59 protein-coding genes and 2 pseudogenes (1 of these 61 cut by a window edge) are annotated in these 56212 nt (G+C 62.7%); 30 read left to right on the top strand and 31 right to left on the bottom strand.

The features are described from left to right. The 26 genes from S4A8_RS13995 to S4A8_RS13870 form a co-directional block, all read left to right on the top strand. Positions 1–490: the 3' portion of a class I SAM-dependent methyltransferase gene (locus S4A8_RS13995; RefSeq protein WP_006911940.1), read on the top strand. The gene continues 146 nt to the left of window position 1, outside the view; only the last 490 of its 636 coding nucleotides appear in the window; its start codon lies off the left edge, out of view; its stop codon occupies positions 488–490. A gap of 36 nt (positions 491–526) precedes the next feature. After that, positions 527–1345 carry a TVP38/TMEM64 family protein gene (locus S4A8_RS13990; RefSeq protein ID WP_353163505.1) on the top strand — a complete coding sequence of 273 codons (819 nt, stop codon included), beginning with the start codon at positions 527–529 and terminating at the stop codon, positions 1343–1345. Next, on the top strand, positions 1342–2529 hold the full coding sequence (locus S4A8_RS13985) for a protein-disulfide reductase DsbD family protein (RefSeq protein WP_353220588.1): 1188 nt from the start codon (positions 1342–1344) through the stop codon (positions 2527–2529). The genes S4A8_RS13990 and S4A8_RS13985 overlap by 4 nt, the downstream gene beginning before the upstream one ends. After that, positions 2516–3133 carry a protein-disulfide reductase DsbD N-terminal domain-containing protein gene (locus tag S4A8_RS13980; RefSeq protein WP_353220587.1) on the top strand — a complete coding sequence of 206 codons (618 nt, stop codon included), beginning with the start codon at positions 2516–2518 and terminating at the stop codon, positions 3131–3133. The genes S4A8_RS13985 and S4A8_RS13980 overlap by 14 nt, the downstream gene beginning before the upstream one ends. A 763-nt stretch (positions 3134–3896) precedes the next feature. Further along, a complete protein-coding gene (locus S4A8_RS13975) occupies positions 3897–4589 on the top strand; it encodes a c-type cytochrome (RefSeq protein WP_353220586.1) in 693 nt (230 codons plus the stop codon). Positions 4590–4653: 64 nt separating this feature from the next. Then, the gene (locus tag S4A8_RS13970; protein ID WP_353220585.1) at positions 4654–6594 is read left to right on the top strand and encodes a copper resistance system multicopper oxidase; all 1941 of its coding nucleotides are present in this window, start codon (positions 4654–4656) and stop codon (positions 6592–6594) included. After that, the gene (locus S4A8_RS13965; RefSeq protein ID WP_353180779.1) at positions 6587–7396 is read left to right on the top strand and encodes a copper resistance protein B; all 810 of its coding nucleotides are present in this window, start codon (positions 6587–6589) and stop codon (positions 7394–7396) included. Before S4A8_RS13970 ends, S4A8_RS13965 begins: the two co-directional genes overlap by 8 nt. Before the next feature lie 189 nt (positions 7397–7585). After that, positions 7586–8032, top strand: coding sequence for a MerR family transcriptional regulator (locus tag S4A8_RS13960; RefSeq protein ID WP_353162034.1), 447 nt, complete (start codon positions 7586–7588; stop codon positions 8030–8032). Between the two features lie 132 nt (positions 8033–8164). Further along, entirely contained in the window at positions 8165–8581 is a 417-nt protein-coding gene (locus tag S4A8_RS13955; protein WP_006911948.1) for a hypothetical protein, read from the top strand. Positions 8582–8719: 138 nt separating this feature from the next. Then, complete coding sequence (locus tag S4A8_RS13950; RefSeq protein WP_353220584.1) at positions 8720–8917, top strand: YHS domain-containing protein; 198 nt, start codon at positions 8720–8722, stop codon at positions 8915–8917. 128 nt (positions 8918–9045) lie between these two features. Further along, a complete protein-coding gene (locus S4A8_RS13945) occupies positions 9046–9261 on the top strand; it encodes a GDCCVxC domain-containing (seleno)protein (RefSeq protein ID WP_084623428.1) in 216 nt (71 codons plus the stop codon). 143 nt (positions 9262–9404) lie between these two features. Further along, complete coding sequence (locus S4A8_RS13940) at positions 9405–10073, top strand: methyltransferase family protein (protein WP_353220583.1); 669 nt, start codon at positions 9405–9407, stop codon at positions 10071–10073. 49 nt (positions 10074–10122) lie between these two features. After that, positions 10123–11058 (top strand): cation diffusion facilitator family transporter, encoded by a 936-nt coding sequence (locus tag S4A8_RS13935; protein WP_353220582.1) that lies wholly within the window; start codon positions 10123–10125, stop codon positions 11056–11058. Continuing rightward, on the top strand, positions 11055–11987 hold the full coding sequence (locus S4A8_RS13930; RefSeq protein WP_353162052.1) for a DMT family transporter: 933 nt from the start codon (positions 11055–11057) through the stop codon (positions 11985–11987). Before S4A8_RS13935 ends, S4A8_RS13930 begins: the two co-directional genes overlap by 4 nt. Before the next feature lie 33 nt (positions 11988–12020). Next, positions 12021–12626: a ubiquinol-cytochrome c reductase iron-sulfur subunit gene (gene petA, locus S4A8_RS13925; RefSeq protein ID WP_353162055.1), complete on the top strand. Its 606-nt coding sequence runs from the start codon at positions 12021–12023 to the stop codon at positions 12624–12626. Between the two features lie 48 nt (positions 12627–12674). Continuing rightward, positions 12675–12863 carry a DUF2933 domain-containing protein gene (locus S4A8_RS13920; RefSeq protein WP_353162058.1) on the top strand — a complete coding sequence of 63 codons (189 nt, stop codon included), beginning with the start codon at positions 12675–12677 and terminating at the stop codon, positions 12861–12863. Between the two features lie 46 nt (positions 12864–12909). Continuing rightward, a complete protein-coding gene (locus S4A8_RS13915; RefSeq protein WP_006911956.1) occupies positions 12910–13179 on the top strand; it encodes a DUF5676 family membrane protein in 270 nt (89 codons plus the stop codon). A gap of 39 nt (positions 13180–13218) precedes the next feature. Next, positions 13219–13416 carry a YHS domain-containing protein gene (locus S4A8_RS13910; protein ID WP_353220581.1) on the top strand — a complete coding sequence of 66 codons (198 nt, stop codon included), beginning with the start codon at positions 13219–13221 and terminating at the stop codon, positions 13414–13416. Further along, positions 13413–14582, top strand: a complete 1170-nt coding sequence (locus S4A8_RS13905; RefSeq protein WP_353220580.1) for a phospholipase D-like domain-containing protein — start codon at positions 13413–13415, stop codon at positions 14580–14582. Before S4A8_RS13910 ends, S4A8_RS13905 begins: the two co-directional genes overlap by 4 nt. 188 nt (positions 14583–14770) lie before the next feature. Then, positions 14771–15652, top strand: coding sequence for a DMT family transporter (locus tag S4A8_RS13900; protein WP_353220579.1), 882 nt, complete (start codon positions 14771–14773; stop codon positions 15650–15652). A gap of 139 nt (positions 15653–15791) precedes the next feature. Beyond that, positions 15792–16049 carry a hypothetical protein gene (locus S4A8_RS13895; protein ID WP_006911960.1) on the top strand — a complete coding sequence of 86 codons (258 nt, stop codon included), beginning with the start codon at positions 15792–15794 and terminating at the stop codon, positions 16047–16049. A gap of 82 nt (positions 16050–16131) precedes the next feature. Beyond that, entirely contained in the window at positions 16132–16836 is a 705-nt protein-coding gene (locus tag S4A8_RS13890) for a TVP38/TMEM64 family protein (RefSeq protein ID WP_006911961.1), read from the top strand. Positions 16837–17140: 304 nt separating this feature from the next. Next, the gene (locus S4A8_RS13885; RefSeq protein WP_006911962.1) at positions 17141–17422 is read left to right on the top strand and encodes a DUF5676 family membrane protein; all 282 of its coding nucleotides are present in this window, start codon (positions 17141–17143) and stop codon (positions 17420–17422) included. Positions 17423–17515: 93 nt separating this feature from the next. Then, positions 17516–19189 (top strand): BCCT family transporter, encoded by a 1674-nt coding sequence (locus S4A8_RS13880; RefSeq protein ID WP_353220578.1) that lies wholly within the window; start codon positions 17516–17518, stop codon positions 19187–19189. A gap of 87 nt (positions 19190–19276) precedes the next feature. Continuing rightward, the gene (gene nhaA, locus S4A8_RS13875; RefSeq protein ID WP_353220577.1) at positions 19277–20473 is read left to right on the top strand and encodes a Na+/H+ antiporter NhaA; all 1197 of its coding nucleotides are present in this window, start codon (positions 19277–19279) and stop codon (positions 20471–20473) included. A 71-nt stretch (positions 20474–20544) separates the two neighbouring features. Further along, positions 20545–20763, top strand: coding sequence for a BCCT family transporter (locus tag S4A8_RS13870; RefSeq protein WP_353220576.1), 219 nt, complete (start codon positions 20545–20547; stop codon positions 20761–20763). Between the two features lie 279 nt (positions 20764–21042). Here the strand turns inward: S4A8_RS13870 and S4A8_RS13865 are convergent, their stop codons facing one another. The 4 genes from S4A8_RS13865 to S4A8_RS13850 all read right to left on the bottom strand — a co-directional run bounded on the left by S4A8_RS13865 (position 21043) and on the right by S4A8_RS13850 (position 26495). After that, on the bottom strand, positions 21043–21510 hold the full coding sequence (locus S4A8_RS13865; RefSeq protein WP_353220575.1) for a hypothetical protein: 468 nt from the start codon (positions 21508–21510) through the stop codon (positions 21043–21045). Positions 21511–22520: 1010 nt separating this feature from the next. Continuing rightward, on the bottom strand, positions 22521–23660 hold the full coding sequence (locus S4A8_RS13860; protein ID WP_353220574.1) for an AI-2E family transporter: 1140 nt from the start codon (positions 23658–23660) through the stop codon (positions 22521–22523). A gap of 42 nt (positions 23661–23702) precedes the next feature. Then, positions 23703–26240, bottom strand: coding sequence for a heavy metal translocating P-type ATPase (locus S4A8_RS13855; RefSeq protein ID WP_353220573.1), 2538 nt, complete (start codon positions 26238–26240; stop codon positions 23703–23705). Positions 26241–26294: 54 nt separating this feature from the next. Beyond that, a complete protein-coding gene (locus S4A8_RS13850) occupies positions 26295–26495 on the bottom strand; it encodes a heavy-metal-associated domain-containing protein (RefSeq protein ID WP_353220572.1) in 201 nt (66 codons plus the stop codon). Between the two features lie 257 nt (positions 26496–26752). On the opposite strand from S4A8_RS13850, the gene S4A8_RS13845 reads away from it, so the two are divergent. After that, positions 26753–28402, top strand: coding sequence for an acetolactate synthase large subunit (locus S4A8_RS13845; RefSeq protein WP_353220571.1), 1650 nt, complete (start codon positions 26753–26755; stop codon positions 28400–28402). Between the two features lie 119 nt (positions 28403–28521). On the opposite strand, the gene hflC (S4A8_RS13840) is transcribed toward S4A8_RS13845, so the two are convergent. From hflC (S4A8_RS13840) to S4A8_RS13830, 3 genes are read right to left on the bottom strand one after another with little or no spacing between them, the layout of a single operon-like run. Next, positions 28522–29463, bottom strand: a complete 942-nt coding sequence (hflC, locus tag S4A8_RS13840; RefSeq protein ID WP_353220570.1) for a protease modulator HflC — start codon at positions 29461–29463, stop codon at positions 28522–28524. Beyond that, positions 29460–30317 (bottom strand): FtsH protease activity modulator HflK, encoded by an 858-nt coding sequence (gene hflK, locus S4A8_RS13835; protein ID WP_353220569.1) that lies wholly within the window; start codon positions 30315–30317, stop codon positions 29460–29462. The genes hflC (S4A8_RS13840) and hflK (S4A8_RS13835) overlap by 4 nt, the downstream gene beginning before the upstream one ends. A gap of 6 nt (positions 30318–30323) precedes the next feature. Continuing rightward, positions 30324–30512, bottom strand: coding sequence for a hypothetical protein (locus S4A8_RS13830; RefSeq protein WP_353220568.1), 189 nt, complete (start codon positions 30510–30512; stop codon positions 30324–30326). Positions 30513–30884: 372 nt separating this feature from the next. Here S4A8_RS13830 and S4A8_RS13825 point away from each other — a divergent pair. Further along, positions 30885–30935 (top strand): annotated as a pseudogene (locus S4A8_RS13825) (SEC-C metal-binding domain-containing protein); the annotation flags it as partial. Positions 30936–31211: 276 nt separating this feature from the next. After that, positions 31212–31880 carry a hypothetical protein gene (locus S4A8_RS13820; RefSeq protein ID WP_353220668.1) on the top strand — a complete coding sequence of 223 codons (669 nt, stop codon included), beginning with the start codon at positions 31212–31214 and terminating at the stop codon, positions 31878–31880. Positions 31881–31993: 113 nt separating this feature from the next. On the opposite strand, the pseudogene S4A8_RS13815 reads toward S4A8_RS13820, so the two are convergent. The 23 genes and pseudogenes from S4A8_RS13815 to S4A8_RS13705 all read right to left on the bottom strand — a co-directional run. Then, positions 31994–32329, bottom strand: a pseudogene (locus tag S4A8_RS13815) (transposase); the annotation flags it as partial. 71 nt (positions 32330–32400) lie between these two features. Next, the gene (gene lgt, locus S4A8_RS13810; RefSeq protein WP_353220567.1) at positions 32401–33195 is read right to left on the bottom strand and encodes a prolipoprotein diacylglyceryl transferase; all 795 of its coding nucleotides are present in this window, start codon (positions 33193–33195) and stop codon (positions 32401–32403) included. Positions 33196–33428: 233 nt separating this feature from the next. Further along, positions 33429–34496: a cytochrome D1 domain-containing protein gene (locus S4A8_RS13805; protein ID WP_353220566.1), complete on the bottom strand. Its 1068-nt coding sequence runs from the start codon at positions 34494–34496 to the stop codon at positions 33429–33431. Between the two features lie 221 nt (positions 34497–34717). Continuing rightward, a complete protein-coding gene (hflC, locus tag S4A8_RS13800; protein WP_006911977.1) occupies positions 34718–35659 on the bottom strand; it encodes a protease modulator HflC in 942 nt (313 codons plus the stop codon). Further along, the gene (gene hflK / locus S4A8_RS13795) at positions 35656–36708 is read right to left on the bottom strand and encodes an FtsH protease activity modulator HflK (RefSeq protein WP_006911978.1); all 1053 of its coding nucleotides are present in this window, start codon (positions 36706–36708) and stop codon (positions 35656–35658) included. Before hflK (S4A8_RS13795) ends, hflC (S4A8_RS13800) begins: the two co-directional genes overlap by 4 nt. 251 nt (positions 36709–36959) lie before the next feature. Continuing rightward, a complete protein-coding gene (locus tag S4A8_RS13790) occupies positions 36960–37967 on the bottom strand; it encodes a YncE family protein (RefSeq protein WP_006911979.1) in 1008 nt (335 codons plus the stop codon). 157 nt (positions 37968–38124) lie between these two features. Next, positions 38125–39534 (bottom strand): NADH-quinone oxidoreductase subunit N, encoded by a 1410-nt coding sequence (locus S4A8_RS13785; protein ID WP_353180901.1) that lies wholly within the window; start codon positions 39532–39534, stop codon positions 38125–38127. Between the two features lies 1 nt (position 39535). Beyond that, on the bottom strand, positions 39536–41026 hold the full coding sequence (locus S4A8_RS13780) for a complex I subunit 4 family protein (protein WP_353220565.1): 1491 nt from the start codon (positions 41024–41026) through the stop codon (positions 39536–39538). A 1-nt stretch (position 41027) separates the two neighbouring features. Continuing rightward, complete coding sequence (locus tag S4A8_RS13775; protein ID WP_353220564.1) at positions 41028–42926, bottom strand: NADH-quinone oxidoreductase subunit 5 family protein; 1899 nt, start codon at positions 42924–42926, stop codon at positions 41028–41030. After that, positions 42926–43231, bottom strand: coding sequence for an NADH-quinone oxidoreductase subunit NuoK (nuoK, locus tag S4A8_RS13770; RefSeq protein ID WP_006911983.1), 306 nt, complete (start codon positions 43229–43231; stop codon positions 42926–42928). The genes S4A8_RS13775 and nuoK overlap by 1 nt, the downstream gene beginning before the upstream one ends. Next, complete coding sequence (locus tag S4A8_RS13765) at positions 43221–43919, bottom strand: NADH-quinone oxidoreductase subunit J family protein (RefSeq protein WP_353220563.1); 699 nt, start codon at positions 43917–43919, stop codon at positions 43221–43223. Before S4A8_RS13765 ends, nuoK begins: the two co-directional genes overlap by 11 nt. After that, positions 43916–44833 (bottom strand): NADH-quinone oxidoreductase subunit H, encoded by a 918-nt coding sequence (locus tag S4A8_RS13760; protein WP_353220562.1) that lies wholly within the window; start codon positions 44831–44833, stop codon positions 43916–43918. The genes S4A8_RS13765 and S4A8_RS13760 overlap by 4 nt, the downstream gene beginning before the upstream one ends. Continuing rightward, positions 44830–46137, bottom strand: a complete 1308-nt coding sequence (locus S4A8_RS13755) for an NADH-quinone oxidoreductase subunit D-related protein (protein WP_353220561.1) — start codon at positions 46135–46137, stop codon at positions 44830–44832. Before S4A8_RS13755 ends, S4A8_RS13760 begins: the two co-directional genes overlap by 4 nt. Then, positions 46134–46427 carry an NADH-quinone oxidoreductase subunit A gene (locus S4A8_RS13750; protein ID WP_434555268.1) on the bottom strand — a complete coding sequence of 98 codons (294 nt, stop codon included), beginning with the start codon at positions 46425–46427 and terminating at the stop codon, positions 46134–46136. The genes S4A8_RS13755 and S4A8_RS13750 overlap by 4 nt, the downstream gene beginning before the upstream one ends. Before the next feature lie 496 nt (positions 46428–46923). After that, positions 46924–47553, bottom strand: coding sequence for a protein-disulfide reductase DsbD domain-containing protein (locus tag S4A8_RS13745; protein WP_353220664.1), 630 nt, complete (start codon positions 47551–47553; stop codon positions 46924–46926). Next, positions 47546–48733, bottom strand: coding sequence for a protein-disulfide reductase DsbD family protein (locus tag S4A8_RS13740; protein ID WP_353220560.1), 1188 nt, complete (start codon positions 48731–48733; stop codon positions 47546–47548). Before S4A8_RS13740 ends, S4A8_RS13745 begins: the two co-directional genes overlap by 8 nt. A gap of 119 nt (positions 48734–48852) precedes the next feature. After that, positions 48853–49479 (bottom strand): class I SAM-dependent methyltransferase, encoded by a 627-nt coding sequence (locus S4A8_RS13735; RefSeq protein ID WP_353220559.1) that lies wholly within the window; start codon positions 49477–49479, stop codon positions 48853–48855. A 46-nt stretch (positions 49480–49525) separates the two neighbouring features. Next, the gene (locus S4A8_RS13730; protein WP_353220558.1) at positions 49526–50974 is read right to left on the bottom strand and encodes a multicopper oxidase family protein; all 1449 of its coding nucleotides are present in this window, start codon (positions 50972–50974) and stop codon (positions 49526–49528) included. A 173-nt stretch (positions 50975–51147) separates the two neighbouring features. Next, complete coding sequence (locus S4A8_RS13725) at positions 51148–51387, bottom strand: hypothetical protein (RefSeq protein ID WP_353162117.1); 240 nt, start codon at positions 51385–51387, stop codon at positions 51148–51150. Positions 51388–51454: 67 nt separating this feature from the next. Then, positions 51455–51874 (bottom strand): DUF411 domain-containing protein, encoded by a 420-nt coding sequence (locus S4A8_RS13720; RefSeq protein WP_040608362.1) that lies wholly within the window; start codon positions 51872–51874, stop codon positions 51455–51457. A gap of 178 nt (positions 51875–52052) precedes the next feature. Continuing rightward, on the bottom strand, positions 52053–52358 hold the full coding sequence (locus tag S4A8_RS13715) for a hypothetical protein (RefSeq protein WP_021031852.1): 306 nt from the start codon (positions 52356–52358) through the stop codon (positions 52053–52055). Between the two features lie 1199 nt (positions 52359–53557). Further along, positions 53558–54160 (bottom strand): HAD family hydrolase, encoded by a 603-nt coding sequence (locus S4A8_RS13710; RefSeq protein WP_353162121.1) that lies wholly within the window; start codon positions 54158–54160, stop codon positions 53558–53560. A gap of 260 nt (positions 54161–54420) precedes the next feature. Next, positions 54421–54675, bottom strand: a complete 255-nt coding sequence (locus S4A8_RS13705) for an antitoxin Xre/MbcA/ParS toxin-binding domain-containing protein (protein WP_353162124.1) — start codon at positions 54673–54675, stop codon at positions 54421–54423. 103 nt (positions 54676–54778) lie between these two features. Here S4A8_RS13705 and S4A8_RS13700 point away from each other — a divergent pair, with 103 nt between their 5' ends. Then, complete coding sequence (locus S4A8_RS13700) at positions 54779–55243, top strand: hypothetical protein (RefSeq protein WP_353162127.1); 465 nt, start codon at positions 54779–54781, stop codon at positions 55241–55243. Between the two features lie 366 nt (positions 55244–55609). Here the strand turns inward: S4A8_RS13700 and S4A8_RS13695 are convergent, their stop codons facing one another. Then, positions 55610–56116 (bottom strand): metallophosphoesterase family protein, encoded by a 507-nt coding sequence (locus S4A8_RS13695; RefSeq protein ID WP_353162130.1) that lies wholly within the window; start codon positions 56114–56116, stop codon positions 55610–55612. Positions 56117–56212 lie beyond the last annotated feature (96 nt).

Here is a 56212-nt window from a genome sequence, read left to right as displayed (position 1 = left end):
CGATGTGGGCTGCGGAACGGGCGCCCTGCTTTATCGTCTTGCGACCGTTCATCCCCCAACTCGGCTCGTGGGCGTGGATCCTGTACCCGCCATGCTCAAAATCGCGCGCCGCAAACTCCCGTCTGATATAGCGCTTCATGAGGGATGGGCAGAGCAGCTCCCATTTGCCGACGCACAGTTCGACCTCGTCGTTTCCTGCAGCATGTTTCACTACGTCGCGCGGCCGCTCGACGCGTTGATCGAAATGCAGCGCGTGCTGCGACCCGGCGGCCAGCTCATGCTCACGGACTGGTGTGGCGATTATCTGATGTGCCGGCTGTTCGAGCGCTATCAACGGCTGCGCGCTCATGCGCACGCACGGACCTATCGAACGCATGAGTGCGCTCGAATGCTCAAAGAAAGCGGCTACGCCGCCGTGCAGATCGAAACCTACAAAATCAACTGGCTCTGGGGGCTCATGACCGCCCGTGGTACCCATGTTCAAGCTTAATTTCCTACCGAAACGAAAAGATCGGCGAGAAGTCCGATGGCGATGAACGCAGATTTGCTGTTCGTCTGCCTGGCGTTGGCCGCACTCGGCCTCGTGTTGTTAGCTGTGGTCTTCCGCACATTGCTACGCACCGCGCGCAGCGGGTGGCTGATAGCGGCTGTGGTGCTAACCGCGGCATTGCTTTGGATCGATATCGTTATCCTCTGGTGCTTGGTCGAATACACCCTGTTTGCTGTCGATTTTAGTAGCGATGGTTTGCACGCGCTCCTTGAGCGCGCTGGTCCCTGGGCGCCTGCGGCTTCCATCGGCCTGATGACGGCTCACTCTTTCGTGCCGTTTCCGGCCGAGGTCATCGCAATCGCCAATGGCGTCGTCTTCGGCTCCGGGCTGGGTGTACTGCTCACCTGGGCGGGTGCAATGATCGGCGCAATACTGAGTTACGAAATCGCAAGGGCCCTGGGCCCGGCCGCACGGTCACGCTTGGTTCCGCTGCGTTATCAGGCGCGGTTGGATGCATTCGTGAGTGATAGCAGTATTACGACACTGCTGACCGCGCGCCTGATACCGATCATGTCCTTCAATCTGGTCAATTACGCCGCGGGACTCGCCGGCGTGCCGCGATGGACGTTCGTCTGGACCACCGGCGTGGGTATTTTGCCGCTGACCGTACTGAGCGTACTGCTCGGTAGTCAGGCGCTGCACCTGCCGGTCTATATCTGGATTCTGGCGGGGGGCGCCGCGCTGATCCTGTTCGGCGCGGCGCACGTCATCCGATCGCGGGGCGCGCATGAGCGAAACCGCGAGCACGACCATTCCAGGGCGCGGGATCGCCGCCGCCAAAACGCCAGGCGATGACGATCTGGACGAATCTCCTGCTGGCGCTGTTCGCCGGCGTGCTGCTCAATCTCACGCCGTGTGTGCTACCCGCGTTGCCCATCAAGTTGCGCACGATCGCGCGTGTGGTGGGCAGCGGTACGCGACAGCGCTTTTTGGCAGCGATCGCGCTGCTGGCCGGCACGCTCACCTTCTTCGGCGCGCTCGCTTTGGCGACCGCCATGCTGAACTGGACCTGGGGCACCCTGTTCCAGGCTTTCTGGTTTCGTACAGCACTGGCCTTTCTGCTCGCCGGCCTTGGCGTTTACAGTCTCGCGGGGCGCGGCGTGCAACCGCCCCAATGGGTCTATCGCGTCCAGGGCAACGGCTATGCCGAACCCTACTTGGCCGGTTTTCTGGCCGCGGTCTTGTCCGCGCCCTGCACCGGGCCTTTCCTGGGCGGCGTCATGGCATTTGCGCTCACGCAGGCGCCGAGCACGATCTTCGCGCTGTTCATGGCGGTGGGCGTCGGGTTGGCCCTGCCCTACCTCGTTCTGCTGGCCCAACCCGGACTACTGACACGCATACCACGCAGCGGCGCATGGCTGTCACGCGTGCAGCAGGTCATGGGCTTGATTCTCCTGGCCGGTGCGACATTCTTTGCAACGACCGTGCTCGCGGAACGCGTCGGCACCCTGCTGTGGACCGCCTGGCTCGGGACCCTGGCTTTCTGGTTGATCCGCGTATTGGTGGTCGGCCCCGGATCCGGCGCGCGTTTGGTACCGGCGCTCGTCTTGGTCGCTGGCGTGGCCGGCGCCGTCACGCTCGGCTTTGATCGTGGGGCCGGCGCACAGCACGCGTTGCCTTGGCAGCCGCTAACGGAGCGCGCGCTTGCCGAGGCCCGCACTGCCGGCGCGCCGGTGCTTGTCGAGTTCACGGCGGATTGGTGTATTAACTGCAAAGTTCTGGAACAAACCGTTTACGCCGACGCCGCGATTGCGCAAGCCGTCGATGCAGCCCAGATGCGCGTTCTACGCGCCGATCTCACCCGGCCGGACGCTACGCTTGACGCCTACCTACGATCCTTCGGTGGCGCCGGCCTGCCCTTCGCCGTGGTCTTGAAGCCGAACGGGGCGGTTCACCGGCGCCTGCCCGATTTATTTACGGTGGGCACTTTGAAAACAGCCATCGAAACCAGTGGAGAGCAGACGCGTGTCGACCCGTAAGAGTTTTGTCCTCTCTTGGCTATTGCCAGCGACCATCGCGATCACGGTCAGCGGCCTTTTTCTTTCCTGGCAATGGACCGCGCCTAGTACGAAGTCCGAAGTGCAATCGACGACCGACCAGTCAACAGTTAATAACCGGGATGACAAGCGGGACGTTGTTGACCTCTATACCGCATCAGAGTCATCAACAGCCTCGAAGTCCGTCCCACCGCGTTTTAGCGCGGCCCACGTGAATCTCGATGCAACGCGCGACGGCGATACGATCCAAATAGAACTGGACATCGCATCGGAGTGGCATATCAACGCCAATCCCGCCTCTTTCGACTTTCTTATACCGACCGACATAAAGGTGTTTGCTAACGGCGTGCGGTTATCGACCGAGCTTGAATACCCACCGGGCGATGAGCTCGACGTCGGCCTCGAAGACCCGATCCGGGTGTATTCGGGCAACGTTAAATTGATAGCGGCCCTGGATGAAGTTGCCGACAACGACATACCCACCGTAAAGGCGGTGGTGCAAGCCTGTAATGATTCGGGGCTTTGCCTCCCGCCCTCAACGCTTTCTACGTCGATTCCGAGCACCGTGAAACCATCGCCACCTTAAGCTCCCTATGCGATTCAAAATCTCTATGGTCTTCGATCGCTAGTAAGCCGACCCCAGCACATGTTCGAGCTCGTATGCATGCGCCTCGCGCCTTAGAACCACCCAACCTCGATGATTTACAAAAACCTTTTTTGCTCGAGCAAAAACTTAGGCGACGGCCATTGCTAGCCTCGTCTATTTTGATATAGTCGAAACTATGCGTGCCTTCTTGGTTCTAATTTTGCTGTTGCAAGCTTTGGTCGCCCAGGCGGGCGTTCCGGGGATATCTTGCCTGCACGATTCCGAGCACGCTAACGCGGAAACATCCGCTGTTACGAACCCGAGTGCCACGGCCAGCGGGCATTCGCACACGACCAAGCACGTAGAGGATAGTGGCGACTCCCCATCCCATGATCGATGCTGCTGCTCGGTCATGGGCCATTGCTCCTCGAGTGCGGTCGACACCAGCTTCCCAACTGATGCGCTGTTTCCCCCTGCGGCGCACTTGGTGAGCCGTGCGTCTGTTTCGGTCGCACCCGGGTTCGAACACCCTCCCTATCGACCGCCGTCTATTCGCGTCTAATTGAAGCTTTTGGTGCATCACGCATGCGCCGAACATCAATCAGAACGGTGGTTGCAGCTTTTGCATAGCGTTTCACTAGGAGATTGTTGAAAGTCGCCACTTGGCGGTTATCTCAGCAAAGTCCTAGAGCGCCGTGCTGCGTCACCGTTCCCACGGAGACGCATTGTGCGAACTTGGAAAATTGTCATAGCGACCCTACTCGTGAGCTTGCTCATCGTAGGCGGCGCAGCCGCCGGAGTCATTTATTCCGGTGTTTATAACGTCGCGGCGACTAGCGAACACTGGCCGATCACGCGCTGGGCATTACAGAAAACGGTCCATCGCTCGGTTGAACAACAGGCCTCCGGCATCGAAGCCCCGAAGCTGGGCTCTGAAGACCAGTTACTGGCAGGCGCTGCCAACTTCGACGCCATGTGCAGCGATTGTCATGCCCCGCCCGGCGGCCAACAGTCGGTCGCGGCGCGCGGCATGTATCCCAGACCACCCGAGCTCACCCACGCGGCCAAAGAGAAAAGCCCAAGCGAAATCTTCTGGGTGATCAAGCACGGCGTCAAGGCGTCCGGCATGCCCGAGTGGGGCTCGTCACACAGCGACGCAGACATGTGGGCTATGACCGCGTTCGTCGAGAAATTGCCGGGAATGTCAGCGGCCGACTATGACCAAATGCTGGCACGGGCCGAAGCGAGCGGCGTCGGACACCACGCCATTGGCGGCGCACCCGATCATGGTGGTGGAAACGCAACTCGCGAAGTGGATGCGACGACCGGCTCGAGTAAAGGCCATAACGACGCGCACAGCGCCGGCTCGAACGAGGAGCATCACGATGAGGGCACCAAGGGGCCAGAGAGCGGCGGCGACTCAACCGCGGGTCACGACGATGGGCACGCGCATTAGGCGTGCAATCGTCGAAACACGGCTCGCATGTCATCCGAACCAATTGAATAACGAGGATATTTAAATGACTCGACATACACACGATAGCGACCGGCGTCGCCTGTTGCGCGCCATGGGCGCGACCGGCGTGCTGGCCGGCTTCAATGCGTTGTTACCAGCCTATGCCCGCAACGGCCTGGCCGCTGGCGCGGCAAGATACCTCGACACCGCCGCCGCTCAGGTCCCGGGCGGCGCCGCACGCGATGTGGTGATGGACGTCCATGTCCGCCGCGAGATGATCGATATCGCCGGCGGTCGCGCGTCGGCCATTACGCTGAACCACACCACGCCCGGCCCGATCGTCGAACTCTGGGAAGGACAGAACGCCCACCTGCGGGTGCATAACCATCTCGACGAGTCGACCTCGATCCACTGGCACGGCATTTTGCTGCCGTTCCAGATGGACGGCGTGCCCGGCGTCGCCTTTCCCGGCATCGATCCCGGCGAGACCTTCGAAGTCGATTTTCCGGTGCGCCAGGCCGGCACCTACTGGTACCACAGCCATTCCGGGCTGCAGGAGCAAGTTGGCCAGACCGGGCCGATCGTGATTCATTCGCAAGGCAACGACGGCATCAATGCCGACCGCGAGTACGTCATCGTACTCAACGACTGGACCTTCGAGGATCCGCATCGTCTGCTCGCAAAGCTCAAGGAAATGAGCGATTACTACAACTTCAGCGAGCGCACGCTCGGTGATCTCGCCGAGGATTTTCGCAAGTCCGGTGTCGCGGCCACACTCAAGGATCGCCTGGCCTGGGGCGATATGCGCATGAGCCCGCGCGATATCGCGGACGTGACCGGCTACACCTACAGCTATCTGATGAACGGCGTGCACCCCGAAGCCAACTGGACCGGGTTGTTCACGCCCGGCGAGCGGGTCCGCCTGCGGGTGATCAACGCCTCGGCGATGACCTATTTCAATGTCCGTATCCCCGGTCTCGCGATGACCGTCGTGGCGGCCGACGGCAAGGAAGTTCAGCCGGTCGAGACCGACGAGTTCCAGATCGGCGTGGCGGAAACCTACGACGTGATCGTTGAACCGAAAGCCGAGCAGGCCTATACGATCATGGCCGAAAGTATGGATCGCAGCGGCTATGCCCGCGGCACGCTGGCGCCGCGTATGGGCATGGTCGCGCCGGTGCCCGCTCTGCGCGAGCAGCCCCAGCGCACCATGATCGATATGGGCATGGATATGTCCGATATGGACATGGGCGGCATGACGATGTCGCACGAACCGGGTCAGATGAAGATGGGCCACGACAAGATGTCCATGGATCACGGCTCGATGCAAGAGATGGGCACGCCCAAAAAGGATTCCGGCATGGCCGGCATGGGTCACGATATGAAAAAGATGGCCCATGGCACGGGGCCGAACGCCGGCACCATGGGCACCGGCGCTATGATGGAGAAACACGGCCCGGTTATCGCCAAACACGGCCCAGATATGCACGGCGCCGGCAATATCAACGTGGCCAACGCCCAGCGTGATCGCCTGGCCGAGCGCGGTACCGGTCTCGAAGACGTCAACCATCGCGTGCTCACCTATAACCAGTTGCGCAACGTCACGGCCATGCAGGACCGGCGCGAGCCCTCGAAAACCGTCGAGGTCCACCTGACCGGCAATATGGACCGCTATATGTGGTCGTTCGACGGCGTGAAGTACGGTAATTCCACGCCTATCGAGTTCCCCTACGGCGAGCGCATCCGGCTGGTGCTGGTCAACGACACGATGATGGAGCACCCGATCCATCTGCACGGCATGTTCATGGAGCTGGAGAACGGCCAGGGCGATCACCTGCCGTTCAAGCACACCCTCAACGTGCTGCCGGGTTCGCGCGCGTCGCTGTTGATCACCGCCGACGAGCCGGGCCGCTGGGCCTTTCACTGCCATCTGCTTTATCACATGGAAATGGGCATGTTTCGCGTCGTGCGCGTGAGCGATCAATCGGGAGACGAGAATGTTTAAACAGGCGATAACAACGGCCGTGGGGGCCGCGACGCTGCTTTTCGGCGCCGCCCTGCCGATTCATGCAGCGCCCGAGGGCAAGGCCGAGCTCGATTCGATCGTACCCGACGGCCCGATCGATCCGGCCAGCGGTGCGCCGCTGGATTGGAACAAACCGGTGCCAGACCAGCAGATTCACAAAATGCTGCTCATCGACCGGCTCGAATACGGCGCCACCGACGGTACCGACAACTATCTCTGGGACACCCAGGCCTGGTTCGGCGGCGACTGGAACAAGCTCTGGCTCAAAAGCGAGGGTGAAGGCCCGATCCACGGCGGTTCGCCGGAAGACACCGAGTTCCAGGCGCTCTATAGCCGCACCGTCACCCCGTTCTGGAACGTTCAGGCCGGGCTGCGCTACGACGTCAACCCGAATCCCGATCGCGGTTTTGCGGTACTCGGCCTGCAGGGGCTGGCGCCCTACTGGTTCGAGACGGATACCGCGCTATTCGTCAGCGAGGACGGCGACGTGAGCTTGCGCGGCGAATTCGAGTACGAGTTGCTGCTCACCCAACGGCTGATCCTGCAGCCGCGCCTCGAGTTTAACGCCGCCGCCCAGGACGTGCCCGAATACGGTATCGGCAGCGGGCTGAACAATACGGAAATGGGTGTGCGGCTGCGCTATGAAATTCGGCGCGAGTTCGCGCCCTATATCGGCGTGCGCTGGGAGCAGACCTACGGTGACACCAAGGATATGGCACGGGCCGAGGGCGAGCCGACCTCGTCGACTGCTTTCGTGATCGGGCTGCGTGCCTGGTACTGAGACGTCATTAACGCTAGATCCCAGGCCGGTATCGCGCGGAGGCGATACCGGCCTGCGTGACGATTCTGTTGGGCGCGCCGATCCGAATCGGGTTGCGCACTCGTGATCGACAAAATCACCCATCGCCCCTGTTGACTCCGTACCTAACTACCGCCTTTAGAGTGGGCTAAACGACAAGGGATGACAAACATGACCTATTCCATAGGACAGCTTGCCAACGCCGCAGACACCCGGGTAGAAACCATTCGCTATTACGAGCGGCGCGGATTGATGCCCGAGCCGCCGCGTGCGAACAGCGGGTATCGCCGTTACCCGCGCGACGCAGAACAGCGGCTGCGCTTCATCCGGCGTGCCAAGCGGCTGGGATTCACGCTGAAAGAGATCATGGCACTACTGCGGCTGCAGGCGGGCGGCGAGCGCGCCGACATCAAGGCGATCGCCGAGGACAAGCTGGACGAAATCGAAACCCGCCTGGCGGATCTCGAGCGCATGCGCGTCACGTTGCACGACGTCACCCGCCGTTGCTCAGGCCGCGGACCGGTCACCGGCTGCCCCATTATCGAAACCCTCAACCACGAGCCAAAACAGCATACCCAGCGCGACACGGACGTATGCCGTGACGGCAACGGCCTTTGAAGGGACCCAGGCTCGGGTCGGTCGCTTGACGAAATGTTCCGTTGTGCCTAGCGCCGCGCAATGCCGGTATGTGGCGGGCCGGCAACCCAGCCGCCACTGTCCTTAACCACTATGACGACAAGGAAGTACGTAATGAAAAAACTTGTAACCGCAACGACCCTGACATTTGCATTGGCCTTACCCATGGCCTATGCCGAGCAGGGGCATCACGACGCCGAGCAGGCCACGGGCTCGAAGATGGGTCAAAGCATGGGTGACATGGACAAAGGGGCCATGCACGAGCGCATGCAGAAGATGCATCAGACGATGCAGGAAATTCACGAAACCCAGGATTCGGAAGAACGTCAGCGCCTGATGCAAGAGCACATGCAGCAGATGCACAAGGCCATGGGCGGCATGCACAGCATGATGGGCGCCAACGGCATGGGCGAGAACATGACCATCGAACAGCGCCAGCAGATGATGCACAAGCGCATGGACATGATGCAGGAAATGATGGGCCAGATGATGGAGCAGATGCAGGCCCAGCAAGAGCCGACGCAGGACTAACCGTCATGGATTGCATCGCACGCCCCGGTGTCCGGGGAAGCCCCCTCCTTCGACCACCGAGTGTTGCGATGCAATCCACCTCAACAGTGGCCATACCCGTTATTCACCCAGCCAACCATCCCTATATCAGGAGGCGATATGAAGCGACAAAAAACCCGTCCTACGCATCAAGACCCGGTCTGCGGCATGGAGGTCAGCTACACCACGGCCGCTGATGAATTCATCTTCCGCGGCAAGACCTACTACTTCTGCTCCGGCGCCTGCCGGGAGGCGTTCGAGGTCGAGCCGGCGCGCTACATCCGGCCGCATCGGCAACACGGGGGCAAGCCGACATAAGTCATGCAGGCGAAAACACCGAGCGGGCGATATCAACGCGCGTTTGGATCACAGGAAGCTTGACCCTGCCAGCGGTATCTGCGGCCTGGGAAATTTTTCATGTTTGTCATTTGACTACGGTTCGAACGATGCCCGAGCAGTCCATACAGCGTCAGTCCACCATTACCTGCCCCATCTGCGGGCATCAGCGCACGGAAACCATGCCCACCGATTCCTGTTTGTATTTTTACGAGTGTGTCAGCTGTAAAACCTTGCTCAAACCCAGGTCGGGTGATTGCTGCGTGTTCTGCAGCTACGCCAGCGTGAAGTGCCCTCCCAAGCAGGATGAATCACATGCGTACTAGCTATGGGGCCCAAGCCGGCATCTTAATTGACTCGCCCGGCGCTGGCGCTTCGCGCCCTCCAGAACAGATTTTTATCCGCTCCGCCGGCAACCGGGCTCCGGCGATGGGCCTTTCGACTGCATCGCCTTACAGGAGGCCGAGTCATGAATGAATCATTCAACCACGCGGGCGCCTGGGGTATCGCACTGATCGTCATCGTGCTGATCTCCTGGCTTTTCTATCGCTATTTCGCACCGCAGAACTGGCGCGAATGGGCCGGCGCGGGCGTAGTACAGGCATTTATCATTGCACTGTACGCCGAGATGTACGGTTTTCCGCTCACGGTCTATTTGCTGGTGCGCTTCTTCGGTCTGGACGGCGACTACGCCAGCGCCAACCTCTGGTCAAGCCTGGTCGGACTGGGCGAAACCGGCATGTTGATCTCGATGCTGCTCGGCTACGCGCTCGTCTTTATCGGCATCGGCCTGTTTATCCAGGGCTGGCGCCAGGTCTACAAGGCACGACACGAAGACCGGCTGGTAACCGACGGACTGTATGCGTTCGTGCGTCATCCCCAATACACCGGGCTATTTCTCGCCGTGTTCGGCGAAGGCGTGGTGCACTGGCCCACGCTGTTCTCGGTCGGCCTGTTTCCGGTGATTGTGCTCGTCTACACCTGGCTGGCGCGGCGCGAGGAAAAACAGGTGCTCGCCCAATTCGGCGACGCCTATCGCGACTATCAACGCCGCGTGCCGATGTTTATCCCGCGCTGGGGCCAATGGCGCCGACTCGCATCGGCCTCACGCGATCGTAACGACGACGATGCCGCATGACGCATATCTTCGTGCGCCGTTTATTACGCCTCAAACGCAGGAGTAAATGATGAATCAGGGACATAGCGGCCACGTGGGCCACATGCCGTCTAGCGGACCCGGCATGGCAATCTCGGCCTGGCTGACGGGCATCTATTTCTTTATCGAGATGGGAATCGGGTTGTGGACCGGTTCGATCGCGGTAATTTCGGATGCCTTCCATACCTTCTCGGCCGTGGGCGGTGTGTTGGTAGCCATTGTCGCCGCGCGGCTGGCGCATCGTCCGGCCGATGAAGATCGCAGCTTCGGTTGGTACCGGGCCGAGATTATCGGCGCGCTGGTCAATGGCGGCTTTCTGCTCGGCATGGCGTTGATCGTGATCGTCATGGGCGCGATGCGCCTGGCCGCACCGGTCGATCTGCCGACCGCACCCATGCTGTGGGCGGCCGCCGGCGGCTTGTTCACCGAATTCGTCTCGCTGGGTCTGATCTGGAAGCAAAGCCGCACCGATCTCAACGTTCGCGGCGCGCTGTGGCATATCATCCAGACCTTCGTGGGCAGCATCCTGATCATCGTCACCGCCCTGGTAATTCGATACATGGGCTTCCTGCTGATCGACCCGCTGCTCGGCATCGCGTTCGGCTTTGTGCTGCTCTGGGCGAGCTGGGGCATTCTGCGCGACGCCGCGCATCTGTTGATGGAGGGCACGCCCGGCGATATCAGCCTAAGCGAGGTGATCGAGGCCCTGGAGACACTCGAGGGCGCTGCCAATGCCCACCATGTGCATGCCTGGGCGCTCACGAGCGGGCGCTATGTATTCTCCGGGCATTTGCGAGTCGCCGAGGGCGCCGATCCACAGGCCGTATTGAAGGCCGCCCACGGCATGCTCAAGGAAGAATACGGTTTCTTTTTCGCCACCCTGCAAGTCGAGGCGATTTGTCTTGACGAATCCGACGCAACCGCGATTGACGTGACGCGCGCAGCACCGAGCAGGACAGAACCATGAAGACACTGCTGCTACTGGCATTGATCACGGTCTCCGAGGCGACCATCGGCGTGTTCGTCAAGCTCACCGATGGGCGGATTCCGATCCAGACGCTGACGTTTTATGCCATGGCCTGCGCGGCGGCCTTTCTGTTCGTCGCACGCGCTATAGCGAGCGGTGAATGGCCGCGGTTTCCCAGGGGCAACGTCAAGGATACGGCGCTGATCGGCGTACTGATCGCCGCCCAGGGCGGCGTATTCAACTACGCCATGTCGCTGGTGCCGATTGCCAACGCGGTGATCTTCTGGAGCATCGCGCCGTTTTTCGTGTTCATCTTCTCGGCGTTGTTTCTGGGCGAAAAGGCCAAGAAGAGCTATATCGTGATTTTCGCCATTGCCATGGCCGGTATCGCCCTCGCCAATCCGCTCGGCGGTGGCCACATGCTGGGCAATTTCGTCGCCCTGGCCACCGGGGTCATCTATGCCGCGATGGTCACCTACATGCGCTATGAGGGCAAGAGCGAAACCGGCAACGATATCGCCTGGTCGCTGCTGGTCGCCGCACTCGTGCTCTCGCCCTTTGTGTTGATCTCCGGTCCCGGCGCGATTACGGCGATGATTAGCTATCCGACACTCGGAATCGACCTGCCGGTGATGCTGTGGACGCTCGGGCTTGGCGTTGTCTCCACGGGTTTCGCCTATTTCGGTATCTCGATCGTGTTGAAGACGATCAACGCCAACGTTTATGCCCTGGTCGACATCATCGTGTCGCCGGTCGTGGCTTCGACCCTGGGTTTCGTGATCTTCGCCGAGGTGCCGGGCCAGAGCATGGTCTATGGCGGCGCAATCCTGCTGGGTGCGGGCTTCTGGCTGACGCGCGAGATGTCGCAGGAAGACAAGAACCGGCCCGTGCACCCGTGTCAGGCCCACACACAGGCAGCGCAGGCGTAACAACGCAGCGGCACGCGCTCGAGAGGCAAACCAATGGCGGATTTCAGAACAACACAAAAGGACACGGCTCGCAGGCGTTTTCTGAGCACGGCGCTGGCCGTGACCGGCGCCACCGGTGCAGTCGCTGTGGCCGTTCCCTTTATGCGCTCGTGGCAACCCAGCGCCCGTGCCCGGGCCGCCGGCGCGCCGGTCGAGGTCGCGCTCGGCGCGATCGCGCCGGGCCAGCAAGTGCTGGTGACATGGCGGCGCAAGCCGGTGTGGGTGCTGCGCCGCACGCCCGACATGCTACAGCGACTGCGCAGTGGCGAGCTGGAGTCGCGCCTGCTGGATCCGGATTCTCAAGCGGACCAACAGCCCGAATATGCCGAAAACCCGGTGCGTTCCGTTCGTCCGGACATTTTCGTCGTGGTGGCCATCTGCACCCATCTCGGGTGCATACCGAACTTCCGCCCCGAAGTCGGCGAGACGCCGTTCGATCCACGATGGCCCGGGGGTTATTTTTGTCCGTGCCATGGCTCCAAGTTCGACTTTGCCGGGCGTGTATTCAAGGGCGTACCGGCGCCCCTGAATCTGGTGGTACCGCCCTATCGATATACACAGCGCGACACGGTAATCATCGGAGAAAACCCGACGATATAAGCGAAACATCGGAGAACACGCGTATTTTTATGCAACAGGAGAGCTTTCATGGAATGGTTGATCGATAACTGGTTCTGGGTACTGTTCGGCGGTTTATTTATCGGTATGCACCTGTTCGGGCACGGTTGTCACGGCGGCCACGGCCGGCATGGCGGCCACGGAAAAGACAGCGGCACCAAAGACCGATCGGCGGACCAGAAAGGCCCGGCCGATGAGCATTCGAATCACAAACATTAGACAATCGGCGGCTTCGCCCTCGATATGGCCTTAGGAGAGACGGAACATGCTTAATACCAAGCTGGTGAGCTGGGCGCTGGCCCTGTTTGGCGCCGTAAGCTTCATCATCTGCGTCATTTACGGACTCGTAACACCGCAAAGCCTGCATATGCATGCATTTCTCGAGCAGGTGCTACCGGCGTTCGAATGGTTGACCTGGTGGGGCTTTCTGCTCGGTCTGGTAGAAAGTTTCGTATTCGGCGCCTACGCCGGGCTCGTCTTCTGCCCTATTTACAACGGCCTCAATCGCCGATTCGGCAACGCTCGCGAGTCGTGATCTCGGCAAAGAAGATAGTGGCAACGGAGAAGATGGACGATGAAAAGACAAACCAATGAACGCACCCGAACGGATCCGGTTTGCGGCATGAAAGTCAGCTACACCGCCGCGGTCGAGGAATACCTGTATCAGGGCACGCTCTATTATTTCTGTTCGAGCGCCTGCCGCGAGGCGTTCGAGTTCAATCCCGTGCAATACGTGCGGCGTCATCGCCAACACGGAATGAAGACGCGGTGACTTTTCGGCTGCGTCACCAAGCCGGCACTTCGAGCACGTCTGTCGCCGGACAACTGTTCGCGCGGGCACGCCGGGACCGCTGCGAGCCAATCTTGTGGCCGGGCGATGAGTCTTTTGGCCTGTTCACCGAGGGCGATTCGCTCTATGCCGCCATGCAGGCGGCCATCCGCGCAGCCGAGCGCGAGGTCGTGCTGGAAAGCTATATCTTCGCCGATGACGAGGTCGGCCGCGCGCTTGCCGACGTCCTCGCCGAACGCGCACGCTCGGGCATCGACGTGCGCGTGCATCTGGACGCGGCCGGCTCGCTGTTCTGGGCCTCGCGCGACCTTGATCGTTTTTTGCGGGACAGCGGCGTGACGTTACGCTGGTTCCACCGCTGGCACTGGTCGCGCCCGTTACGCTACAACCAGCGTAATCACCGCAAGCTGCTGGTCGTGGATCGACGCCAGGCCTTCCTCGGCGGCTTCAATATCCACCGGGAGAACTCGCGCCGACACTATGGTGAACGCCGCTGGCGAGACACCCATGTCGCCATGACCGGGGATCTGGCAACGCAAGCACAGGCTGCATTCGAGGCTCTCTGGCAACGCTGCCTCTGGCGGGCGCTACCGCAGGCGCACTCTTCCAGCGCCGTGGTATTGCCGAACAAAACCGCTGACTGCGCGCACCGACTGCGCTGTGTCTTCGCCGCCATGTTCGCGTCGGCACAGCACCATATCGAACTGACCACCCCTTACTTCGTACCCGACGGATGGACCCAGCAGGCCCTCGGACAGGCGGCCGAACGCGGGGTGTCGGTCCGTTTGCTGGTCCCCAGGAAAAGCGACGTGGCCCCGATACGTTGGATCGCGCGGCGCATCTATGCGCGTTTGCAATGTCGAGGTGTGCGGGTGTTTGGCTATCACACACGTCTGTTGCACGCCAAAACGGTGACGATCGACGGCGACTGGGTCAGCCTAGGCACCGCGAATCTCGATTATCGTAGTCTGTTCGTCAATCACGAACTCAACCTGTGCGCGCGCAACCGCACGCTCGCATCGGCGTTGACAACGCAATTCGAGACAGATCTGGCCGATGCCGAGGAATTCACGACCGCCTGGCCAAGACAGCGGACGATGGCCCGTGTCTTGGCACCCGTGGCCTGGGCGGCCCGGCGGTGGCTATGATCCGCGCCTGGTGTGTGCCGACCTGCAGCCGCAGTCGCACGCTCCGGCCGATACTGTCTCATAAGCACCGCTTGGCGCAGTGCAGGCCGCGCGAGAACGAGTGCATCGGCCCTTCCTGGTGCGCCCATGCGCTCCGCGAACCGGCGCGAGCGGAACCTAGGTCTCGCTCGTCCCCGTCGGTCTGAGCCATGGCGATCCGCAATGTCGTGCTTACGGTATTGGTTACCTTTCTCTGGGCGATCTGCTTTCCGCTTATCCAGGTCGGCCTGACCGACGCCCCGCCAATGGTCTTTGCGGCCATGCGTGCAGCGCTGTCGGGGGTACTCGTTATTGTTCTGGCCGTCGGTCTGGGCCGTCCCTGGCCCAGCGGCGTCGCCAATCTGGGACTGATCGTGGCCACCGGCCTGACTTTTACCGGCCTCGGCCTCGGTGGCATGTTCATCGGGGGCGGTAAAATACCGCCGGGCTTGGCCACGGTTGTCGCAAACACCCAGCCCTTGATTGCCGCCGTGCTAGCCGCGATCTTTTTGTCCGAGCGGCTGACTTTAGGTGTCGGCATCGGTCTGTTGCTCGGGTTTGTCGGCGTGCTGGTGATGTCCGTGCCCAGCCTTTTGGGGCCCAATTCCGTCGCTGACCTACAGGCTTTTGTATGGATTATTCTTGGCGCCATAGGGACCGCGATGGGCAATGTCCTGCTCAAGGCGCTGACGGGCCGCGCCGACGTGCTGATGGTCACCGGGCTGCAGTTGCTCTTCGGCGCGATGGCGTTGGCAGTAGGTGCACAAGCCGTCGGCACAAGCTGGCACATCGCCTGGACATCACAGTTTATAGCCAGTCTAATCGGCCTCGTCGTGTTTGGCACCGCGCTCATGACGGCGCTCTGGCACTATCTGCTCACGCAGGCCTCGCTCAACCGGCTGAATACCTTCACCTTCCTGACACCGATCTTCGGCTTGCTACTGGGCGGCCTGTTCTTCGACGAGCGGTTCGGCTGGATTCAGGCTGTTGGTATCGGGGTGACCATACTGGCGATTCAATTGGTGGCGACCAAGCCGTCGCCGACCCGATAATGGGTACAGTAAACGCCGCATTCCAATGCCGTGGGCGGGCATTGATGCAGGCACAGGGTCAGGACAAGCACCCCTTGAACGGCCCCGGATGCCGCAGTGACGGGCACTTGTATGGCGTCCGAACAAAGAGGAATGAATCATGATGCACGAAACGATGTGGTCCGGCGGTTATGGTATGTGGTTCGGCGGTCACTGGCTGTTCATGCTGCTTTGGATCGCCATTATCCTGCCGCCGTTCTGGAAGATCTTTTCCAAGGCCGGCTTTTCCGGCTGGCTCAGCCTGCTGATATTCGTCCCGCTGGTCAATCTGGTGGTGCTGTATATCGTCGCCTTTACCGACTGGCCGGCCTTGAAGTCGACCGCCACCGGTGGAAATGGTCAGGCGCGCGATGAGTAGCCCACGCTTTGCCGGGTGCCATGGATAAACACGTGCTCGCGGCTCTATCCACTTCGCTGGCCGCCCTCATGCTGGGCTCGCTATGAGCCAGCCGCGCTGGCGAATCGCAGCGGGCATTGGCCTGTTCGGCGCTTTTGCCGTAGCGGCCCTGATGTTATGGCAAACGGGGCTGCTGGCGCAGGCGCTGGACGGCGAGACCCTCGAACGGCTGGTGATCGATCTGGGCCCGGCAGGCCCGGCCCTGATCGTCGGTCTGATGACGGTGGCCATCGTCATGAGCCCGATCCCGAGCGCGCCAATCGCGCTCGCCGCCGGCGCTGCCTACGGCCATGGCTGGGGTACGCTCTATGTCGCCGCCGGCGCCGAGACAGGGGCACTGATCGCCTTCGGCATCGCCCGCCTGGCCGGCTACGAAGCACTGCGCGCCCGGCTGGGCGAGCGCCTGGCCTCGGCCGGCATGCTCAATCGCGTCATCACCTCCCAGAATGTCCTGATGGCGTTCGTCTTCGCCACCCGGCTGCTGCCGTTTGTCTCCTTCGATGTGATCAGCTATGCGGCCGGGCTCACGCCGCTTGCGCTCTGGCGCTTTGCGGTCGCGACATTGCTGGGCATCCTGCCGGCCAGCTTCGTGCTGGCGCACTTCGGCGACGAACTGGCTACCGGCGATCTGCATGGCGCCGTCCTGACGGTGCTGGCGCTGGGGCTGCTCACCCTGTTGCCGCTGTTCTGGCGGGCGCTTCCGTTACGCTTTCGCACCGCCATCAAACATTGGTTTGGTTCCCGGTAAGGCTGCAACAGGAGGTAAACCCGCGATGCAAATGATTCTCCCGCTGTCAGCCATTCGAAACCGTCGTGCCCGTGTAGCTGTGGGCGACCTACCTGAGTGGCGTCTGTCGTCTCCGGTGGCGCATTGACCCCGGGTGGGGATTTCTGGCTATGCCGGGACATGTCGAAAATCGCCGGCGACGGAGCTCGCCGTCGTACCAGTCGGCATGAACATACCTCGGGATTTAACAGCTTCGCCAGGTTGTCAGCGGTGGCGTTGGTTCGCCGGTTTCCACAACGACATTTGCACAAGACGGAGGTTGACCATGAGCAATGCAACACAAACCACGCAGCGCCTGCGGATCGGCCCGTTGGGCAACAGCCTGTCGCTGTTGTTGCTGATCAGCTATCTGCTGTGCGTGGGCTTTGGCCTGATCGCACCCGGGAGCCTGCAGATGTACCAGGCGTGGGCGCCTTTGTTGCCAGGCTTCGAGTGGCTGAGTTTCTCTGGCTTCGTCATTGGGCTGATCGAGGCCTATCTGTACGGCTGGTATCTGGCGATTCTGTTCGTGCCGCTGTATCGCTGGTTCAGCTCCGGCGTCGCCTGATGCGGCAAACGATAGGCCGAGGCGGCCCGCGCCGCCCGACCGTCGCGTTGAACCACCCATACCAAGACCCACGCAATAACCAAGGAGCACCTCATGGCTGAAACGCCGCGTTCCACGACGACTGTGGAACCACCCGTGCGCATCAACCGCACGACCACCGCCGTGTCGCTACTGCTGATTCTGGTCTTTGTGGGTATCGGCGCGGTCTGGCCCGAGCAGTCTGCGGCCGTGTTCGATCGTATCCAGAATCAGGTGCTGCTGACCTTCCGATGGTATTTCGTGGCCATCGTCGGCTTCGTGCTGGTCTTCGTCCTCTGGCTCGGCTTCGGACGCTATCGCAATGTGCGCCTGGGCAGTGATGACGAAGCGCCGGAGTTCACCTATGCTTCCTGGTTTTCGATGCTGTTTGCCGCCGGCATGGGCATCGGGCTGATTTTCTGGAGCATCGCCGAGCCGCTCAACCATTACGCGGCCAATCCGTTCGTCGCCGAGGGCCAGACTCCGGCAGCGGCCTCGGCCGCCATGCGCCTGACCTTCTTCCACTGGGGCTTGAGCGCCTGGGGCGTCTATGCGCTGATGGCACTGGGGTTGGCATATTTCGCTTTCCGACGTGGCCGGCCGCTGGTGCCGCGCGCCATGCTCCACGAGGTCTTCGGCCGCCACGCCGACGGCCCGCTCGGTCAGATCGTGGACATCGCTACGGTGTTCGGCGCGGCCTTCGGCATCGCCACCTCGCTGGGCCTGGGGGTGCAGCAGATCGAAGGCGGTCTAACCTATTTGATCGGTGCCGAGGCCGGTGTCACGCGCGAACTATGGATCCTGGCCATCATCACGCTGATCGCCATGGGCTCCGCGGTCTCCGGTGTGCGCCGCGGGGTGCGCCTGATCAGCAATTTCAATATCCTGCTCAGCGGCGTGATCCTGCTGTTCTTTCTGGCGTTCGGGCCCACGCTGCACGTGCTCAACCTGCTGGTCGAGACCACCGGCGCCTATCTGCAGACGCTGCCGGAACTCAGTACCTGGACCGACGCGCAGCAACACAGCGGCTGGCAGGAGGAGTGGACCCTGTTCTATTGGGGCTGGTGGATCGCCTGGTCGCCGTTCGTGGGCATGTTCATCGCCCGCATCTCGCGCGGGCGCACGCTGCGGGAGTTCGTGATGGGGGTACTGCTGGTGCCGGTACTGCTCACGTTCGCCTGGCTGGCCATTACCGGCGGCACCGCCCTCTATCTGGAGCTCTTCGAGGGCGCGAATCTGCTCGCGCCGCTGCAAAGCGACATGACCCAGCCGCTCTACCGCACGGTGGAACTGATTGCGCCCGAAGGCTTCGCCGCCCTGATCTCCGCGTTGCTGGTTCTGCTGGTGGCGACGTTTTTCATCACCTCCTGCGACTCCGGCACGCTGGTCATCTCGACCATTCTGTCGAACGGCGCCAGCGAGCCGCCGTTGCTGCTGCGGGCGGTCTGGGGCCTGACCCTCGGCGCTCTGGCTGGGGTACTGCTGCTGGCCGGCGGACTGGCGGCGCTGCAGACCGCGGCGATCGTGGCCGGCCTGCCGGTCGGGCTGCTGCTGATCGCGGTGATAGTCGCGCTGATCCGGGGATTACGCACCGAGCCGCAGGCGCCGCGGCCGGGCGCGCTGACGCGTGGCCACTGCGAACCCTGGACCGGCTTGCCCACGAACCCACCCGCCCGGACTGAAAGCGAATCATGTAGCCCACCAAACGGACAAGCACGCACGCGAGAGGGTGGATACACCAATGAATGAAACATCCAGCCACGCCGGCGTCGCAGATCGACCCGATCGCTCGACATCGAAACCAATAACCATGGCGACGGAAAAGACTCAAAATCCATGATCAAATTGCGGCAACTGTTTCGTTACGAGCAGACCTCTGGGCTGCTGATGATCGCGGCCATCGTGCTCGCGCTGCTGGCAGCCAATTCACCGCTTGCGCCGGTCTACACACTCGTTCATGACACTCAGATCCATTTCCGTTTCGGCGCGCTGATTCTGGAAGGGCCGCTGGTGCACTGGATCAACCAGGGCCTGATGGTGATCTTTTTCCTGATCGTCGGGCTTGAGATCAAGCGCCAATTTCTGGAAGGGCATCTGTCCACGCCCCGACGTGCGGCGTTGCCGGCCTTCGCGGCTCTGGGCGGCCTTCTGACGCCAGCCGCGATCTATGTCGGCATCAACTGGGGCGATGCCGCTGCCCTCGACGGCTGGGCGATTCCCACGGCTACCGACATCGTTCTGGCCGTCAGCCTGCTGGCTCTACTCGGATCGCGGGTACCGACGAGCCTCAAGGTCTTCCTGACCGCGCTGGCGATTTTTGACGATATCGCCGCGGTTCTGATTATCGCCCTGTTCTACGGGGAAACACCGTCGATGATCCCCTTGGTAACGGCAGTGCTGGCACTCGCGGGTCTGGTGGTGGCCAACCGGACTCGCAGTGTGCGTCCTGGTGTCTACACGCTTCTTGGCGCCGTTCTCTGGGTGGCGATGCTCAAGGCCGGCATCGAGGCTTCACTCGCCGGCGTGCTCATTGCCCTCGCCGTCCCGCTGCGCGTGCCCGGCTGTCACGTTCCCTCGCCGTTACGCGCCACCGAGCGACGGCTGCACCCCTGGAGCACGCTGGTCGTGGTGCCTTTGTTCGCCTTCTTCAATGCCGGTATCGTCATCGATGCCGCCTCGGCGGGCCAACTGCTCGATTCCGTTTCAATCGGTATCATCGCCGGTCTGTTCCTGGGCAAGCAACTCGGCATTCTGGGCGCCTGCTGGGTAGCTGTTGTCGCCGGCCTGGGACAGCTGCCGAGGGGCGTGACCTGGTCACAGATCTATGGCGCGGCCGTTCTCGCGGGCATCGGCTTCACCATGAGCCTGTTCGTGGCCACACTCGCGTTCAGTGACCCGGCGCTGGTGACTTCGGCCAAGCTGGCGATCCTGGTGGCCTCGCTGCTGGCGGGCGTCTTCGGCTTGACCGTGATTGCCATGGGTATCCGGCCTTCCGCGAACGCGGGCCACGCCGCTGCCAAAGGGCGGCCGTAGGCGCCGCATGGCGGGTCATCGGCGCGGTTCGTGCCTGTACTTTCGCCGCCGAGGCCATTTATCCCGGCGTTGTGCGCCGCGGGGTGCGCCTGATCAGCAATTTCAATATCCTGCTCCGCGGCGTGATCCTGCTGTTCTTTCTGGCGTTCGGGCCCACGCTGCACGTGCTCAACCTGCTGGTCGAGACCACCGGCGCCTATCTGCAGACGCTGCCACGCTGGTCATCTCGACCATTCTGTCGAACGGCGCCAGCGAGCCACCGTTGCTGCTGCGGGCGGTCTGGGGCCTGACTCTGGGTGTCCCGACAGCAGCCTTGGTCGGATGCCGCGTTCACGTGTGTGTAAACAATCCATTCATTCTAAGCCTCGTGCGCTACCGACAGAAGGAATGCAAATATGGCTGGATCGATATAACCCACGGTTCTTTATGCAGCGCCCCGCTGGGCAACAGCTCCTCGCTGCTATTACGTAACGCCGGGTGGCTCAAAATTGACAGGCGCCCCCAATTGAGCGGGGCAGCGGATGCTGCCCCGCTATTCATCGACGGCTCATCGTGCCTCTGCTATCCAATCACTTTCCATGGGGACCCGCGTGGATATGGGATCGAGGGCTTTCGTGTTGTTGAGCGCTGCCTGACCCGCCCGGGCTGGATTGCGTTTCACGATCACTCCGTGAGTCATCGATCCCCGCCTGCTCGGCGGAACTGTCGCTGTTCTCGGGCTGGTCTGAAGACACGTCGTAGTCTTCACCTCCCTTCACACCTTCGGTTTCACCACGTGTCGTCGAATCGTTGCGGTTACCTCCGAGCCGCCGTGCAGTCGCTTTACCGGTGGGTGTGCGCCACGCTTCGGGACGCTCGATGCGTCTAAACGTGTTCTCGGTCGCCACGATCTGTACGTCGGCATTATTCAACGCTCCGTGATCGAGATGTTGATCAAGGCTGCCGGTCTGAGCGAAGGCGATGCTCGCCCCGCCAAGCGCGACGGCGCCGAAACAGAAGGATGAAATAAAGGTCCGTGTTTTCTTTGGGTAATACATGTCCAGTCTCCGTACTACGGATCCAACGTTCATTGAGAACAGATGGTCACTATTGCATCGGATGAATTCGTCGAACTTGGAGATCAAGCCCAGGCGTGCGAACTCACCGGCTTAGGCAGTCGAGAGCGTGCCGAGGTGCTTATCGAGTTCGACCGACAATATCGACAAGCGGGTGCAAGGTTATGCACCGGTACGGCGGTCTAGACAGGAGACGGAGGACGGTAAGGAGACGATGCGAAGCCCGGCAAGGCGTCGCTATTGATGCGACCCGCCGTGCTCACAGACGGGGGGTGCTGTACATGATATGACAACGCATTGTTATCGAGCGCACTTGGCGAACAGTGCCCGCCAATATGGCAGTGCTCGCGCGATGCGTCGCCGCTATCATGATCGTCATCAGTCGCGGCGATGGCAGAGGATGTATCAGCCGGTGACGCTTGCTGGGCCGCATGAGCTTTCGTAGCCAGTGCGAGATTATCGCTATGCGACGCCAGGGGCGTAATAGCTTGTGCCGTTATCGCAACGGCGAGCAATATCAGGGTGGCTATGGTACGCATCTTATAAGCTTTGAAAGCTATTGTTGACATAAGTTCCGACAACAGAACACACCAACGAGGCTCCACTCGAATAAGCGTACCGAGGGTTCTATTTTAGTTCAAGCGGGTACGAGCCGATGACAGTCGCGTGCGGGCTGCGCACGAAGCCAGTGGGCAGGTTGCCTTTTCCGTGTTGTGAAGACAACTGCGTGAGACAGCTCTCACTGATAGTGCCCGATGCTTCAGACACGCCCTGCCTTGCGGCCACGTCCGGCCTCGGGAGGTTCCTGTATCGATGCCGGGCGTGGACATCGACCTATCCGCCATGCTGGCGGGTATCGTCGGCTTGCCCTGTTGCCACAGGCATCCGTTTATTTTCGCGAATATACGGCCGGAATCGCCTCCAAGCGCCGAACCCGGCTGCGCCGTGCCGGATGTTGTACGCGATCTTTCGTGCTTTCCGGCCGGATATGCTCACCCCGGCGACACATCCGATGCGCGACGACTGAGCAGAACAGCCACCGGGCGCAACGCGGGAATATGCTCGAACACGATGACCAGGGTGGCAGTGAGCAGCACCCCGATCAGGGTACCGACCAGCCCCCAGACCCAGCCCCAGAACACGATGGAAACCAGCACCACGATGGGTGAAATTTCCAGGCTGCGTCCAGCCAAACGGGGGTCCACGACATTGCCCAACAGCTGCTGGATGACAACCAGCCCAGAAATCGCGACCAGCGCATAGCCCAGCCCGAACTGCAGCAGAGCGATGACCGCCGCCGCGAACACTGCGATGGTCGAGCCAATATAGGGAATATAGTTGAGCAGAAAAATCAGGATGCCCCAGAGCAGCGCAAAATCCACCCCGAGCAGCCATAGCCAGAGCCCGCTGCTGGCGCCGGTCAGCGCACTGACCAGGGTCTTGACCACGAGAAAACGACGTACCTTCTCCGAGGCGGTATAAACGGTTGCCATAATGGCCCGCGAACGCGCCTCGCCGAGCCCGACGGACATCTTGTCCCGCCACTCGCCGGCCTCGATCAGCATCAGCAGGACCAGGAAAAAGACCAGAAAAAGCATGGCCATGAGCAGCCACAAATAGCCGATACCGGAGGTCACCCAGCCGAACGCGCGCCCGGTCAGATCACGCATAGGCTCGGCGAGCATACCCACATGCATGGCATGGGGCTCGGCCAGTGCCTGCAGTTGAGCCCAGAGTTGCCGGGCAGACTCGGCATAGGTCGGCGCCTTGGCCAGAATCATGCTCACGCTCAACCATACGCTGGCGACCAGCACGCCGAGAATCGCCAGAAAGGTCGCCATGCAGACGACAATGCTGAGCCAATGCAGTGGCCGGGGCAGCCAGCTATTGAGGCGTCGCTGCAGCGGCCGCAGCACGAGCGTGACGAAAAACGCCAGCGTCAGCGGCATCGTGACCACGTAGGTCATCTTCAGTGCCCAACCCACCAAAATGACGGTGATCACCGACAGCAGGATGAGCATCGCCCGGCGGCCGCGATCCACGTTTGAAGCCGCATCAACCATGTCGGTCATCGTCGCACATCCAGTGCCGGCAAGCGGTTGACCGCGAACGATGAGCCCGCCGCTCAGCATATCCGGCCGGCACGGCTAACCCGCTGCGTCCGGCCCCGGGCCTCAGGCGGCCCGTTTGAAATCGTCGGCGGCGGGCGCGTGCGAATGGTCGCGGCGCGGCCCCGCTACGCTGGTTTCGCCGGCCAGCGGCGAGCGAAAACGCCGCAGACGCAGCGAATTGCTTAGCACGAACACGCTGGACAGGCTCATCGCGCCCGCGGCCACCATCGGGTTCAGCAGCCAGCCGGTCAGCGGGTACAGCACGCCGGCCGCGACCGGGATCAGCAACACATTGTAGCCGTAGGCCCAGACGAAGTTGAGATGGATCGTGCGCCGCGTACGCCGTGCCAGGTTGATGGCGTTGACGATCTCGCGCAGATCGTCGCGCATGAGCACGACATCGCCGGATTCGATCGCGATATCCGTGCCGGTACCGATCGCGATGCCGACATCCGCCTGCGCGAGCGCGGGCGCATCGTTGATGCCGTCGCCGACGAAGGCCACCTTGCCTGCCGTCTGCTGGATGCGCTGGACCTCCCGGGCCTTCTGTTCCGGCAGGACTTCGGCCATGACCCGGTCGATGCCGATCTGGTCCGCGATCGCCCGCGCCGTCGTCTCGTTGTCGCCGGTGAGCATGGCGACCTCCAGGCCCTGGTCGTGCAGAGCCTGAACGATCTGGGCGCTGCTCGCCTTGATCGGATCGGCCACGGCCACCACGGCCAACAGCCGGCCGTCGACCGCCGCATAGATCGGGGTTTTCGCCGCGTCGGCAAAGCGCCTCGCCGAGTCGGCCAGCGGGGCCGGATCGACATCGAGCTGCTCCATGTAACGCCCGGACCCCACGTGGACCGAGCGACCCTCGACCCGGGCCTCGACGCCGAGGCCGTTGATCGCCTGGAATTGCTCGACGGCGGGTACCTCGAGACCGCGCTCGCGGGCGGCCCGGACGACGGCATCGCCGATCGGATGCTCGCTGCGGGCCTCGACGGCGGCGACCAGGCGCAGGGCGTCGTTGGCATCGCTATCCGTGTCGCTGCCGCTGTGTGCGATCTCGAAGTCGGTGAGTTCGGGGCGACCCTCGGTCAGCGTCCCCGTCTTGTCGAAGACGACCGAGTGCACGCGGGCGAGATCCTCCAGGGCCGCGCCGCGGCGGAACAGCACGCCCATCTCGGCGCCCTTGCCCGTAGCGACCATCACGGCGGTCGGGGTCGCTAGCCCCATCGCGCAGGGGCAGGCGATCAGCAGCGTGCTGACGGCGGCCACGAAGGCGAACGACAGGGCCGGCGTCGGGCCGACGGCGAGCCACACGCCGAAGGTGATCAGCGCGATCGTAATGACGATCGGCACGAACACGCCGGCCACCTTGTCGGCCACCATCTGCACGGGCGGCTTGTCGGCCTGGGCCTGCTCGACCGTGTGGATGATCTGCGCGATCACGGTATCGTCGCCGATCCGCGTCGCGCGGAAGGTGAGCGAGCCGCTGTTGTTCACGGTCGCGCCGACGACCTCGTCGCCCGCTTGCTTGCGTACCGGCACCGGCTCGCCCGAGATCATCGACTCGTCGACGTAGGAGTCGCCCTCGATCACCTCGCCGTCCACCGGCAGGCGCTCGCCGGGACGCACGATGACGGTGTCGCCGGGCACAACGGCCTCGACCGCGATCTCTTCAACTCCGCCGTCGCGCGATACGCGCGCGGTCCGCGCCTGGAGGCTGACGAGCTTCTTGATCGCCTGCGAGGTGCGGCCCTTGGCGATGTGTTCCAGGTAGCGGCCGACCAGGATCAGCGTGACGATCACCCCGGCCGCCTCGAAATAGCTGTGCGCCGTGCCTTCGGGAAAGATCCAGGGCACGGCCAGCGCGAGCAGCGAGTACAGGTAGGCGGCCGAGGCGCCGATCATCACCAGGCTGTTCATGCCGGGGCTGAGGTGGCGCATCTCGGCCCAGCCCTGGGTGTAGAACGACCGTCCGGCGTAGAAGAGCACCGGCGTGACCAGCAGCAGCTCGATCAGCATCCAGCCGCGTTCGGGCAGCACGCCGAGCATGAAGTCGCCGAGGCCCGGCAGCATCTTGCCCATGCCGACGACGGCCAGCGGCAGGGTGAGCGCGGCCGCAAACCACACGCGGCGCTGCATCGAACGGCCTTCGCGATCCTCGCTGTCGTCCGCCGCCTCGCCGGTGCTCGAGGGCAGACGCGGCGCGTAGCCGGCCTCGCGTATGACCTCGCCAAGGCTCGCCAGGGTCGTGGTCTCGGGCAAATAGCGCACCACCGCTTTTTCCATCGGCAGATTGACACTGGCCGAGACCACACCGGAGGTGCGCCGCAGCGCGCGCTCCACGCGACTCACGCAGGCGCCACAGCTCATGCCACCGATTTCGATTTCGGTCTCGCAGACGCCCGGCTCATAACCGATGTCATTTACGGCATGCAGGATCTCGTCGATGTCGGCCTGAGCGGTATCAGCGGTGACCCGGACCTTGCCGGTGGTCAGGTTCACCTGCGCGTCGCTGACGCCGCCCTGCTTGCCGAGCGTGCGCTCGACGCGGCTCACGCAGGCGCCGCAGCTCATGCCGTCGACGGTAAAAACCAGTTCCTCGCTCATGGCGTCATGTCTCTCGTAATGCCTGTGGTGCGTATCGCGGACGACGTCGGTGCGTCAGACCACCTGCGCTTCGTAGCCCTCGCTACGGATCGCGTCGGCCACCGCGCTCGGATCAGGGCTGCCATCGACGACGACCTGCTCGTCGGCGCGGCTCACGCTGACCACCCGCTCCACGCCGGGTACGTCGGCAACGACCGTCTCGACCGCCTTCTCGCAGTGCCCGCAGCTCATGCCCGTGACTTTCAGTTGCAGCATCGTGTTCTCCTGTCAGCTCATGGTGTTGTAATGGTCGGCGCAACGGCTGCATCCATCGACCTCGTACCGCTAACCGGCCATCTGGACGAATGCTACACCCAGTACGTGGATACGGAGTCAACCCAGCGATCGCCACCTGGTCAGTTCCTCGTCCACGATCAGCGTATCGACACGACATGGCTGCTATCGTAGCGCGAGTGTTCCGACGGCAGGTCTTTTGCCCGCCGCTACCCGATTCAACCCTGGCGAGACCGTCAATGAAAGCATCCGACCTGTTTGTTCAGTGCCTGGAAAACGAAGGCATCGAATACATCTTCGGCGTGACCGGCGAGGAGAACGCCGACTTCGTTCAGTCGCTGCAACACTCAAAGCGCATCCGCTTCATCCTCACCCGGCACGAGCAGGGCGCAGCTTTCATGGCCGAGGCTTACGGCAAGCTCACGGGCAACCCCGCGGTCTGTCTGGGCACGCTCGGGCCGGGGGCGACCAACCTGATCACCGGCGTGGCCGACGCCAATATGGACCACGCGCCGTTGCTGGTCATCACCGGCCAGGGCGCGACCACGCGCCAGCACAAGGAAAGCCACCAGATCATGAACGTGGTGCAGATGTACAAGCCGGTGACCAAATGGGCGCAGCAGGTGCACCACGCAGACAGTATTCCCGAAATCGTGCGCAAGGCCGTGCGCACCGCGCGCGGCGAGAAACCCGGTGCCGTGCACATCGAGCTGGCCGAAAACATTGCAAAGATGCCGACATCGGCCACGCCCATGGAACCGCGGCGCTTTCGCCGCCCCGGCCCGGACGACGAAATCAGCGATGCGGCCTACGACATCATCCGCAAAGCGCGCTCACCGATCATCATTGCCGGCAACGGGGCGATCCGAAAGCGCGCCTCGAACCAGTTGCGCAAGCTGGCCGAACGTACCGGCATTCCCGTAACAACAACCTTTATGGGAAAAGGCGCGGTCGACTACGAAGCCGACCACGCGCTCTACACCATCGGCCTGGGCCAATGGGATCATGTCGCCGATGCCGTGCGCGCCGCTGACGTGGTTATTACGGTCGGCTACGATCTGGTCGAGTATCCACCCCAGCTTTGGAACCCGGACGCGACCGAAACCATCGTGCATATCGATTTCGACCCGGCCGAGATCGACTACGAATACCATCCGGCGGCGGAACTGGTTGGCGATATCGCCCACGCCCTATGGCAGCTCGATCGGCGCTTCGCGCGCGACGGCGTGCCCGACTACGATTTCACCGTGCAGCGCGAGGCGCGCGAGCGCATGCGTGCGGACATCGAAGAACACGCCGACGACGACACCGAAGGCGTCATCCGTCCGCAGAAAGCCGTCTGGGACGTCCGCCAGGTGCTCGGACCGCACGACATCCTGTTGTGTGGTGTGGGCGCGCACAAGATGTGGGTCGGCCGTCATTACCATTGCAACGAGCCGAACACGTGCCTGATTCCCAACGGTTTCTGCTCCATGGGCATGCCGTTGCCCGGCGCCATCGGCGCCAGCCTGGTTTCGGGCGAGCATCGTGTTCTCGGCGTCGTCGGCGATGGGGACTTTCTGATGAACGCCCAAGAAATGGAAACCGCGCGCCGGCTTGATGCCAACATCACCATGCTCGTATGGGAAGACGGCGGCTACGGCCTGATTTCCTGGAAACAGGACGAACACTTCGGCAGCCATACCGATCTGGCGTTCGGCAATCCGGACTGGCTGCGCTTGGCCGAGTCCTTCGGCTGGCAGGGTCAGTACGTGGTCAATGCGCGCGATCTGCGCGGCGCGCTCGACGACGCCCTGAATCCCCCCGGCCCGTCGCTGGTGGTCATCCCGATCGATTACCGCGAGAACATGAAGCTGTCGAAGAAGCTAGGTGTCTTTTCCGACCGGTAGGTCTATTTATCATCGATCGCCAAGTCCACGACCTGGGCACCTCAAAACGATAGACGCAAGCAGTTGAATCTCGCCCGTTTTATTCGCGCCTTGACAAACCGGCAGGGGAAGACACTGGTTTACGGTGCCTGGGATTCCTCCAGATAGCGGAAGAAGTCCGAATCGGCGCTCAGCATGATGGTACTGTTCTGCCCCAGTGCCCGGTAGCTTTCCAGGGTGCGAAAGAACGAGTAAAACTCGGGATCGGCACCGAAGGCCTCGCCGTAAATACCGGTGGCCTTGGCGTCGGCTGTGCCGCGGATTTCCTCTGCTTTGCGGGCCGCCTCGGAGCGAATGCGCTGAAGATCGCGTTCCATGTTACCCAGGATTTCCTGGCTGCGGCCCATGCCTTCGGAGCGGAAGCGCTCAGCAATCGACTGACGCTCCGCGATCATCCGGCTTTCGACCTGCTTGCGCACCGAGTCGATATAGTTGACCCGTTTGATGCGCACGTCGTCGAGCTCGATACCCAGCCGCGGCATGGAATCCCGGGCGCGGGCGAGAATTTCCTGCTCCAGCCGTTCGCGCCCCAGTTTGGGCTGCTTCTCCAGGTTCACGTCGGCGCGTTCGGCCAGTGCGGGGTCGTCAAGTGCGTCGACATCCACGGTCCAGTCCTTGGAGCGCACGATTTCCTCGAGCTCGGTCGACGAGACCATATCGCGCACCACCGAGTCGATGATGTCGTCGAGCCGGGTGCGTGCACCAGCCTCGTCGCGCACGCTGGTCAAAAACAGCAACGGATCGGTTATCCGCCAGCGCGCCGTGGTATCGACCAGGATGAACTCGCGGCCAAGCGTGGGAATCTGGGTGACGTCGCCGTCCCAGACCAGCAGACGCTTGTCGAAATAGCGGACCTGCTGCCACGGGAGCTTGACCTTGAGCCCGGGCTCGCTGATCACGCCGCCGATAGGCTCGCCGAACTGGACGATGATGGCCTGCTCGGCCTCATCGACGGTATAGAACACGAAGCTTCCAACTGCGATCAGCACAACCGCGACGAGTGCGATGACTATCGATTTCATTCGTCATCTCCAGCGTTGCCGGCGCGGCGGTTGACGTCGAGCAGCGGCAGCGGGCTCATCTGGCCGTCCTGGACGACCAGCACCTGGCCGATATTGGGCAGCACCTCGTTGATGGTCTCCAGGTACAGCCGTGAACGGGTCACCTCGGGCGCCTGCAGGTACTCGGCGAGGACCGCGGAAAAGCGCGCGCTTTCGCCCAGCGCCCGGTTGACGCGCTCGGTGGCATAGCGCTCGGCTTCGGCAACGGTACGCAGGGCCGCGCCCTCGGCGTTGGGAATTTCCTGATTGACGCGCTTCTGCGCCTCGTTGATCGTGCGTTCGCGCTCCTGGCGCGCCTCGTTGACCTCGTTGAACGCCGGCTGCACCGCCGGCGGCGGCACCACGTCCTGCATCTCCACGGTATTGATCCGGATACCGGCGTTGTAGCCGTCCATGATCTCCTGGATCTCGCCGCCCGCCTTCTGCTGGATTTCGACGCGGCCGACCGTGAGCACCTCGGAGCCAAGCATGTTGCCGACAATGCGGCGCATCACGGATTCGGATATATCACGCAGCGTGCGCGTCGACTCGCGCATCTCGTACAGGAACTCGATTGGGTCGGCGATGCGATACTGGACCACCCATTCGACATCGATCATGTTCAGGTCGCCGGTAAGCATCAGCGACTCGTCTTCGAACTGCTGACCGCTGTAGTTAGTGCTATCGCCGGCGCGAGTGCCCTGAGTGCGGAAACCGAATTCCTGCTTGAGCACCCGCTCGGTGGCCACGCGCTGCACCTGATCGATGCCGAACGGGATCTTGAAGTGCAGCCCCGGGTCGGTGATGCCGATAACCGCGCCGAAACGCTTGACCACGGCCCGCTATTCGGGCTGAACGGTATAGAACGCGCTGAGCGCGCCCCAGATCATCAGCGCCAATATGGCGACGCCAATGATGCCCTTGCTACCGAAAGGCACGCCGCTCACGCCGCTGCTGACCCTGTTGAACAACTCGGCCAGGTCCGGCGGACCTTGCTGGCCGCGCCCATTTGAACCTGCGGATTGAATCATGTTTGCTCAGTGGAAACGGCGCACGCGCAGTCTAACGCTTTGTGCCCGATCAAACCAGTCCGCAAACAGGATCCAGTGTGATGGATTGCAAGACGATCTCTCGCGAAGACGCCCGACCGCATACGGGCCGAGCAATCGGCTAGCCAGCCAGGGACACTACTGGACGATCCGATCCGGATGGCTTCGGGATCAAGGCAGCAACACCGCCGAACCCAGCGCCGCCAGCAGCGCCTTTATCAACAAAAAGGCGTTTCGATGATCGAATATCTGGCCATGGCTTCGGCGACCCAATCGCTGATCGCAGCCCGACAGCGACAATTCCTCCGTTTCGGGTTTATCGTGAGCATGTCCGACTCCGAATAAACCGTCCCTATGTCCGCCCACAAAACCGGCCGCAACGACCCCTGCCCCTGCGGGAGTGGCCGAAAATACAAACACTGCTGTGGCGCGCCCGGCGCGGGCCACGCGAGCGCCGCCGTCGAAGATCTGAAGACCGCGCTGGGCGACCAGCGGTTCACCGGCGAAGCCGACGCCCAGGCCTTCGTTGCATCCCATGTCGCGCAGACCAACGCGGCCGGCCTCGACGACTTCGATGGCCTGTCACCGGCGCAGATGTCGGATCTGCTGTATACGCCGCTGACATCGCCGCATCGGCTTGAACTCGCGCAATCCGGCGTGCCGGCTGCGCAGGCGCCCGTGATGATTCTGTTCGACGCGCTGGCGGATGCGATCGGCGAAGATGGCTTGCGGACCACGGCCAAGGGCAATCTGCCACGCGCGTTCTGTCAGCACGCGCACTGCCAGTATGCGAGCGTGGACCGCGGCGACCCTTACGCCGATCTAGGATCCGTGAACCGCGAAGACGATTTTTACGACCTGCATGTGACCCGGCTGGTCGCCCAACTCGCCGGTCTTGTCCGCAAATACAAGGGCCGCTTCCTGCTGACCCGCAAGGCCCGGCGTCTGCGCGCGCAGGATGGTATCTATCCGGTACTGCTGACCACGCATGCCACGCGCTTCAACTGGGCCTACGGCGACGGTTATGACGAACTGGCTTTCGTCCAGCATGCGTTCGCGTTCACCCTATACCTGCTGCACCGCCACGGCGATGATGAGCACGGCGCACGATTCTACGAAGACGCCTTCCTGCGCGCTTTTCCAATGCTTCTCGATCAGTTGCCGCCACACCCGTTTTTCGACGGCGAAACGCAACTGCGACAGTGTTACACGCTACGCACCCTGGAGCGGTTTGCCGGTTTTTTCGGCTTGATTCAATTGACCTTCACACCCACTGGTCGGGTCAATTCCGCATACCGGCTTACCAAGACACCGCTGCTAGAGGAAGTCGTCCGGTTTCATCTCGACTAGGAGTTCGTCGGACTCAGCCCTGGCGGCCCCCCTATGTGTGTCGTCTAGCGGTTTTGTCACCCGTCACACGGAACGGGCTGATATCGCGACTGGGTAAAAAGGCGGACCGCCCCTTAGCCAGCCAAGGTATGTAGTTTCTTCAAGTTGAAGGCGATACATGCCAGATTCCATTCGCCTTGGACCGCTTTCAGGCCGCGTAACAGGAATTGGCGAAAGCCCAACACGTGTTTAATGATCCCGAATGTCGGTTCGATCGTGCTTTTGCGTTGGGCGTATAGGGCCCGGCCGGCTTGCGTGCGCATTCGATGGCGCATCGCGTCGATCGGCCCCTCAAAATCCGTTCGCGCGGGCGACTCGGCAAGCCGTTGTTCTAACGATTGATTGTGGCGTTCACGCGCGTCCGAGATGTAGGGCACGATCTCATGGTCGGCGAGCGCTTTGACGTTATCATCGCTGTAATATCGAGATAGGGCTGCTCTAGTGCACTATTTGGTGCACTGTTGGGCGCGGTCACGGGCGCTCACGGCGTCGCTCCCTGCGGCCGCCGATAGGCCAGCGCCAGCAGCAGGATGCCGCCCAGGATCATCGGCGTGGACAGCAACTGGCCCATGGTCATCCAGTCGAAGGCGACGAATCCAAGGAAGGCGTCCGGCAGGCGAAAGAATTCGGCGAAGAAGCGCAGGCTGCCGTAGCCGACCAGAAACAGCCCCGACACCGCCATGCGCGGGCGCGGTTTGCTTGCAAACCACCACAGCACGGCGAACAGCAGCAAGCCCTCGAGCGCGGCTTCATAAAGCTCGGAAGGATGACGCGGCGCCATGTCCACCCGCGGATAGATCATCGCCCAGGGCACGTCGGTGACGCGGCCGATGAGCTCGCCGTTGATGAAGTTGGCGATCCGGCCGAAGAACAGCCCCACCGGCACGATGGGGGCCACGAAATCGGTGATATCGAAAAACGTGCGCTGCGTGGCCCGCGCAAACCAGCCGGCCGCGGCGAACACGCCCAGCATGCCGCCATGAAAGGACATGCCGCCCTGCCAGATATAAAACAACTGCAGCGGATTCTCGAGCAGCAGGCCGGGCTGATAGAACAGCATATAGCCCACGCGCCCGCCGATGACCACGCCGAGCACGACGTAGAACAGCAGGTCGCCGACCTCCTCGCGCTGCCAGCGCACATGCGGCTGGCGGGTGCGCAGGATACCCAGCCCCCAGCCGATGAGAAAGCTCAGCAGATACATCAGCCCATACCAGTGCACGGCAAGCGGGCCGATGGCTACGGCGACGGGATCGATATCAGGGTGTACGAACATGGAGACGGATCCTAAGGCGTGTCGTATCGGCGATTATGACCAACTGAGGAAAATTCCCTGTGGAATCAATAGACAAGTGATGGCGCATGGGATTAATGCAAAATCCAGGCCAGGAAAAGCCAAGCGCTCGGGCAGCGCTAGTTGTCGCAGAGGAAACAGGCACTTCCGAGCGTGCAGATCGAATTCGCGGCGCTTGACCGACGTCTTCACTGATCACGTAGTGAGCATGATGCCTATTGCTTTTCCAGTGAAATCTGATGACCGATGCCATCGAGCGCGATTTCTCGCACGATCTCCAGAGAGGCCGGATCGAGCACCCAGAGCTTGCTTTGCTCGCGGCTGGTGACCAGCAATCGGCCGTCCTTTGGCGTCACAGCAAGATGGTAAGGTGCCGGGGCCAGCCCGGCGCTGTGCCGGGTGCCATCGTCAAGAGTGATCCGGACAACTCGATCGTCACCCTGGCTCACGGCGTAGAGATTGCGGCCGTCCGGGCTCAAACCAATGCCATGGGGCGCCTTTCCGACCTCATACCTGTCTGTAACGTTACCTGAAGCGAGGTCGAGCATCACAACTTGTCCATTCTGGACATCATTGACATAAAGCCGATCGCTACTATCGGAGGCGAGCAGCATGTGCTCCGGGCTGCCGCCAACGCGCATATTGCGCCGCACGAACCAATGCTCAGTATCGATCTCGCTGACAGTGCCATTGCCCGCATTGCTCACAATCAGGGACCGGCCGTCGCCGCTTTCGACAAGATAGTTGGGATTCGGTCCAGTCGCGATCGTCGCGACGAGCTTGCCCGATTCCAGGGAGACAACACTGACACCGCCGCCCATGGGGTGCGTCGAAACTGCATAACGGCCGTCTGCCGTCACCAGCACATGGTGCACCGGCCCCGGCACCTCCAGCTTGCGCGCCACGGCATTTGTGCTCGTGTCGACTACATACAGCAATCCGCTGTTCTGCGCACCGGCGGAAGCCTCCTCACTCCCGCCGTGGTGGGCCGCGTGCTCGTCCGCTGAGACCCCCGCTGGACGCTCGACTGCCTCCGCAGGTTCCCGAGGGGTGAGGCTACCGGCGACCAGATACCGGCCATCCGGCGTCAATGCCGAGCCGTGCGTATTGACAGTGCCCGTGATCGTGGCAGTTCTCTGATTGTGCTCCAGATCGATGACGGCTACGGCGTCTGCCGAACCCATAGGCACGAAGGCCTGATTGCCGGCTGCCAGAGCCGATGCGCCCATCGCGGCACCCGCCACGATCGTGCCAAGCCACAGTTTGGTTAATTGTCGGTTCATGCTTTCACTCCTGAGGTGGTAGGCGCTGTGCCCTGCTAACCCGTACCGGGCGCCGACCGCGTGACGTCCAGACCTTGGCAAACCGCCTGGCGGCTCGAAGCTCGTCAACGGTCAGTTCTTGCTGATCTCACATAATTCCATCGGCGCGTTGCTCCTCTTCGAGCTTATTCGGCAAATAGCAACGGCCGTCTGTCTACTCTCGCTGGGAGAGAGTGCTAGGTTTACGGTACCTGGGATTCCTCCAGGTAGCGGAAGAAGTCCGAATCGGCGCTCAGCATGATGGTGCTGTTGCTTCCTAGCGCCCGGTAGCTTTCCAGCGTGCGAAAAAACGAGTAGAACTCCGGATCGGCACCAAAGGCTTCGCCGTAGATGCCGGTGGCCTCGGCGTCGGCTTTGCCCCGAATTTCCTCGGCTTTGCGAGCCGCCTCGGAGCGAATGCGCTGAAGATCGCGTTCCATGTTACCCAGGATTTCCTGGCTGCGGCCCATGCCTTCGGAGCGGAATCGCTCGGCGATCGACTGACGCTCGGCAATCATCCGGCTTTCGACCTGCTTTCGCACCGAGTCGATGTAGTTGACCCGCTTGATGCGCACGTCGTCGAGCTCGATACCTAGCCGTGGCATGGAATCCCGAGCGCGGGCGAGAATTTCCTGTTCCAGCCGTTCGCGTCCCAGCTTGGGCTGCTTCTCCAGGTTCACGTCCGAGCGCTCGGCCAGCGCGGGGTCATCGAGTGTGTCGACATCCACGGTCCAGTCCTTGGAGCGCACGATTTCCTCGAGTTCGGTCGACGAGACCATGTCACGCACCACCGAGTCCACGATGTCGTCGAGCCGGGTCCGTGCACCGGCCTCGTCGCGCACGCTGGTCAAAAACAACAGCGGATCGGCGATCCGCCAGCGCGCCGTGGTATCGACCAGGATGAACTCGCGGCCAAGCGTCGGAATCTGCGTAACGTCGCCGTCCCAGACCAGCAGACGCTTGTCGAAATAGCGTACCTGCTGCCACGGCAGCTTGACCTTCAGCCCGGGCTCGCTGATCACGCCGCCGATGGGCTCGCCGAACTGGACGATGATGGCCTGCTTGGCTTCATCGACGGTATAAAACACGAAGCTTCCGACTGCGATCAGCACGACCGCAACGAGTGCGATGAGTATCGATTTCATTTGTCATCTCCAGCGTTGCCGGCGCGGCGGTTGACGTCGAGCAACGGCAGCGGGCTCATCTGGCTGCCCTGGATGACCAGCACCTGGCCGATGTCGGGCAGCACCTCGTTGATGGTTTCCAGGTACAGCCGGGAACGGGTCACTTCGGGGGCCTGCAGGTACTCGGCGAGCACCGCGGAGAAGCGCGCACTTTCGCCCAGCGCCCGATTGACACGCTCGGTGGCATAGCCCTCGGCCTCGGCGACGGTGCGCAGGGCCGCGCCCTCGGCGTTGGGAATTTCCTGGTTGACGCGCTTCTGCGCCTCGTTGATCGTGCGTTCGCGCTCCTGGCGGGCTTCGTTGACCTCGTTGAACGCCGGCTGCACCGCTGGCGGCGGGACCACGTCTTGCATCTCCACGGTGTTGATCCGGATACCGGCGTTGTAACCGTTCATTATCTCCTGGATCTCGCCGCTCGCCTTCTGCTGGATTTCAACGCGCCCGACCGTGAGCACCTCGGAGCCGAGCATGTTGCCGACGATGCGGCGCATCACGGATTCGGAGATATCGCGCAGCGTGCGGGTCGACTCGCGCATTTCGTACAGGAACTCGATCGGGTCTTCGATGCGATACTGGACCACCCATTCGACATCGATCATGTTCAGGTCGCCGGTAAGCATCAGCGACTCGTCTTCGAATTCCTGACTGCTATAGCCGGTACTGCCGCTGGTGCGAGTGCCCTGGGTGCGGAAACCGAATTCCTGCTTGAGCACCCGCTCGGTAGCCACGCGCTGCACCTGATCGATGCCGAACGGAATCTTGAAGTGCAGGCCCGGGTCGGTGATGCCGATGACCGCGCCGAAACGCTTGACCACGGCCCGCTCCTCGGGCTGGACGGTATAGAACGCGGTGAACGCGCCCCAGATCATCAACACCAGTATGGCGACGCCGATGATGCCCTTGCTGCCGAAAGGCACGCCGCTCACGCCGCTGCCGATCTTGTTGAACAACTCGCTCAGGTCCGGCGGACCTTGCCGGTCGCGACCGTTTGAGCCTGCGGATTGAATCATGTCTTGCTCCGTTGAACCCGAGCGCACCAGCCTGACTGTTCCGCCCGACCGGAACCGTTACAGTTTGGGCGCACAAGTTCGACCCCATTGATTTCCAATGATGTCAGTTGGTTATTGGTCGATCAGGATGGCTTGGCTCATGTTGCTTTTAGGGCACAATCGATTTTTCTGTGACCGGGCCGTCGGCCGGCGTTATCGCATCGCATCATCACTGCTGCCAACCGCCGATAGGCCAGGCCCCGGCAATCGCATCAGCGATTGCCGGGAACCGCAATCCAGAACGGAAAACTGCCGTCGACGGGCTGGTGGCGCACCACCTCGAGCGACTGCATGTCGACCACCGCAACGGCGTCCTCGCCGGTGACCGCGACATAGAGATACCGCCCGTCAGCACTGGCGCGCACCCCATGGGGCCCGTTGCCAACCTCGACTCGCGCGGCGATCTCGCGGTCTTCGGCGTCGATGAGGGTAACCTTTGAACCAGCGATGGCGCTCGTGGCCACATACTCGCCGCCGGGGATCACGTCGATCCCGCCATGGGCATCACCGACCTCGAAAGTCTGGACCATTTCCTTCGTTTTCAGGTCGAGCACGCCGACCCGACCAACAAAGTCCCGGATCCACAGGTACCGGCCGTCCTCGCTGAAGTCGAGATTGTGCGGCGTATCCAGTCCCGGCGTCGCAATCGTGCGCCGCTTTTCCAGTGTTTGCATATCGACCATGGCAATCGCGCCTTCCCCTTGCAGGGTCACATAGGCAAGCTCGCCGTCGGCGCTGAAACGTATGTTATGGGGCGTGTCACCGACACGAATGGTCTTCGCCACTTGCTGTGTGGACAGATCAATCACGACGATGGTGCCCTGTTTCGCGGCAACCGCCACCCCGTAGCGGTCATCCGGGGAGATCTTCACCCCCTGGGCGAGCTCGCCGATCTCGATACGGGTGCTCAGTTCGCCGCTCTGTGTGTCGATAAGATAAGCCTTGCCGGTTTTCAGCCCGGAGACCAGCAACCATCGGCCGTCCGAACTCAGCGCATCGTAGTGCGCGCCTTCGATGCCTGACCAGGTCTCGCCGGACGGCAACACCTCGACTCGACCGCTGCTCTGAATGGCAACGTAGATCGGCTCGGGCATCACGGTTTCGAGCGCCACTTTCGCACCCTGCGGCTTAGCGGCCCCGCTCGCATCCGCCGCGGGCGCAACCCAACCGGTTACAGGTATCAAGCCGGCCGATAACAAAAGAATCGATAAATAGCGCATTCGGTATCTCCTTATCGGCACTTAATTTTGGCCAAAACAACAGATCGTCGCCCGGTCCTGCTTCCACGTAGATGCACGGTAGTGAAACCAGCATTCCAAACGTACGGCCGGCGCAAACGGAACCTCCGACGGACGGCTGAACACCGGTGGCTGCGACTCAAGGCAACAAAACCGCCGATCCCAGCGCTGCCAGCAGCGGCTGGGCGAGCATGCCAACCAGCACGGTAAGCAGACCGGCCGCGAGCATGGCCACGGCCGCCGATACACCGAGCGTATGGACCGGTGCCTCGGCGTCGTCGAAATACATCGGGCCCAGCACGCGCAGATAGTAGAACAGCGAGATCACCGTATTGATCACGGCGACCACGGCCAGCCAGGCGTAGCCGGCGTCGATGGCGGCGACGAACAGCATCAGCTTGCCGACGAAGCCGGCGAGCGGCGGAATACCGACGAGCGACAGAAAAGCGATTACCAGTACGGCCGCGGCCAGCGGTCGCGACGCCGAGAGGCCTGCGTAGTGGGCCAGGTCGGTGCGCCCGCGCAGCCAGGTAATCATGGCGAAGGCAGCCAGGTTGGCGACGGCGTAGCCGGCCAGAAAGAACAGCAGGGCCGGCAGGGCCTGAGCGCTAAGCCCGACGACGGTGATCGCCATGAGCGCATAGCCGGACTGGGAGACGGACGACCAGCCGATCAGGCGGCGCACATCGGTCTGGGCCAGCGCGCCCAGGTTGCCGAGCGTCATCGTCGCCACCGACAGCACGGCGAGAATCGGCCGCCAGGCGATCATGTCGGCGGGAAAGATCTCCAACAGCCGAATCAGCGCGACGCCGGCGCCGATCTTGGGCACGACCGTGAGGAAGGCCGCGGCCGGCGCCGGGGCGCCCTCGGCGACATCGGGCAGCCAGGCGTGTGCGGGCACCGCGCCGAGCTTGAAGGCGATGCCGATCACGACCAGGGTCAACGCTAGTAACGTCATCGCCTGACCCGGCGCGCCGTCGAGCGCCGCGGCCAGCACCGCGTAGTCGGTGGTACCAAACAGGCCGAACAGCAGGGTAACGCCGATCACCAGCAATGCGTTGGTGAGCGCGCCGATGAGAAAGTACTTCATGCCGGCCTCGACCGACAGCGCCCAGTCGCGGTGATAGGCCGCCAGCACGTAGCCGGTCACCGACGACAACAGCACGCCCATGACGAGCTGCAGCATGTCCATGGCCCCGGCGAGTAGCAGCACGCCGAGCGTGGACAGCAGCAGCATGGCGTAGTACTCGCCGTGGCGCCGATCGCGCGCGAACCAGGCCGGGGCGAGCAGCACGCACACCGCGGCCGCGACGAGGATCAGCAATCGCCCCCAGATAGCCGCGCCGTCCAGCGCCCAGACCCCGGAAAAGGCCGACTGCGGCGGCCCGCCGAGCTGGGCGATCGCGAGTACCGTGGCCACGGTGAGGCCGATCAGCGCCAGCGGCGCGCCCAGCCACTGCAGACGCTGGGGCACGAAGGCGGCGGTCAGCAGCGTGACCACCGCCGTGACCAGGACCGCGATCTCCGGTAGAACGGGAACCGGCGACAACTCAGCGCCCTCCGACCAGGACGGTACTCGCGCTGTTGATCAGTTCCAGCAGCCACATCGGATAGACGCCGATCACCACCACCAGTACCAGCAGCGCCAGCAGGATCACGCCCTCGACCGCGTGCAGATCGGTAAAGCCGGCCAGCTTGTCCGGCAGCTCGCCAAAGAACAGTTGCTGGATCATCTTCAGGAACAGCACGGCGGTGATCAGGATGCCCAGCAGGCCGATCGCGGCCAGCCAGGGATAGATCGCGAAGGTGCCGACAAAAATCTGGAACTCGGCCACAAAGCCGGCCAGGCCCGGCAGGCCGAGACTGGCGAACGCCGCCACGATCATCGCCCCGGTCAGGCGCGGCGCGGGCTGCGCCAGGCCGCCGTAGTAATCGATCGCATAGTTCTGAGTGCGCTGCCAGAAGGATCCGGTGATCAGAAACAGCGAACCGGTGATCAGGCCGTGGGCGACCATCTCGACCGTCGCACCCGTGAGCGCGAGTGCCCGCGCGGCCTCCTCGCCGTCGACCAGCGCGCCGGCCGCGGCGATACCGAGCACCGCATAACCCATATGATTGATCGAGGTGTAGGCGATCAGACGCTTGAAATCCTTTTGCGCGAGCGCGACCAGCGCCCCCCAGAGGATGGAGATGACCGCCAGCACGCCGAGCCACAGCGCGTAGCGGCCAAAGGTCGCCGTCATCATCGAATACGGGATGCGAATGAGCCCGTACGTGCCCATCTTCAGCAGCACGCCGGCTAGGATGGCCGAAGCCGGCGCCGGGGCGTTGACGTGGGCCGGCGGCAGCCAGGTATGCACCGGGAACAACGGCGTCTTGATGGCAAAGGCGATCACGAAACCAAGCAGAATCAGACCGGCGCGCAGGTCCATGCCCGCCACCGGCTGGGCCGCGATCAGCGCGCGCATATCGAAGGTATGCGGCTCGATGGACAGATACAGCGCGATAATGGCCAGCAGCAGCGGCAGCGAACCGGCCAGCGTGTAGACAAAGAACTTGAGCGCGGCCCGGCGCGCATCGCCGTGGCCCCAGCGCCCGATCAGAAAATACATGCCGACCAGGCTGAGGTCGAAGAAGACATAGAACAGCAGCAGATCGAGGGTCAGAAACAGCCCCAGCGATGCCCCCATGAGGAACAAAAACCAGGCGTAATAGGCGCGTGCCCGACCCTGCGTGTCCGCCGGCCAGGCAATGGCGGCGACGAACAGCAGTGCGCTCATGAGCACGATAGACAGCGCGATGCCGTCCACCCCGAGGCGCCAGGCCACGCCGAGCGCCGGAATCCAGGGCACCTCGACCACCGACTGGAACGCCGGCGCCCCGGTGTCGGTATTGAAGCCGGCCCAGACCGCGACCAGCAGCAACAGCGGGATTGTGGCAATCGCGGTTGCGAACCCGCGGGCGGTGGCCGCCGAAACACCGGGCCACAGCACCAGCGCGAGCGCGGCGAGCAAGGGGACGAGAACCACCAGTGTCAGCATGTCAGATCCACCAAAGAGCCAGAACGAATAGCACAACGAAGCCGACCGCGATCAGCGCATAGTAGTGATGCGACAGGCCGGTCTGCAGACGCCGGGTATCCGCGCCGCCGACGGCCACCAGACGCGCGGATCCTTCGGCCAGCCCGTCTGCCAGCCATTCGCCCGTGCGCCCGCCGAGATCGGCCAGCCACAGGCCGACGGCCGCCGCCCCGCCGGGCAAGGTATCGGCGGCCGCCTCGCCGTAATCGGCCAGCCTTGCGCTGATTTTTTGCACCACGGCAGCGGCCAGCCAGGGCAGACGATCAACGCCGTGATCGTCGTATCGGGCGAGCCGACGAGACAGCCCCATCACCGGCTGAATGACAAGGACGCGTATCGCGGTCGGCAATCCCAGCCAATCGGCGGTGCGGGCCGCCTCCGGGTGTTCCGCAAGCCATTCGGGGTGCGCCGAGAGCAAACGCCCCACATAGAGGCCCAACGCCAGGACCAGCAGCGAGGCGATCCATTCCCAGGGCGGCGCGGCGGGTAGCGACAGGCCTAACGTCTCGGTCAGCACACGCTCGCTGGCCGGCAGCCACAGCAGCGACAGCACCGCGGTCATGGCCACCAGCAGCGCGATTGCGCCCGTTTGCCAGCGCGTGTCCGCACCTTGCGCGTCTTGCGACCAGCCAAAGGCCAGCAACTGAAACCGCACCGCGTAGGCAGCGCTGAAGCCGCCGGCGAGCATCACCGCGACCGCCAGCAACGGATGAATATGGCCAGCGGCACTGACGATGGCTTCCTTGGTCCAGGCCGCCCCCAGCGGCGGCACGCCGGCCAGCGCCAGCGCGGCAATGGCGGTGAGGCCGGCGAGCACCGGCAGGGCACGCCCCACGCGCATCTCGGCCAGTTGATAGGTCCCGGCGCGCTCACCGGCGCTGCCGGCGGCCAGAAACAGCGGCGCCTTGAACGCGGCGTGGGCCACCAGATGGGCGAGCGCGATGAGCGGATAGCCAGCGCCGACAGCGATGAACATCAGCCCGAACTGGGCCGAGGTCGAGGCCGCCAGCAGTTTCTTGGCGTGATCCTGCAGCATGGCGGCAAGCCCGCCGGCCAGCGCTGTTATCAGACCAATCGTCAACACCGCCGGGCCAAACCAGCCCACGACCGAAAGCTGCGGCTGCAATCGCAACAACAGATAAGCGCCGGCGGCCACCATGGTCGCCGCATGCAGCAGCGCGGAAACCGAACTCGGCCCGGCCATGGCCCGAAACAGCCAGGGCGCGAACGGCACCTGGCCCGACTTGGCCGCCGCCGAGACCACAACGCCGACGGTGAGCACCTGCAACAGCACGCCGTCGAGCGCGCCGAGATCGGCGAAGGCCAGTGAGCCGGTGCCCGCGAACGCCGCCATGGCGGCAATGAACAGCCCCAGATCGCCCAGCCGCGTGGTGATGAAGGCATAAAGGCCGCTCTGCGGGTTGGCCGCGTCGCGCCACTGGTGGCCGATCAGCGCCCAGGAGCAGGCGCCCACCAGCTCCCAGCCGATGAGCAGGGTCAGCCAGTCGCCGGCGATGACGAGCAGCTCCATGGCACCGACGAAGGCCAGCAGCAGCGCGAGCAGCCGGGCCAGCCCCTGACTTGCCTCATGGACACCTGCATAGAGGACGATTGGCAGCGCCACCGCCGGCACCAGCACGGCCATCACGGCGGCGACCGGGGGCAGCCCGGCCTGTAACTGCAGGGCCGGGCTCCAGACGAGCGTGGCCTGCCAGTCGCCCGCCACGGCCGTTATCGCCAGCAGCAGCGTCACCGCCATCGCCGCGACGGCGGCCCCCGTCAGCGTGCCCCGCCGTTCGGGCGCAGCCAGGAACAGGCCGAGCCCGGCCAGCAGCGGAATGACTGGCAACCCCCAGAGCATCAGTGCTTCATCGTCGGCAGGCCTTCGGTGACGTCAGCCTGGCGCTTGCGGTAAACGGCGGCGACCAGCGCGAAGCCGATCGACATCTCGATCGCCATCACGGCCATGACCACGATCGCCAGCAACTGGCCTTCGGGCACGCCGGCCGCCGTGCGGGACCAGAAGCCAACCACCGCCAGCAGCGTGCCGTTGAGCATCAGTTCCAGGCCCATCATCAGCATGACGAACGACTGCTGCGACAGCGCGCCGTACACACCGATGCCGATCAGCGCGCTAGCCACGATCATGATTGCCTCAATGCTCATGATGGCCGCCCTCGCTATCACAGTGCTCATGGCCATGCTCATGGCCGTGGCCATGGCCATGGCCATGGTCGTGATTGTGGCCATGGCCGTGATGATGGTGATGATGGCCGCCGCCCGCCTCGGGCACGCGGCCCGCGGGCTCGCCGCCGGGTACGAGCGGCGGCGGCTGCGAGCCAGTGTCGGCTGCACCAAAACGCCCGCTGCGGCTGGACAAGATCACCGAGCCGACCATGGTCGCCAGCAGGGTCACGCCGGCCGATTCGAAGATCAGCATCGAATCGCCGAGCAGCTCGATGCCAAGATCGCGGATCACCGGCTTGCCGGCGGCCACTGGATCGGCCGGAAACTCGGTCACGAGCGTGAGGGCGGCCAGACCGACGAAGGCCACGCCACCCGCGGCCAGCGAAAAACGATGCTGATGGACCATCATCATGGGATTGAGCCCGGCCGGGTTCATCATGAACATGACCATGAACAGGGCCATGACCATCATCTCCACCGCCATCATGAACACCGTCGCCACGCCCAGATAAGGCGCGGCGAGCAACAGCATGGTCAGGCCGACCGCGATGAAGGACAGCAACAGCAAAAACGAGGCGCGCACCATGGAATCGGTGGCGAACACTCGCCAGCCGCTGATGATCGCGATCGCCGACAGCGCGTAGAAGGCGAGATCGATACCGCTCATGCCAGCGCCTCCAGCCCGGCGAGAATCAGATCGACAAAGGCCAGCGGCATGAGCACGATCCACAGCAGCGTGAGCATGCGCGACGGCGACAGCCGGGCGAAGGCGTGGCTCAGGGCCACCAGCGGTACCAGCAGCGCGGCGGTCTTGAGCACCAGCCATACCGGGCCCGGCAACCACGGACCCAGATAGCCGCCCAGGAAGGCGCTGCTCGCCATGGCCGCGAAGGCCACCAGCATGGCCAGCCGGGCGGCCTCCCAGACCAGCCGCGAGGCGCCGGACACCTCGACGCTCGTGCCGCCGGCCAGATCGCTGGCGTCCGCGTAGTTGAACGGCCCGCGCAGGGTCAGGGACAGCCCCAGCAACAGAAACAGCGGCAATCCCAGCGGCTGACGGACCACGTTCCACAGACCGCGCTGGGACTCGACCACCGCAGGCACCGACAACGACTCGGCGGGCAGCGCCGCGGCGATGAGCACAAACATGCTCAAAAGCATGACCGGCAGGCCGATGGCCACATAGCGATAGGCGCCGATCATGGCGAGCTGCGAGTTGGCCGACCAGCCGTGCAGGAATACGACCACCACGGTCAGCGCCTCGACGGCGCCCCACAGCACGATGCCGACCTCATAATCGAACAACACCGCGTCGGGCGCGAACGGCACCACCGCCAGGCCGACGCCGGCCAGGGCCAGATACAGCGCGGGGGCGAGCTTCCAGTTCAAAAGATCCGGGCGCTCGGTTTCATTCTGCTGCTGGATGAGCAAAGCCGCTGCCCGCTGTAGCGGCCGCACCGCGACCCGCGCAAGCGGCCTTCCGGCCATCCAGCCGGTGACCAGTCCGTCGAGCGCGGCGACCCACCAGGCGCCGAACCCGAGCAGCACGAGCACACCGAGGAATGTGGCCAGCGCGATCATTTGCTGTCCGCCTCGTCTGCTGCGTCGCCGTCATCTTTTGCTTCGGCGACGGGCAGCATCCGTACCAGCGCCGCGCGGTCGAAGCTTGCCAACAGCAACAGCGCCTGGCCCCATTCCAGCCCCGGCAGTCGTTGCGCAAGATCGGGCGCAGCGGCGGGCTCGGGTTCATCGCGCGAGACGCGACCGCAAGGGCCTTCCAGCGACGTGCCCTGGATCGTTGCATCGCCGGCGGCACGGATCAGAGCCATGGACTGCGCTGCCTCGGCCAGCCACTGATCGACCCGGGCCCGCGCCGTGCCTGCGTCCCGGACCACGGGCTCGAAGCCCACTGCCTGGTAGGACGCCTGATCCACCCGCGCGTCGGCGGGTTCGCCGGCGGCGCGCTGGACGACGCCACCGAGCGCGGCCGCCTCGGCTGCCGTCAGGCGCCCGAGTCCCATCGGGATCGCGCGCAGGGCGCCGCTGCGCCGCAGCCTCCGATATAGCCCGGCGATGTCGGCGCTCTTTCCCGCCTCGACGGCATGCGCCATGCGCCGACAGCGCTCGGCTCCGGACAGTAACTGCAGCAGGGTTAGCACCTGCGCCACGCAGCGTAGGTGATGTCCGGCGCGCAGGCGTTCCAGCGTGGCGATCGCCACCGGTTGGGTGAGCGCGCGCCGAAAGGACTCGAGCAGCGCAGCATCCGGCTCGTAAGGTGGCCGAATCACGGTCGCGGATTGAACCACATCGCCCTGCAGCGTGAGTTCGAGCACCAGCCCAGACGGCAACAGCGGCAGATACGGCCCGAAGCGCGCGGTATAGGGATCCAGGTTCAGGCCATCGCGAATATCCGGCTGGGGCGGCATGGGCATGGGCCGACCGTAAGGCGTGCCGCCCATCATTCCTTTGCCGCCCTGGCCGTGGTCGCCAAGGCCGCGCCACGGCGCCGGCGGCTCGTCGGCCAGCAGATGCGCCTCCGAATCGCGCGCCCCGGCCAGCAGCTCCCGGTAAAGCGTCTGCATAGCCGCTACCGGATCGGCATCCGCGGCCAGGCTGTGCGCCTCCGGCAGATCGAGTCCCGTGTCCGCGCCCCAGCATAGCGTGGCCCGCGGGTGCGGGAGCTGGTCGTGGACGCGCTGCAGTGCCTCGCGATCCGCCGCGCGGATTCGCCCGACGACCAGCAGGATGCTCGCGTGCCGCGGGCTGGCCACCCAGTCGATATTCGGAGACAGCGCAAAATCCTCGATTCGTTCGCGCCCGCCCTCGCCTTCGGCGACGAACAACGGCACGGGTGCGGCGGCCGCCAGTTTGCGAAGCGCGCTCATTGCCACCGAAATATGCCCTCGCGCCAGCCATAGATGATGCCGATCGACAGGATCGCCAGGAACATGCCCATCTCCATGATCGCCTTGACCCCCTCGGCGACATACACCACCGCCCACGGGTACATGAACATCATTTCCATCTCAAAGGCGATGAACAGCAGGGTCATGGAGTAGAAGCGCACGTGGTAGCGCTGCCAGGCATGGGTGCCCGGTTCGTGACCGCCCAGTACCGGTGTTTTCTGTGGCTCGGTCACACCGGGCAGACCCGCTGGCTGTGCCAGCCGTTGCAAAGCGAGCGCACAGCCAGCCAGAAACAGGAACACAACGCTGAGCAGAAATAGATCAATCAACGGCTTGTCTCCTCTTTCGCCGTGGCGCGCACACGCGCCCGGGACCGCCAACGCCCCGCTGCGACCACTCATGCCCGCCCTACAGCCGAATACAACCGATCCTTCGGGCAGATGAAGAATCCAGCGGCAGACAAGCGATCCGTCCGCATAACGCGGCGGCCCTCACCAAGCGCTGGATCGATTTCCTACGGTGCTAGAAACAGAATGGACAGAACGTCTTTATGTCGTCAAATAGCTGCGTTCTGAATGAGACCGCTCAGACCGTTCAAGGCATGACACAATGATCGCGATGCTGACATTTTTATATTGTGATACAGATACATATAGGTTCGTTATTGTGACAGATACGGATTTTACCGCGTATATGTAGCCGCTAACCCTAGACTACGGTTCAGGGTTCGAACTTTGCGCTTTTTTGAAGACACTCGCCACAAAGTCAATGCGGAGCGTTTTGTCCAGTATCGACTACGCCGCTCGACAGCGTCGACGGCGGCAAACAAAGCCCTGAGTCATTGCATGCCTGTATGCGCGCCCGCGCTTTCAAGGGCCTGTCGTGGTCCGATGCGGCCAGATTCGTGATCAGCTCCAGCCGTCCGGAATACACCTGGATCGGTTCACCGAGACCGACATCGATTTGCTCGCCTGCCGGATAACTCATATTCGCCGATACTCGAATGCCGTTGTCCATGAGTTCGGCTTCAGTGGAAATAAGAAAGTCGAGTGAAGCCGGGTTGGCGTTGATATGCCACGGCGGCTCTATCGCCAGCTCGATTCGAACAATATCACCGTCCCGGGATGCGTTGAGCTCGACATGGTCCGAACTCGACATCTGCCGCGTCTGCGCCGAACTGCCGGGCTCGGCCTGCTGGGTCTGCGCCTCGGATTGCGAGTAGAGCGCCACGATATCCGCGCTCGAGTCACTCGTCGTCGACGCCGACCGGTCACCTGCTGTCTGTGCGTTGCGCATATCGCCCGGCGCTGGCCACTGCCAGAACAGGAAAATGCCGCCCACGACTGCCGCGCTTGCCGAGGGCGCAAGCCAGCGGATCACGATGTTTTTAATCATTGCCACGAGTTGACTCCACGCTGGTTTCTATCGCCGTTTTCAACGTACCGACGGTGAATAGATCGGGTAAGCGCTGGTGGATGGCGCCGTCGGGCTTCAGCACCACGGCAAACGGCAGGCCGGCACCGCCGAACGAGCGCAGATAGGCGTCAAGCTTCGCGTCCGGCCGAGTCAGATCGGCGCGCAGGACACGCATGTTTGTCGCTTCGACGACGTGCGCAATCGCTTCATCGGCATAAACGGTCTGCTCCAGAACCTTGCAGTTGATGCACCAGTCGGCGGTAAATTCGATCAGCACCGGGCGATTGGCAGCTCGGGCAGACGCCAGCGCTGGCTCGGTCAGCGGCTGCCAGGACAGGTCATGTGCCGCGGCGCCGTTGCGGTTGAGGCCAATCGCGACGGTGCTCACGGCAACCAGCGCCAGCACCACCGCCGGAACCAGCCGGGCACCGACCCCGGGGCCGACAGCGAATGCACGAAACAGCCAGAACGTCAGCGCGCCGAGCCAGACGGCCCACAATAGCGTGGCGAAGCGTTCTCCCAGCACGGTAGTCGCAAAGAAGGTCGCACCCGCCAATAGCGCCAGACCCATGACCTGTTGCACGCGTTGCAGCCAGGGCCCGCTGCGCGGTATACGCGAGAGCAACCCGGGCCGGGCCAGCAGAATCAGATACGGCAAGGCCAAGCCAATACCCACCGCAATGAACAACATAAAGATGGTGCTCGGCGTCTGGGTAAGAGCAAATGCCATGACGCCACCGAGAAAAGGCCCGGTACAGGGTGTCGACAGGACTGCCGCCAGCAAGCCGGCCAGATAAGGCTCGGCGTAGCCGCTCGCTTGGATCCGGTAAACCCATTGCGGCGGTTGGACACCGCCTCCGGCGAGACTGTAAACGCCAAGGCCGGCCAGCAGCAGCGCCAATGCGGCCCGGAACCAGGCTGCCTGGAACAGGCTGCCCCAGGTCCAGTTCAATGTCGCCGTAGCTACCGCGAGCGCACCGAAAAAAGTGAGTGTACCCGCCAGCAGTGCGACGGCCGCGATCAGTCGTTGTCGCCGGCCGTTGCCGACGGCCCGCGCGATGGTGCGCAACTTGATCGGCAATGCGGGCAATACGCAGGGGGTCAGGTTGAGCAAAGCCCCGGCCGCCATCGCCAGCGCCAGGTTCGTCCAGATCGTCATGACATCGAGTCGCCTTTGCGGTTGACGGTACCCGCTGCGACCCGCGCGGCGCAGAGGGCCAACGTGCTGATAGTCATTATCATCGTGGCATACCCAAGCGATCAGGCTGCTTTTTTGGCCTAAGCGGACACACGAGCACACCGAATGGTCATGAGCCCCCACCGCCAGTTGATCTTGTAGGTGTCGGTAGCCTCCACGACAAAACCGGTCCGTTCGAGCAGCCGCCTGCAGTCACGCGCCCGGTAGATCCGGGCGTGCGCACGGCCGAGCAGGCGCTGATATTGCTCGAACAATCGGCACATCCAGTAATCGCCGCACCAGTCCGTGATAACGAGTTGCCCGCCGGGCTGCAAAACGCGCCGTATTTCGCCCAGCGCCTCAACGGGCCGGCCGATAAAATGAAACATGTTGCAGGACACCACGGTGTCGAACTGCGAGTCGGCAAACGGCAACTGCTCGGCCCAGCCTTGATGAAGCTCGACTGCCGGCGAAAGTTTATGGCGCGCTGCCTCCAGCATGTGCGCCACGGGATCCACCCCGGCCAGATAGCCGGCCGAATGCGTCGCCGCAAGACGATGCAGCAAGGCGCCGGTGCCGCAGCCGATATCGAGCAACCGATCCTCGGCCCGCAGGGGCAGGCGCGCGATGGTTTCGCGGGTGGTCGCTTCGATATAGAACGCCCACTTGCGGTCATACGCGTTCGCGAGTCGCTTGTATTCCTTGACGACCCGGTTTTGTGTCTTCATTGCCGATCGACAATCGTGTCTTTTTCGCGTGCCAGTCTGCGGCCGGTCATGCGCGCACGCGGTAATAGCGCATCATGCCGCTGTCCTCGTGCTCCATGTTGTGACAGTGGTAAAGATAGAGCCCCTCGAAATCGGTGAACGTCAGCGCGATACGCACCCGTTCGCCCGGCAGCACCAGCACCGTGTCCAGCAGACCGGCATCGACGAGTCCCGAGTCCAGGCCCGACCAGCCGCGCCGGTCGTTCATACGCCGGCGCTCCACCACCGCGAACTGCAGGCCGTGCACGTGCATCGGGTGCGGCATCATGGTGTCGTTGACGAATTCCCAGATTTCGGTTTGGCCCAACCGAACGACTTCGTCGTCGGCCACGGTCGCGCCTTCGAATTGGCGCCCGTTGATGAAAAAACCACGCATCATGCGCATGCCGAGCTCGAACCGGCGTATTGGCGTGTCAGACGTTACCGCTGGCAACACAGGCGTCGAATCCAGATCCGGCGGCAATGGCCGCCCGTCGCGTACACGATCGGTTACGCGCAGGCCCAGCAGATCGAATCGCGCGCCTGCCGGCAACGCTGATCGGCCCATCATGGCGCCCATACCGCCCATCATCCCGGTCTGGTAGGCGTCGCTGATAAGGCGTAGCCGCTCACCGACCTGCGCTCCAGACAAGTCGAGCCACACATCCACGCGCTGGGCCGGCGCCAGGGTCACATACGCCAGCCGCTGCGGTTTAGCCAGCAGTCCGCCGTCGGTCCCGATCACCGTCACCGGCCGGCCGTCGCTCCAGGCCAGCTTGTAGATACGGGCATTGGACCCGTTGAGAATCCGCAGGCGATAAGGGCGAGTGGCGACGTCGCGGGTTCGCGGCGGACGGCCGTTGACCAGGACGCGATCACCGAAAAATCCCCGCATTCGGGCCATCATCGCCCCCATGCCGTCCATATAGCGCAACGCATTATCGCCGGCGAAACTGCGATCCTGCAGGATCAGGATCAGTTCCTGCTCGCCGCCGGGCAGTGCGAGCCCGCGTTCGATATCGTCCTCGATCACCAGCGGGCCGGCCAGCCCGGCATAGCTCTGAAAACCGACGCGGCCACCGTCCGGGCCGTGAGGGTGCGGGTGATACCAGTACAGCCCCGCGCGGTCGCGCACGTCGAAGGTGACGGCCATATCCTCGCCCGGCTTGATCGGCAGGCGCGGCTGGCCGTCGACATCGGGCGGCACGTGCAAGCCGTGCCAGTGGACCGTGGTGTCCTCGGGCAACCGGTTTTCCAGCGTTGCACGCACGCGCTGTCCCCGACTTAGTCGAATCAGCGGTCCCGGGTAGCTGTTGTTGATCGAAGACAGCGTATTCGCAGGCCCATCGACCAACGTGGCGTCATAACGCCAGACCTCGCTCGGCGTGCCCGGCAGTAACGGCACCGTATCGCGCCGGGCACGCAGTCGAAAATCGACGTCGACTTCACCATTGTCAGCACCGTGCGCCGGTGCCACGCCGCTGCCACTGTCTGCTGACCCCTCGTTTGTGCAGGCGCTGAGCAGAATCGACGGCGATACGGCAGCCAGCCCTGCCACACCGCCGATTCCACCCAGCAGGCTTCGGCGCTTTTGATCAATGTGCGTCACACCGCCCCCGCTACAAGAGATCTGCCTGAGGTGAGTACGGCTCACCGCACATCACCACGCAGGTACTTGATCAGCGATAAAACGCCGAGCACCAGCAGGGCAATGATCAGCAACGCGAACAGCATGCAGGCGAACATCATCGAGCCGCCCATCATGCCGCCCTGCATCATCCAGCCATCCATCATGCCGGCGTTACCCATATTGCCGGGCCCCTGCTGCGCATGGGCCGTGGCGGGCAATCCCGCAAGCAGCAGCCATGCGATGGTTTCGAGATATCTCATGATTCAGCTCGTCTTTAATCGAAAGAAACAAACAGGCGAAAGCGCAATAAAACGCGATGCACGCACGTCAGTACGTGGCATAGATTTCGCCGGCCAGCGTCCGGATAGCAAAGGGTTCTTTTTGCTGACCTGGCATACCGGGAGAGCCTGTCGGCATACCCGGCAGCGAGATACCGCGTATGTCCGGCCGTTCGCGCAGCAACTGGGCGATAACCGGCTCGGGTATATGTCCGACCACAACGTAGTCACCGATCAGGCTGGTATGACAGGACGACAACTGGCGTCGCACCGCGTGTTGTCGGTTCACGCTCGCCAAGGCTGCGTTTTCCACGATCTTGACGTCGTAGCCTTTTTCATTGAGATGCTCGGCATATTGCTCGCAGCACATGCAGCCGGGGTTGTGGTACAGCGTGGCTTGTAAAGGCGTGGCCGCGACCGGACCGGCCGACACAAAAAACAGGAACAAGGACACGAGCGACAGGCGCACTGCGTCCGTAAGGTGTAGATATTTCATCCGAGGAGACTCCACGTGATCTTTAAAGAGATTCCGGCAAGCCTTGGGGGCACACGACAAATGGGGTCGCGAGACAGCCCAGGTCACCAGCCTGTGGGCTGGCCTGAACATCGTCAGTCCGGATTCAAGACGCGCTCACGCGTCGATCAGATCAAACGCGGATTACACGTGGAGGGAAGGGATCGGGCCCCGTCAGGCGCCGACCTGGATGATCCGCCACGTAGAACACGGGCGTCATACCATGCACAGGCGCCAGATCGAGCGTACCGTCAGTAATATTGGCGGCCATGCCGCAAAAGACGACGGCGCAAGCCGAAGCCTGGGCGGGAGAATGCGGCTGTCCGGAATCCAGTTCGCACAACACGCAATCGCTGACGGCACTTTCGGCCGGCATGGTCGATGCCATGACGGCTGGACTGGCCAACAGGCCACCGAGCACCCAAACCGCGATCAGCATGTGGACGAGACACCGCTTCATAAATGCACTATAGGACGCCTATCTTCCACGGACAATACTGAAGTGGGGTCCAGGGTTGTAGTTTTTTTACAAGCCGAAAACGACAGAATCGAGCTCAAAACCGATCAGCCGCAGGGGTGCCTGATGCTCCACCCTGTCATCCTGCGTGCGATGGCAATCAGCACGTTCTCGCCGTTAACGCCGATGCGGATCGCTATCGATCGGTTTGCAAGCAAGTCGAGGGATCGTCGGTTACACGCGCCTTGAAGCGGTGCCGTCCCCCAGCATCCTCGAGCCACCGCAGAACGGTGTGCGCGGGTGAGAAAATTGTCGGGCATTCTCACCTTCGCCTGGTTGGCTGCATTGATGACAAGCGACATACACTGACCCTACTGGTTAGCGAGCCACGGCCGTATTCGGTGGCACGTAAAAGGCACATCACGGACTGACACACAGACGGCGAAGCCTTGAAGGCTTATCGTCGCCGGCCTATGTGACCCAACACAGCGCGGCCTCTGGCCATGAACACTGCGTCCGCATCGAGACGAGATCTATCCTGATCTATGAAAAGTCGATCGATACACCTGACACATGTGTACCGATTCATCGATGCGCCGGCAGGCCCGAAACCCACTGGCATCGATTGCCGATTGTCCATGGATTCCCGCTAGAATGCCGCAAGTGGCCGAATGCAACCGAGTCCGTGTGAAACCCCGGGCTGGTAACAGTCCGGTCAAAGATCGCGGCTCTGCACACAACGAACTCGCTGAAACCTCGACCTTCGGTGTTTAACACCGCCTGGGCCGATCGCCGTCATGCAAACCGATGCTTCGAAACGCGGCGTTGATCGACACAACTACGTGTTCCGCGTCGACGCGCCGATCACAGCAAGACCGGTAATCTCCTGTGGTGAAATATTCAGTCAAGGATTCGACGGGTCGACGGTTTTCGAAGCTCCGGTCTACTGTGATGAATCCTTGGCCGCATCAGCCCGCCTCAAATGTTCGGGGTCAAAGCTGAGGCCGGCGATGAGTAACCCGCCGACGCTGAACCTTGGATTGGTCATCAATGAAGAGCACGCTCAAATCGTGGAGGCCATGCGGGCGCGCGATAATCACCCCGCCTTTACGGCGTTACTCATGGCATTACGCGAACACGCGGTACGGTCGCGCCGAGTCGCCGCGACACGACATACAGTGTTATGCGAGCGCATCGAGCACGGTCTCCAGCCGTTTCGTGGCCGGCGGAGATTCGCTGCGCTGATCCACAAGCCGTGTCTTCATACCCAACGCCGCCGCGCCGTCGATATCCGCATGCGGCGAATCCCCAACCATCAGTGTTTGTTCAGCACGCGCGCCGACCATCGCCAGTCCGGCATCGAATAACGCGCGCTCGGGCTTAAGCGCACCGACCTCGTAGCTGAATGCGAAACCGGCCATCAAATCTTCCAGGCACCGACGTACCGCGGGCCCGTAGGGCGCCGGCAGGTTCGAAACGACGGCCATCGGCACCCCGCGACGCTTCAATACGTCGAGTATTCGGCGAACGTTGGAGAAAAGCTCAGTACGAGCCGTGATGGCCGCCGCCTGGTACTCAAGTACGGCTTCCGGCGGTGCGCGGCCGGGGTCACCTATGGCGATGAGATCTGGCCATCCGACCCGGCCCCGCATCCACTCGTCGCGGATCCGGCGGCGTTCTTTCGCCGGCATCATACGATGCCAGGGCAGCAACTCGCTGACCGGCGGCGCTTTGCATAGCGTGCCGAATGCATCAAACAATACCGCCGAGGGTCGTGTTGTCATCGCTACCTACGAGTCTCCGATAGTGTGGGCGGAGACGAAGCCGCGTTCGTCAATGCCAAGACATTGCTGACGCAGGCCCACAGAACAACGCGCGTGGCGCCGGGCATCATTGCAATCTGCCCCAGCACTCGACGGGCTTTTATAGCGAACCGGCCGAATCGAATTGGGCATGAGGGCACCGACGTTCTTCACGCTAACCTTGAGATAAGCGCTACACGCCCCCTCTCTTTCAGCAACCGAGCCATCCGCGCAACTGCCCCTCAGTTCTCGGGATAAATGCCATACTCGATGCAAGCCAGATGCGCCATCACGATCGCCGTGCGGTCGGGGTCGGCGGCGTATTGCTGTGGCGAAACGCCACCAAAGCGGTGCTGTATACGACAAAGCCAATGGCGTGCTTTGGCTTCGTCGCCGAACGCTCGGGTTGCTCGTTCAAGGAGCTGGGCTGTTGTAGTAGCCTCGCCCATCTCGTGTCCCCGCCGCAGCACGCGATTTCGATAGATCAATATACGCATTGATAATCAATATCGACAGGTTCGACCTACAGCGCCACAATCGCCTCGTATCCGATTTTCTGCTAAAGATAACTGAAAGCACAGATCGCGTGCCCTGGAACCCATGAAGTATCTCGACGACACGGACCCTGACCTGGCTAGCCAGGAACTGAGTTACAGCAAAGAAGCAGCACGCCTTTACCGAAGCACGCCCGCGCCGGATATTCCGTTTGACGGCCTGTTGACCGAGACCGAGATGGCTCGGCGGCTCGACATCTCGAATGAAGCGCTTCACCAGCGTCTGACGCACGGGCTGCTTCTCGGCTGGCGCCAACAGTCAGGCCAATTCGTGTTTCCGGCCGGCCAACTGGACGCCCTGAACCGGCCGGCGCAAGGTATGGAGGGCGTACTCTCGAACTTATCCGACCCACAGGTGGCATGGCTCTGGTTGCATCAGCCCACCGCGCTGCTGCGCGGTCAGACACCGATCGAACTACTCAAGCCCGACGATACCGGGCAAACGAGCACGGAGCAGATCGAACGCGTCGTCGAGGCTGCCCCGGCAAAGGCCTTGGGCGCTTTTGAATAGATAGCCTGGCCGATTAGGGACCTTTTAATGCATCGGTGAATGACCATCAGCTCAAGCCGGTGGTTGCTCACTTGCGTGCTCAGCGTGTTCGAAACGGCCCGATCTCTCTCGTTCGAAGTACTACGCTTTGCAGGGAAACGGTCAGTCAGGTGCGTTGCTACGATTTCCGGGGTTTGACGCAACTCACCCACGATCGCGGCACGCGGGTGCTAAACCGCGGGCCTATATACGCGCGGCACACCCAAGACGCGGATTAGCGCGGCTTGCGTATACACGATCCCGCCCTTCACAGCGCTGTCGATCTCGAGGGATTGTTTGCATGGGAACGCGGTCATCCGGTAACCGAAAATCTCTTGAGCGCGTGATTCACGTCTCCACGATGCAATCGATCTGAAACGGGCCATGCTCATCTGGATAGCCAAGCTGATCACTGACAATGTGCGTTGCGCCGCGAGCAGGACGAATAATCTCGTTCGCTGAACAGTGATTGTGGCCATAAATCCATAGCGGCGCGGCATCGCCCATCAGGGCCTCCAAATCGTTGTGGAAATACGGCGTGAGCTCATCACCGATACCGAACATCGGATTGACGACAGCCAGCGACGGCGCAAAATGCGTGATGACGACGGCAGGATCCGTGACGCTCAGCTGACGCGTTAGCCAACCCACGCTGTATTCATACCATTCCACCATTTGTAATGGCGACAGCAGCCGCGCCCCGTTGCTGATTTCCGAAAAATCGGCAACGATCGGGTGCGCGATTCGAGACGACTGGATCCAGCCCAAAGGGCCCGCATCGAATCCCGTCCAGAGGGTGCAGCCGAGAAAACGCGTGCCGTTGATCCGTACCTCATCTCTTTCGAGCAGATACACGCCCAAATCAGCGGCACACGCCCGAGCTCTAGGTGTGACCTCTCAGTAGATTGTTCATCCGAGCCGCAAGCCTTGAAGCTGATGGGTGCTGAAATC

Source organism: Salinisphaera sp. S4-8 (assembly GCF_040361235.1).
GTDB lineage: Bacteria > Pseudomonadota > Gammaproteobacteria > Nevskiales > Salinisphaeraceae > Salinisphaera.
The sequence above is the reverse complement of the archived record's forward strand: the minus strand, read 5'-3'. Positions and strand labels throughout refer to the sequence as shown.

What these genes read in the sequence shown, in the direction of transcription:
- S4A8_RS13745 (WP_353220664.1), bottom strand. Translation starts at nt 47,553, where the DNA reads ATGATTAAAAACATCGTGATCCGCTGGCTTGCGCCCTCGGCAAGCGCG.
- lgt (WP_353220567.1), bottom strand. Translation starts at nt 33,195, where the DNA reads ATGTTCGTACACCCTGATATCGATCCCGTCGCCGTAGCCATCGGCCCG.
- S4A8_RS13705 (WP_353162124.1), bottom strand. Translation starts at nt 54,675, where the DNA reads ATGCGTATATTGATCTATCGAAATCGCGTGCTGCGGCGGGGACACGAG.
- S4A8_RS13760 (WP_353220562.1), bottom strand. Translation starts at nt 44,833, where the DNA reads ATGATCGCGCTGGCCACATTCCTCGGTGTGCTCGTGCTGCTCGGGTTC.
- S4A8_RS13895 (WP_006911960.1), top strand. Translation starts at nt 15,792, where the DNA reads ATGATGCACGAAACGATGTGGTCCGGCGGTTATGGTATGTGGTTCGGC.
- S4A8_RS13860 (WP_353220574.1), bottom strand. Translation starts at nt 23,660, where the DNA reads ATGCTGAGCGGCGGGCTCATCGTTCGCGGTCAACCGCTTGCCGGCACT.
- S4A8_RS13780 (WP_353220565.1), bottom strand. Translation starts at nt 41,026, where the DNA reads ATGCTGACACTGGTGGTTCTCGTCCCCTTGCTCGCCGCGCTCGCGCTG.
- S4A8_RS13940 (WP_353220583.1), top strand. Translation starts at nt 9,405, where the DNA reads ATGAATGAATCATTCAACCACGCGGGCGCCTGGGGTATCGCACTGATC.
- S4A8_RS13900 (WP_353220579.1), top strand. Translation starts at nt 14,771, where the DNA reads ATGGCGATCCGCAATGTCGTGCTTACGGTATTGGTTACCTTTCTCTGG.
- S4A8_RS13985 (WP_353220588.1), top strand. Translation starts at nt 1,342, where the DNA reads ATGACGATCTGGACGAATCTCCTGCTGGCGCTGTTCGCCGGCGTGCTG.
- S4A8_RS13910 (WP_353220581.1), top strand. Translation starts at nt 13,219, where the DNA reads ATGAAAAGACAAACCAATGAACGCACCCGAACGGATCCGGTTTGCGGC.
- nuoK (WP_006911983.1), bottom strand. Translation starts at nt 43,231, where the DNA reads ATGAGCATTGAGGCAATCATGATCGTGGCTAGCGCGCTGATCGGCATC.
- S4A8_RS13845 (WP_353220571.1), top strand. Translation starts at nt 26,753, where the DNA reads ATGAAAGCATCCGACCTGTTTGTTCAGTGCCTGGAAAACGAAGGCATC.
- S4A8_RS13915 (WP_006911956.1), top strand. Translation starts at nt 12,910, where the DNA reads ATGCTTAATACCAAGCTGGTGAGCTGGGCGCTGGCCCTGTTTGGCGCC.
- S4A8_RS13740 (WP_353220560.1), bottom strand. Translation starts at nt 48,733, where the DNA reads ATGACGATCTGGACGAACCTGGCGCTGGCGATGGCGGCCGGGGCTTTG.
- S4A8_RS13955 (WP_006911948.1), top strand. Translation starts at nt 8,165, where the DNA reads ATGAAAAAACTTGTAACCGCAACGACCCTGACATTTGCATTGGCCTTA.
- S4A8_RS13935 (WP_353220582.1), top strand. Translation starts at nt 10,123, where the DNA reads ATGAATCAGGGACATAGCGGCCACGTGGGCCACATGCCGTCTAGCGGA.
- S4A8_RS13775 (WP_353220564.1), bottom strand. Translation starts at nt 42,926, where the DNA reads ATGCTCTGGGGGTTGCCAGTCATTCCGCTGCTGGCCGGGCTCGGCCTG.
- S4A8_RS13850 (WP_353220572.1), bottom strand. Translation starts at nt 26,495, where the DNA reads ATGCTGCAACTGAAAGTCACGGGCATGAGCTGCGGGCACTGCGAGAAG.
- S4A8_RS13880 (WP_353220578.1), top strand. Translation starts at nt 17,516, where the DNA reads ATGGCTGAAACGCCGCGTTCCACGACGACTGTGGAACCACCCGTGCGC.
- S4A8_RS13950 (WP_353220584.1), top strand. Translation starts at nt 8,720, where the DNA reads ATGAAGCGACAAAAAACCCGTCCTACGCATCAAGACCCGGTCTGCGGC.
- S4A8_RS13820 (WP_353220668.1), top strand. Translation starts at nt 31,212, where the DNA reads ATGATTCTGTTCGACGCGCTGGCGGATGCGATCGGCGAAGATGGCTTG.
- S4A8_RS13930 (WP_353162052.1), top strand. Translation starts at nt 11,055, where the DNA reads ATGAAGACACTGCTGCTACTGGCATTGATCACGGTCTCCGAGGCGACC.
- S4A8_RS13735 (WP_353220559.1), bottom strand. Translation starts at nt 49,479, where the DNA reads ATGAAGACACAAAACCGGGTCGTCAAGGAATACAAGCGACTCGCGAAC.
- S4A8_RS13755 (WP_353220561.1), bottom strand. Translation starts at nt 46,137, where the DNA reads ATGAGCGCGCTTCGCAAACTGGCGGCCGCCGCACCCGTGCCGTTGTTC.
- S4A8_RS13765 (WP_353220563.1), bottom strand. Translation starts at nt 43,919, where the DNA reads ATGAGCGGTATCGATCTCGCCTTCTACGCGCTGTCGGCGATCGCGATC.
- S4A8_RS13945 (WP_084623428.1), top strand. Translation starts at nt 9,046, where the DNA reads ATGCCCGAGCAGTCCATACAGCGTCAGTCCACCATTACCTGCCCCATC.
- S4A8_RS13920 (WP_353162058.1), top strand. Translation starts at nt 12,675, where the DNA reads ATGGAATGGTTGATCGATAACTGGTTCTGGGTACTGTTCGGCGGTTTA.
- S4A8_RS13960 (WP_353162034.1), top strand. Translation starts at nt 7,586, where the DNA reads ATGACCTATTCCATAGGACAGCTTGCCAACGCCGCAGACACCCGGGTA.
- hflC (WP_353220570.1), bottom strand. Translation starts at nt 29,463, where the DNA reads ATGAAATCGATAGTCATCGCACTCGTCGCGGTTGTGCTGATCGCAGTT.
- S4A8_RS13855 (WP_353220573.1), bottom strand. Translation starts at nt 26,240, where the DNA reads ATGAGCGAGGAACTGGTTTTTACCGTCGACGGCATGAGCTGCGGCGCC.
- petA (WP_353162055.1), top strand. Translation starts at nt 12,021, where the DNA reads ATGGCGGATTTCAGAACAACACAAAAGGACACGGCTCGCAGGCGTTTT.
- S4A8_RS13970 (WP_353220585.1), top strand. Translation starts at nt 4,654, where the DNA reads ATGACTCGACATACACACGATAGCGACCGGCGTCGCCTGTTGCGCGCC.
- S4A8_RS13805 (WP_353220566.1), bottom strand. Translation starts at nt 34,496, where the DNA reads ATGAACCGACAATTAACCAAACTGTGGCTTGGCACGATCGTGGCGGGT.
- nhaA (WP_353220577.1), top strand. Translation starts at nt 19,277, where the DNA reads ATGATCAAATTGCGGCAACTGTTTCGTTACGAGCAGACCTCTGGGCTG.
- S4A8_RS13885 (WP_006911962.1), top strand. Translation starts at nt 17,141, where the DNA reads ATGAGCAATGCAACACAAACCACGCAGCGCCTGCGGATCGGCCCGTTG.
- S4A8_RS13715 (WP_021031852.1), bottom strand. Translation starts at nt 52,358, where the DNA reads ATGCTGATCGCGGTTTGGGTGCTCGGTGGCCTGTTGGCCAGTCCAGCC.
- S4A8_RS13890 (WP_006911961.1), top strand. Translation starts at nt 16,132, where the DNA reads ATGAGCCAGCCGCGCTGGCGAATCGCAGCGGGCATTGGCCTGTTCGGC.
- S4A8_RS13865 (WP_353220575.1), bottom strand. Translation starts at nt 21,510, where the DNA reads ATGTATTACCCAAAGAAAACACGGACCTTTATTTCATCCTTCTGTTTC.
- hflK (WP_006911978.1), bottom strand. Translation starts at nt 36,708, where the DNA reads ATGATTCAATCCGCAGGCTCAAACGGTCGCGACCGGCAAGGTCCGCCG.
- S4A8_RS13710 (WP_353162121.1), bottom strand. Translation starts at nt 54,160, where the DNA reads ATGACAACACGACCCTCGGCGGTATTGTTTGATGCATTCGGCACGCTA.
- hflC (WP_006911977.1), bottom strand. Translation starts at nt 35,659, where the DNA reads ATGAAATCGATACTCATCGCACTCGTTGCGGTCGTGCTGATCGCAGTC.
- S4A8_RS13790 (WP_006911979.1), bottom strand. Translation starts at nt 37,967, where the DNA reads ATGCGCTATTTATCGATTCTTTTGTTATCGGCCGGCTTGATACCTGTA.
- S4A8_RS13965 (WP_353180779.1), top strand. Translation starts at nt 6,587, where the DNA reads ATGTTTAAACAGGCGATAACAACGGCCGTGGGGGCCGCGACGCTGCTT.
- S4A8_RS13725 (WP_353162117.1), bottom strand. Translation starts at nt 51,387, where the DNA reads ATGAGATATCTCGAAACCATCGCATGGCTGCTGCTTGCGGGATTGCCC.
- S4A8_RS13990 (WP_353163505.1), top strand. Translation starts at nt 527, where the DNA reads ATGGCGATGAACGCAGATTTGCTGTTCGTCTGCCTGGCGTTGGCCGCA.
- S4A8_RS13700 (WP_353162127.1), top strand. Translation starts at nt 54,779, where the DNA reads ATGAAGTATCTCGACGACACGGACCCTGACCTGGCTAGCCAGGAACTG.
- S4A8_RS13830 (WP_353220568.1), bottom strand. Translation starts at nt 30,512, where the DNA reads ATGATTCAATCCGCAGGTTCAAATGGGCGCGGCCAGCAAGGTCCGCCG.